Raw genomic sequence first — 53,875 nt, 5'->3', positions numbered from 1 at the left:
TCGACCTACGAGATGGTGACGCTGCCGGACGACCTGGCCGGGCGCCTCGAAGGCAAGTCCAGCCTCGGGCGGCTCGGGTTGCTGACGCACTCGACCGCCGGCTTCATCGACCCCGGCTTCTCCGGTCACATCACGCTGGAGCTGTCGAACGTCGCGAACCTGCCCATCACGCTGCACCCCGGCATGAAGATCGGGCAGCTGTGCCTGTTCAAGCTGTCGAGCCCGGCGGAGCACCCCTACGGTTCGTCGCAGGCCGGCAGCCGGTACCAGGGGCAGCGCGGGCCGACTCCCAGCAGGGCGTACCTGAACTTCCACCGCACGGACACGCGCCGCTAGCTCAGGTCTCCGTAGCGCTCCAGCACCCGGCGGCGCAGTTCCGGGTCGGTGCGCGGGACAGGTTCGAGGAAGATCTCGTCGAGGTCCGTGAACTCGGTGCGCAGCTCCGCGGAGATGCGCACGCAGGCGTCTTCCAGTTGGTGCGCGGTGAGGTCGTCGTCGAAGTCGAGGCGGGCGCACAGCAGCACGCGGTCGGTGCCGATGAGCATCGTGAGCACGTCCACGACGGCGTCGACCTCGGGCACCTCGCCCAGCCGGCGCCAGATCGCCTTCACCATCACCGGGTCCGCCTGGCGGCCGATCAGCAGGCCGCGGTTGGTGCGCGCCAGGGTGTACGCGACCAGTGCCAGCAGCAGGCCGATCGCCAGCGAGGCGAGGCCGTCCCACAGCGACGAGCCGGTCAGCTGGTGCAGGCCGAGGCCCGAGAACGCCAGGAGCAGGCCGATCAGGGCCGCCGAGTCCTCCAGGAAGACGGTCTTGACGGTCGGGTCGTCGGAGATCCGCAGGTAGTCCCAGAAGCCTCGGCCGTGTGCCGCGGACTCGCTGCGGACCTGCCGGAACGCCTGCGTCCACGAGATCGACTCCAGGGCGAACGCCAGGCCCAGCACGATGTAGCCGACGAGCGGGCGGGTCTGTTCCTCCGGGTGGCCGAAGACCGTGCGGAAGCCTTCGTAGAACGCGAACATCGCGCCCGAGGCGAAGATCGAGACGGCGGCCAGCAGCGACCAGAAGTAGCGCTCCTTGCCGTAGCCGAACGGGTGGCGGCGGTCGGCCGGGCGGTCCGAGCGGCGCAGGGCGGTCAGCAGGAGTGCCTCGGTGAACGTGTCGGCGACCGAGTGCGCGGCCTCGGAGAGAATTGCGGCCGAACCGGTCAAAACGCCCGCAATGGCCTTCATGATGGCAATCGCCAGATTCACCAGCAGGGCCAGGACAACGGTGAGGGTGCTTTCGCCTGAGCCCTGCGGTTTCTCGCTCATGACGATCAGCCTAGGACGTCCAGCTTGCGCGCACCTGCTGCGACAGGCGGGGATCACGGTTGAGTCACGGGGACAACCCGTGCGGTCCCTCGAACGACTTATGTGGTGACCGGATGCTGGGGAGCGTCCGGGGAATCCGCGGAAATGCGCGGTCGTTCGAATTTCCTGGGGGAAACGAAAATGGGTGGCAAGATTCGTGCTGCGGTCATTGCGGTCACGGCTTCCGTGGTCGCGTTCGCCGGCGTCGCGTCCGCACAGGCCGCGCCGACGAGCTACATCGGCGGCGTGGTGTTCCACGACCTCAACGCCGACGGCGTGCGGCAGGAGGGCGAGCCGGGGATCTCCGGCGTCGACGTCATGGTCAAGGGGCCGGACGGCGGGCGCTACCCGTTCCCGACCGACGCCTACGGGAGCTGGCACGTCAAGCGCGTGCCGGCTGGTGTGTGGGAGGTCAGCTACGCCGACCCCGAACTCCTCGCCACCACGCCGCAGCTCGTGAGGATCTCCGTCGAGGACGACAACGGCTACGAGGTCGACTTCGGTGTCCGCGCCGCGTGACCGTTACTGCATTCGAGTGACATTCGGTGGCCGGGGCAACATCCACGAGGCCTGGGGTGTCTTAAGGCTGGGATCCGCACCGGGGGGACGCTGATCACCAGGGGGTAAGACGGAACGGCCCGCGTCCGGGAGAGACGCGGGCCGTTCCGCATGTCGGGCGCAACTACGATCGTGCGATGGGCGAACGTGGTGCGGACGACACCGATGCCGAGGTCGCGTCGTGGAGGGCCATGGTTCCGGCGATCGACCCGGTGGTCGAGGGTGTGGTCGACCGGGTGCACCAGATCAGCAAGTACCTCGACTTCCTGGCCGCGGAGATCGCCGCGCCGCACGGGCTCAACCGCGCCGACTACGAGATCCTCGCCCGGCTCTTCTGGATCGGGCCGCCGCACCGGCTCACGCCCAAGCAGCTCGCGAACGGCACGCTGAGTCCGGCCACCACGATCACGAGCCGCCTGGACCGGCTGGAGAAGGCGGGTCTCGTGGTCCGCGAGCTCGACCCGAGCGACCGCCGGTCGTTGCCCGCCACCCTGACCGACGCCGGCCGCGAGATCTTCCTGCGGATCGTCGCGGGCCAGGCCGAACGGGAGCGCGACCTCTTCACGGCGCTGCCCGGCGGTGACCTGGAGAACCTGCGCGACCTGCTGCGCCAGGTGATGGAGGTGCTGTCCGGCGAACTCGGGCCCGCGCACCGCCGTACCCGGCTCGCGCTCGACAGCAAGGAGTAATTGCTGCGAACTCGTACTATCCGATATCGTGCTATCTGGCATGAGAGGGAGGGGTGCGAGATGGGTGGCTACCCGCTGTCGGAGTGAGTGACCGGCATCACGCAACGCTGGACCCCCGGTGTTCCGATGTTCCAAGAGGAGCAATCGGACACTGGGGGAACAGTGAAGAAGATCTTCGCCGTCGCGATGACGGCTGCCTTCGTCCTGCCAGCCGCGGCCACGTCGGCCGCCGCGCAGGACGAGACGATCACCGTCGAGGGTCTGTTCTACATCGACCGCAACGGCGACAACGCGTTCAACGAGGGTGAGAGCGTCCGCGCCAACGGCAACGGCGTCGCCATCCGGGTCCAGGGCAGCACCGAGCTGGTCGGCACCTACCCGACCGGTCCGGACGGCCGCTACAAGGCCGTCCTGCCGAAGGGGCCGAAGTACACGATCAGCAACATCGACATGACCGACTACTCCACCACGAAGGTGGCTCACGGCGCGTCGGAGTCCTCGTCGGGCCTCGACTTCCCGTTGCGCGGCTACTTCCTCAACGGCTTCACCTTCGTCGACGCGAACGGTGACGGCGTCAAGCAGGCGGACGAGAAGACGCACAGCGGCAAGGTCAAGGTCACCGGTCGGACGCGGACCGGTGCGGACTTCAGCGCCGAGACCGCGGCCGGACCGGACGGCGCGTACCGGCTCGACCTGCCGATGGGCACCCTCAACGTGGTCGCGCCCGGCCTGCAGAAGGACCGCCTCACGCTGGCGGAACCGAAGTCCGACAAGGACGTCGACTGGCTGACGGGCACCCGCGCGGTGCCCGAGAGCGCCGAGCGCGAGTTCCGCGTCGACCTGCGCTACGTGAACGCCGCGGCCGACATCGCGCTCGAGTCCGCGCTCTCCCCGGTCAAGGACAGTTACACCCTCGGCGAGCAGATCGACGTGAAGCTGACGCTCTCCAACAAGGGCAACGTGCCGATCGCGCCGACCTTCGCCCTGGGCTCCTTCTCCGCGAAGCTGCTGTCGCACAGCGACAACGTGACGGTGCGACCGGGAACCGACGACGACTTCGCCGTCAAGGACAAGATCCTCCCGGGCCGGCAGCTGGAGGTCACGCTCAAGATCGAGCTGAACGACCTGGAGTACCAGGAGGTGCACGCGATGGCGCGCTTCATCTTCGACGGTCTCCCGGACACGAACCACAAGAACAACGTCGCCGTGAAGCCGATCAAGGTCGTCGAGAAGAGCACCGCTCCGACGACGTCGACCACCACTGCGGCCCCGACGACCACCACCACTGCGGTCGTGGCCCAGGCGGGCAGCAAGTCCGGCCTCGCGTCCACGGGCGCGTCGGTGTTCGGTCCCCTGACGCTGGGAGCGGTGCTGCTCGTCGCCGGTGCCGGCGCGTTCTTCGTGGCACGCCGTCGCCGCTCCTGACCACATAGGACCCGCCACGGCTAGTCTGCGCGGCATGGGCATCTTGGTGCATGTGCTGCTGACCGCCGTGGCGGTCTGGGTGTCGACCGCCCTCCCCGGCATCGACCTGGGTGAGGGTTCCACCGGCTCCAGAATCCTCACGCTGATCGGCGTCGCGGTGATCTTCGGCCTGGTCAACGCGATCGTGAAGCCGCTCGTGAAGTTCTTCGGCTGCCTGTTCTACCTGGTCACGCTCGGCCTGATCGGGCTCGTCGTGAACGCGCTGCTGTTCATGCTCACCGGCTGGCTGGCCGAGCAGCTCGACCTGCCGTTCCGCGTGGACGGCTTCTGGCCCGCGTTCTGGGGCGCGATCATCGTCGCCCTGACCGGCTGGGTGCTGGACGTGATCTACGACAAGATCACCGACAAGGACTGAGGCAACCGAACTCCCCCGCTGTGCGTGGATGAGGTGAAGTTCCACTTCTTGCACACTGGGGGATTCGAAAATGCGTGCTCTGGCAAGACTTTCCGCACTCGGGCTCGCGCTGGCCGCGTCGGCCGTCGTCGTATCGCCGGCGATGGCCGACGAGCCCGGCGGGGCCGTCACCGGTTCGGCGTGGTTCGACGACAACGGGGACGGCATCCGGCAGCCGGGCGAGGCGCCACGGGCCGGCTACACCTTCCTGATCCCGGGGCTGTACCGGGCGGCGACCACCGACGAGAACGGCCGCTACCGGTTCGAGGACGTCCCGGCGGGCACCTACGTGGTGACCATGTTCAGTCGGCAGTACGACACGACGTTCACCAAGAGCGGTGGCGACTCGGACTTCGACCCGAACACCCTGGACACCGCCGAGTTCACCCTCGCGCCGGGTGGCGAGGCCGGCCCGTTCGACGCCGGTTTCGTGAAGGGGCGGTTCGACACGGCGGTCGACCGCGTGGACGCGCCCCGCTTCATGCGGGTCGGCGACGAGGTCGACGTCAATGTCACGTACAGGAACAAGAGCAACCTGCCCACCCCGCTGCACGGCTACGCCACGCTGCCGGAAGGGCTGACCCCGTTGTCCGCCAACGCACCCGTCTGGCACGTCGACGGGCAGCGCGTGAGCCTGTCGAGCGTCTACCAGGCGGACACGTACATCGGCCAGTCCGTCACCTACACCGTGAAGGCGCGCGTGGACGGGCCGATCAGGCACGGCGAGATCGCCGTGACCGCCGAGACCCTCGGCGCTCCGGACGTCAACCCGCGGAACAACGCCAAGAAGCTCAGCGTCTGGGCGTTCTGACAGCAGAACGGCCCCGGTCCACTGTGGACCGGGGCCGTTCGCTTGCCACGACTAGACCTTCGTCTTGTCCTCGTCCGGCAGCGGCGTGCCGGTCGGAACCTCGTCGGTCGGCGTGTCCTTCGGCTCCTTGCCGCGCCGCACCGACTCCAGCAGCATCTGCGCCACGTCCACGACCTCGACGTGCGCACCGGCCTGGCCGTCGGACTGCCGCGCCGTCACGCCGTCGGTGAGCATCACGCGGCAGAACGGGCAGCCGGTCGCGATCTTCGACGGCGCGGTGGCCAGCGCCTCGTCCACGCGGTCGACGTTGATGCGCTTGCCGATCCGCTCCTCCATCCACATGCGGGCGCCACCGGCACCACAGCACATGGAGCGCTCTTCGTGCCGCGGCATCTCGCGCAGCTTCGCGCCGGACGCCCCGATCAGCTCACGCGGTGCCTCGTAGACCTTGTTGTGGCGGCCCAGGTAGCACGGGTCGTGGTACGTGACGTCCTCGGTGACCGGCGCGACCGGCACCAGGCGGCGTTCGCGCACCAGCTTGTTGAGCAGCTGCGTGTGGTGCACGACCTCGTACGTGCCGCCGACCTGCGGGTACTCGTTGGCGAGCGTGTTGAAGCAGTGCGCACACGTGACGACGATCTTGCGCTGACCGACGGGCCTGTCCTCGAACACCGAGTTCAGGACCTCGACGTTCTGCTGCGCGAGCATCTGGAACAGGAACTCGTTGCCGGCGCGGCGGGCCGGGTCACCGGTGCAGGTCTCCTCCGGGCCGAGCACCGTGTACTTGACGTCCGCGGTGTGCAGCAGCTCGGCGACGGCACGCGTGGTCTTCTTCGCGCGGTCCTCGAACGCGCCGGCGCAGCCGACCCAGAACAGGTACTCCGCGTCGCCCAGTTCGCCGTCGAACACCGGCACCTCGAAGTCGAGGCCCTCGGTCCACGCCAGGCGGTCCTTGGAGTTCTGGCCCCACGGGTTGCCCTTGTTCTCCAGGTTCTTGAACATCCCGCCGAGCTCGGTCGGGAAGTTCGACTCGATCAGCACCTGGTAGCGGCGCATGTCGACGATGTGGTCGACGTGCTCGATGTCCACCGGGCACTGCTCGACGCACGCGCCGCAGGTCGTGCAGGACCACAGCACCTCGGGGTCGATGACGCCCAGCTCGTCCGGGCCGCCGATCAGCGGGCGCTCGGCCTCGGCCATCGCCAGCACGTCGATCGACTCAAGACGCTTCTTGTAGTCCTCGTACTTGTCCTCGGTGAGACCGACCTCGTCGCCGCCCATGTCCTTCGAGCCACCGGCCAGCAGGTACGGCGCCTTCGCGTACATGTGGTCGCGGAGCTGCGTGATGACCAGCTTGGGGGACAACGGCTTGCCGGTGTTCCACGCGGGGCACTGCGACTGGCAGCGGCCGCACTCGGTGCAGGTGGAGAAGTCGAGGACGCCCTTCCAGGTGAAGTCCTCGACCTTGCCGACGCCGAACACGTCCTTGTCCGGGTCGGCTTCTTCGAGGTCCAGGACCTTGCCGCCGGACATCATCGGCTTCAGCGCGCCCAGAGCGACGCCACCGTCGTCCTCGCGCTTGAAGTAGATGTTGAAGAACGCCGAGAACCGGTGCCAGGCGACACCCATCGTGAGGTTCCTGCCGACCACGATCAGCCAGATCATGCCGCTCAGCAGCTTGACCAGCGCCATCACCGACACCCAGATGGGCGCGGAGGGCAGGATCTGCGCGATCGGCTGCGTCACGAACGACGTCCACAGGGGAGCGGACTCGAGGCCGCTCGACTGCTTGAACGCCTTGACCAGCAGGATGCCGACGCCCTCGATGATCACGACGGCCTCGACGAAGTACGCGGACTTGAAGTCGGAGCCCTGGAACCGGGAGACCCTGTCGGCGCGGCGAGGGTGGTTGCGCTGGCGGATCACCGCGAGGGCCACACCACCGACGACGGTGCCGACGCCGAGCAGCTCGACCAGCAGCAGCCAGACGGACCACGTGCCGATGATCGGCCAGTGGAAGTGCGGGTCGAACACCTCGCCGTACGCTTCGAACAGCACCGCGGAGCCGATGAGGAAGCCCCACATCACCATCCAGTGCCACGGGGCGACCGAGCGGAACTTCGCCATTCTGGTGTGCGCGACGAACTCGACGATCATCGTCTTCATGCGCGGCACGAACGGCCCGAAGCGGGTGCCGTCCGGCTGGCCGAGCCGGATGATCTTGATCTGCTTCAGCACGGCGGCGACGAACACGCCCCAGGCGACGACGCTCACCGCCACGGCGACGAGTCCGAGAACCAGCTGGAGGGTCATGGCGGGAGTCTAGGCCACGTTACTGATCAGTAACCACTTGGACGTGGCCGGTGTCTCCTCACGTACCGGTCAAGTTGCCAGAAGTTGATCAAAAACTTATGGAACACTTGTTCAGGTAGTTGGTCCGAGCCTCCGGAGGTCGCCGTGTTGTACGTGTATCTCGCCGCGGCGATCGTGGCGGAGATCGCCGCCACCGTGTCGCTCAAGCTGTCCGAGGGCTTCACCAGACTCTGGCCGTCCGTGATCGTCGTCGTCGGCTACGCCATCGCCTTCACCGCACTTTCGCGCGCGTTGAAGTTGGGTATGCCCGTGGGCGTCGCCTACGCCGTATGGTCTGCCATCGGTGTCGCAGCCGTGGCGATCATCGGCTGGAAGTTCCTCGGCGAAACCCTCAACCCCACGATGGTCGTCGGACTGGTCCTGATCATCGGAGGCGTGGTGACGCTCGAACTCGGGAGGACGCACTGACCGCGGTAGTGGAGTACCAGAAGGTCGACGGCCGCAAGGCGCGCGGCGAGAAGAAGCGGCGCGCCATCGTCGAGGCCACCCTGCGCGTGATCGAACGCGAGGGCGTCACCGGCGTGACGCACCGCAGCGTCGCCCGTGAGGCCGGCGTGCCGACGACGGCACCCACCTACTACTACGCGACGCTCGACGACCTGCTGATCGCCACACTGCTGTGGTCGGCCGAGGAACTCTGCGACGAGATGCTGCACGTCGTCGCGACCGGCAGCGCGCGCGAGATCGCGAAGTGCCTGGCCAAGGCGGTCGACGAGCACCGCGGCCGCACCCTCGCCGAGTACGAGCTGTACCTGCTGGCGGGCCGCCGTCCCGAGCTGAAGCCCGCCGCGCGCCGGTGGCTCGACCTGGCCGTGGAACTGGCGAAGCCGGCGGACCCCGTCGCGTTCAGGGCGTTCCTCGCCGCCGTCGACGGGCTGCTGATCCAGGGACTGATCGCCGACGTTGCTCCGAACGAGGACGAGCTGGAGCCAATCGTGTCCTTCTTGATCCGCGGTCGCGACGAATTCACGGCCGCCCCGCGGGAAGAATGAGGTCATGAAGTTCGCGCGAGAGGTCTCCGGCATCAGCCACGGGGTGAGCCTGGGGCTGCTCGCCGCGCTGTACGTGCGGGACTCGCTGGCGTTGTCGGTCGACGTCGATCCGCACGTGCCGGGCCTGGACCCGTCGCTGCCGGTGCAGGTGCCGCTGGGCACCGACCGCGCCGCCGTGACCGCCGAGTGGCCGGGCTGGTGGGCGGACGCGCTGGACGCGTGCACCCGCGGCGTCGACCCCGCGACCCCCGAGGACGCCGAGGCGTTGCTGACCCGGCCGGCCAGTCGCGCCGCCGTGCTCGCGCTGAAGCCCGGCATCGAGCAGCTGCACCAGGTGCAGAGCCCTGCCGCACTGCCGATCGGCGACGTCCTGCGCGGCATCGAGTCGCGCATCGGCCGGTGGGCGCAGAGCGTGGAGCTGCACATCGCCGAGGTGCCGGTCGACGGCCTGCTGTGGGAACGCATCGCGCCCGCGCACGTGCTGGCGTCCACGCGCTTCCTGAACGACCCGCAGCGCACGGCGCCTGCGTTGCGCGCGGTTCTCGAAGACCTGTTCTGAGCGGTGGGGCTGTCCCTACCCCACCTTCGGGGGCTTGCATCCGTGTAGCCGAGCGCTGCCACCTCTAGCTTTGTGAGCATGATGAGGACGGCGCTGGTGGCGTTGGTGGCGGGGGCGGTGCTCACGGTGTCGGCCTGTGGCATCCGCATCATGAAGTACGAGTTCTCCGACGACCACGTGGTCGCGGAGAAGTTCACGTCGGTGCGGGTGCGCAGCGACGACGACTCCGGGGACGTGACGATCCGGTACCAGCAGGGGCTGACCGAGACGAAGATCCACCGCAGGGTCGAGCACAACAAGGACAACAAGCCGTCGGGCGTGGCGCACCGGGTCGAGGGCGACACCCTCGTGCTCGACGGGTGCGGGCGGGACTGCGAGATCGACTACACGGTCCTGGTCCCGGCCGCGGACATCTCGCTGGTGGGGGACATCGGATCGGGTGACGCCATCTTCGAGGGGCTGGCGTCCGTCGACTTCAAGACCGGCTCCGGCCGGATCACCACCCGCGACATCGCGGGCGACGTCAAGGTGAAGGCCGGTTCCGGCGACCTCCAGGCCACGAGGGTCGGCGGCAGTCTGACGGCGGACCTGGGGTCCGGCGACATCGAACTGGACGCGGTGAAGGGCAAGGTGCTCGCCAACACCGCCTCCGGCAACATCAACGGCACGGCGCTGGGCGGCGAGGTCATCTCGGAGGCGGGCTCCGGCCGGGTCGACGTGAGGCTGACCGACGCGAAGCCGGTGCGGGTCAACAGCGGGTCCGGTGATGTCACCGTCCGGGTGCCAGGGGGTCCGTACAAGATCACCGGCACGTCGGGCAGCGGTGACCGCAGGATCCACGTCGCGACCGACCCGAACGCGCGGAACGAGCTCAACCTCTCCACCGGCTCCGGTGACGTCGAGGTGTTCGCGATCTGAACCAGGGGGACTGTGTCGAGGGCCACTCCACAAGGGGTGGCCCTCGACGCGTTCTGAGGGAACAAGGAGACTTTCCCAGCCGTTGAGCCAGTCAGAAAGCTTGAGTCGGGTAGGCTCAAGGTTGGGTGGGATGGCAAACTTGAGCCAGCAACGCTCAACAAGTACTAGTGGAAGGAACTCCAATGGCGCGTGCAGTCGGCATCGACTTGGGGACGACCAACTCCGTCGTCGCCGTTCTCGAGGGCGGTGAGCCGACGGTCATCGCCAACTCGGAGGGCTCGAGGACGACTCCGTCCATCGTCGCGTTCGCCAAGAACGGCGAGGTCCTCGTGGGTCAGCCCGCGAAGAACCAGGCCGTCACCAACGTCGACCGCACGATCCGCTCGGTCAAGCGCCACGTCGGCACGACCTGGCAGACCGACGAGATCGACGGCAAGAAGTACACCTCGCAGGAGATCAGCGCGCGCGTGCTGATGAAGCTCAAGCGCGACGCCGAGGCGTACCTGGGCGAAGAGATCACCGACGCGGTCATCACCGTCCCCGCCTACTTCGAGGACGCGCAGCGCCAGGCCACCAAGGAGGCCGGCCAGATCGCGGGCCTCAACGTGCTCCGCATCGTCAACGAGCCGACCTCCGCCGCTCTGGCGTACGGCCTCGACAAGGGCGAGAAGGAGCAGACCATCCTGGTCTTCGACCTCGGTGGCGGCACGTTCGACGTCTCGCTGCTCGAGCTCGGCGACGGCGTGGTCGAGGTCCGTGCGACCTCCGGTGACAACCACCTCGGTGGCGACGACTGGGACCAGCGCGTCGTCGACTGGCTGGTCGAGCGCTTCAAGCAGGCCAACGGCATCGACCTGACCAAGGACAAGATGGCCCTGCAGCGGATCCGCGAGGCCGCTGAGAAGGCCAAGATCGAGCTGTCCAGCTCGTCGCAGGCGTCGATCAACCTGCCGTACATCACGGTCGACGGCGACAAGAACCCGCTGTTCCTCGACGAGACGCTGTCGCGCGCCGAGTTCCAGCGCATCACCAACGACCTGCTGGAGCGCACCCGCGCGCCGTTCAACAACGTGATCAAGGACGCCGGTGTCTCCGTCGGCGACATCGACCACGTCGTGCTCGTCGGTGGCTCGACCCGCATGCCCGCCGTCGCGGAGCTCGTCAAGGAGCTGACCGGCGGCCGCGAGCCCAACAAGGGCGTGAACCCGGACGAGGTCGTCGCCGTCGGCGCCGCCCTGCAGGCCGGTGTCCTCAAGGGCGAGGTCAAGGACGTCCTGCTGCTCGACGTCACCCCGCTGTCCCTCGGCATCGAGACCAAGGGCGGCATCATGACCAAGCTGATCGAGCGCAACACCACGATCCCGACGAAGCGCTCCGAGACCTTCACGACGGCCGACGACAACCAGCCGTCCGTCCAGATCCAGGTCTTCCAGGGCGAGCGCGAGATCGCGGCGCACAACAAGAAGCTCGGCATGTTCGAGCTGACCGGCCTGCCGCCCGCCCCGCGTGGCGTGCCGCAGATCGAGGTCACCTTCGACATCGACGCGAACGGCATCGTCCACGTGTCGGCGAAGGACCTGGGCACCGGCAAGGAGCAGTCGATGACGATCACCGGTGGCTCCGCGCTGCCGAAGGACGACATCGACCGCATGGTGAAGGACGCCGAGGCCCACGCGGAGGAGGACAAGCGCCGCCGCGAGGAGGCCGAGGTCCGCAACCAGGCCGAGACCCTCGTCTACCAGACGGAGAAGGTCGTCAAGGAGAACGACGACAAGCTCCCGGCCGAGATCAAGGACAAGGTCAACGCCGCGATCGCCGAGGCGAACGAGGCGCTCAAGGGCACCGACATCGCCGCCATCAAGGCCGCGGTGGAGAAGCTCGCGACCGAGTCTCAGGCCATCGGCCAGGCGATCTACGCCAACGCTCCCGGTGCCGCCGGTGCCGAGGCCCCTGGTGCTGACGCGCCGGGTGCCGCTGGTGCGGGCGCCGGTGCCGGTGCTGGTGCGAAGAAGGACGACGACGTCGTCGACGCCGAGATCGTGGACGAGGACGAGAAGAAGTGACCGAACCGAGGCATGCCGCCCCTGACGAGGAGCAGCCTCAGGTCGTCGTGAACGACCGGCGCCGGATCGACCCCGAAACGGGCGAGGTCCGGCCGCCGGCCCACGCGGCACCGGAGGAAGGCGCTCCCGCTTCCGAAGAGCCCCTGGTCGCCGAGGTCGTGGACGAGGTGGCCGCCGAGCTGAAGACCCAGCTCGACGAGCGCACCGCCGACCTCCAGCGGCTCACCGCCGAGTACGCGAACTACCGCAAGCGGGTGGAACGCGACCGCGAAGCGGTGATCACCAACGCGAAGGCGTCCGTCGCCTCCGAGCTCCTCTCGGTGCTCGACGACATCGAACGGGCCGCCGCGCACGGCGACCTGACCGGTGCGTTCAAGGCGGTCGCGGACAAGCTCGTCTCCACGTTGCAGAAGTCCGGCCTGGAGCCGTTCGCGCACGAGGGCGAGGCGTTCGACCCGTCGGTGCACGAGGCCGTGCAGCACAGCACGTCCCCGGACGTCGACGGCCCGACCGTGTCCGCCGTCCTGCGCCGTGGCTACACGTTCGGCGAGAAGCTCGTCCGGCCCGCGCTCGTCGCGGTGACCGACCACGAGCCCGCCGCAGCCGCCCCGGCCGAAGACGCCTGAAAGGAGGAGACGTCCGGTGAGTCAGAGGGACTGGATCGAAAAGGACTTCTACCGCGAGCTGGGCGTCTCCTCAGAGGCGACCGCGGACGAGATCAAGAAGTCGTACCGCAAGCTCGCCCGCGAGCTGCACCCCGACGCGAACCCCGGTGACGCCAAGGCCGAGGCCCGCTTCAAGGCGGTCTCCGAGGCCTACGGCGTCCTGTCGGACCCGGCCAAGCGCAAGCAGTACGACGAGGCCCGCCGCCTGTTCGCGGGTGGCGGCGGTTTCCCGGGCTCCGGTGGCTTCGGCTCCGGCGGCTTCGACGTCAACGACCTGTTCGGCCGTGCCGCGCAGGGCACCGGTGGCGGCGGCCTGGGCGACCTGCTCGGCGGCCTGTTCAACCGGCGCGGCGGCGCGACGCCCGGTTCGGCCACGAGGCCGCGCCGTGGTGAGGACGTCGAGACCGACGTCCGCATCGACTTCACCGAGGCGGTCAAGGGAGCGACGGTGCCGTTGCGCCTGTCGTCCCCCGCCGCCTGCACGACCTGCAAGGGCTCCGGTGCCAAGCCCGGCACCACGCCGCACACCTGCGCGACGTGTTCGGGCTCCGGCCTGGTCACGCGCTCGCAGGGCGCGTTCGCGTTCAGCGAGCCGTGCCGCGACTGCCGCGGCACCGGCAAGATCATCGACGACCCGTGCCCCGAGTGCGGTGGTGACGGCGTCAGCACCCGGACCCGCACGCTGACCGTGCGGATCCCGTCCGGTGTCGACGACGGCCAGCGGATACGCCTTGCGGGACAAGGGGAACCGGGGCGCAACGGCGGCCCGAACGGTGACCTGTTCGTGCGCGTGCACGTCAACCCGCACAGCGTGTTCGGCCGTCAGGGCAACGACCTGACGCTGACGGCGCCGATGACGTTCTCCGAGCTCGCGCTCGGAACGACGTTGACCGTGCCGACGCTGGACGGCAAGGTGACCTTGAAGGTGCCGGCGGGCACCGCCTCCGGGCGAGTGCTGCGGGCGCGGGGCAAGGGGATCGAGAAGCGGGACGGGACCGCGGGCGATCTCCTGATCACCCTGGAGGTCGCGGTGCCGAACAACCTCTCGTCCGACGCGCGCAAGGCCCTCCAGGCCTACGCCGACGTGACGACCGACCACGACCCGCGCGGTGATCTGAACGCACTCCTTGAAGGGCGGTGAGTTCGGTGGGTTTTCCGTTCCCTCCCGGGACTGATGAAGACACGCCGTTCTTCGTGATCTCGGTGGCGGCCCAGCTGTCGGGCCTGCACGCCCAGACCCTGCGGTCCTACGACCGGATGGGCCTGGTCTCGCCGGGCCGCACGTCCGGTGGCGGCCGCCGCTACTCGATGCGCGACATCGTGCTGCTGCGCGAGGTCCAGCGCCTCTCGCAGGACGAGGGCGTGAACCTCGCCGGCATCAAGCGGATCATCGACCTGGAGAACCAGGTGGACGCCCTCCGGTCGCGGGTCGTCGAACTCCAGCAGGAACTCGCGCAGGCGTTGGCGGCGGCCGATTCCACGGCCGCCGCGGTGCACGCGTCCTATCGTCGTGATCTCGTGCCGATCCGGCAGGAGACCGCGCTCGTCGTCTGGAAACCCAAGCCCCGCAAATGATCGAACGCGTTTACGAGGTCTTCGCGGCGCCGCGTCCCCGTGTGGTCGACTTCTGCGACCACTGCGTCACAGCGCAGGACGTGGCGCCGTTCACGACCGTTCCGCTGCGTGAGCTGACCTCCGAGCACGTCGAGAGGTTCTGGCTGAAGTCGGGGACGATCGGCGACGAGAACTTCGTGCGCTACCTGCTCCCGCGCGTGATGGAGCTGATCTCGACGGGTGAGCTGGAAGCGGACTTCTACTGGCTGCGCCTGATCACCGAGACCCGCGAGAAGAGCGACCAGCGCGAGCAACGCGTGATCGACGACTGGTTGCGCGAGCAGGGCCTGCCCTGACTCACCTCTGCTCGAAGTAGAACCCGGCTTCCAGGTCCTCCAGGAGGCCGGGTTCCTTCGGTTCCCAGCCCAGCAACGCCTTCGTGCGCTCCGCGGACGTCGGAGCGTCCCGCGAGACCATGAACGCGAGCGGGCCGAAGTGCTCCTGCGCCCGTTCCGCAGGGATGCTCTCGACCGGCACGCCCAGCTTCCGCCCGATGACCTCGGCGATCGCCTTCATGGTGATGGCCTCCTCGGCGACCGCGTGCAGCACCGAACCCGCCGGAGCCTTCTCGGCCGCCAGCCGGTAGAGCCGCGCCGCGTCCACCGTGTGCCCGGCGGACCAGCGGTTGGCTCCGTCGCCGGGGTAGCCGGAAACGCCTGTGGCACGGGCGGTCCTGACCAGGATCGGGATGAAGCCGGCCACGTCCAGTGCACTGTGGACGGTCGGTGGGAGCACCACGACCGAGCCGCGGACGCCCTGGGCGTCGATGATCGCGTTGCGCGCGGCGCCGCGCGGACCCTCGCTGGGGATCCGTTCCTCCTCGGTGGCCGTGCGGCCGAGACCGGAGTAGGACAGCGTGCCGCCGGTGCCGACCAGCGCCTTGCCGGTGCCGGACAGTTCGTCGATGAACGCGTGGACCACGGCCAGGTCTGCTTCCGACGCCCCCTGGTAGTCGCCCGCGTACATCTCCTCGTGCTTGAACGCCAGGTGGATCACGGCGTCCGCCTCGGCCGCGCCCTTGCGCAACCCGTCCAGGTCGTCGAGGTCACCGCGCTGGACGGCGGCACCCTGGGCCTCCAACTTGGCGGCGGACGCGTCCGAGCGGGCCAGTCCGACGACCTGGTGTCCCGCGGTGAGCAGTTCCGGGACCAGTGCCGAACCGACGTGGCCGCTGGCTCCCGTGACGAAGACCTTCATGGCACTTCCTTCAAGTGATGGGACTTGGTCTCATCAACAGTAGCAGAGTGATGGGACTTGGTCTCGTCACTTATGATGGAGGCATGGGTCGATGGGAGCCGGACGCGCGGGAGCGGTTGGTGCTCGCCGCACTCGACCTGTTCAGCGAGCAGGGGTACGAGAACACGGCGGTCGCGCAGATCGCCGAGCGCGCGGGCCTCACGAAGAGCACGTTCTTCCGGCACTTCCGGGACAAGCGCGAGGTGCTGTTCGGCGGTCAGGAGGTGCTGACCGAGATGCTCGGCAACGGGGTCGCGGGCGCGCCGGAGGGTGCGGGACCGCTGGCCATGGTCGAGGCGGCGCTCGTCGCCGTGTCCGCCGGGCTCACCGAGGAGCGCAGGGCGCACGGGCCGCAGCGGAGCGCGGTGATCGCGAGCAACCCCGAGCTGCGCGAACGCGAGGCGTTGAAGATGGTCGGGTTCGCCACGGCGGTGGAGGACGCGCTGCGCGAGCGCGGCGTGTCCGAGCTCGACGCGGTGGTCGCCGCCGAGCTCGGCGTGCTGGCGTTCACGCGCGGCTACACCACCTGGCTGAAGACCGGCGGGGACTTCGCGGAAGTCGCCCGCCGGCAGCTCGCCGAGGTGCTCGAAGCGGTCGACTCGCTACAGCGAGCCGAGTAGCTCCCCGACCTCGGCGGCGATGCGGTCCAGCGCCTGGTCGTCGTCGTGCGCGGCGACCGCGCGGTCCATCCAGTCCGCGATCAACGGCATCTGCTCGGGCTTGAGGCCACGGGTGGTGACACCGGGGGTGCCGAGCCGGATGCCGGACGGGTCGAACGGCTTGCGGGTGTCGAACGGGACGGCGTTGTAGTTCAGCTCGATGCCCGCCCGGTCGAGCGCCTGCGCGGCCGGCTTGCCGCCGATCAGCTTCGACGTCAGGTCGATCAGCACCAGGTGGTTGTCCGTGCCGCCGGACACCAGGTCGAAGCCGCGTTCCAGCAACGCCTCCGCGAGCGCCTGCGCGTTCTTGACGATCATGTGCGCGTACTCGCGGAACTCCGGCTGAGCCGCTTCCTTCAGCGCCACCGCGATCGCGGCGGTCGTGTGGTTGTGCGGGCCGCCCTGCAGGCCGGGGAAGACGGCGCGGTCGATCGCCCTCGCGTGCTCGGCGTCGGTGAGGATCATGGCGCCGCGCGGGCCCCTGAGCGTCTTGTGCGTGGTCGTGGTGATCACCGGCGCGTGCCCGACCGGTGACGGGTGCGAGCCGCCCGCGACCAGGCCCGCGATGTGCGCGATGTCGGCGACCAGTAGCGCGCCGACCTCGTTCGCGATCTCGGCGAACGCGGGGAAGTCGATCGTGCGCGGGATCGCCGTGCCGCCGCAGAAGATCACCTTCGGGCGTTCGGCCAGAGCGAGCGCGCGGACGTCGTCCATGTCGACGCGGCCGGTGTCCTTGCGGACCTCGTACTGGACGCTGCGGAACCACTTGCCGGTGGCGGAGACGCTCCAGCCGTGCGTCAGGTGGCCGCCCATCGGCAGCGACATGCCCATCACGGTGTCGCCCGGCTGCAGGAACGCCAGGTAGACGGCGAGGTTGGCCGGGGAGCCCGAGTACGGCTGGACGTTCGCGTGGTCGACGCCGAACAGCGCCTTCGCGCGGTCCTGTGCCAGCAACTCGACCTGGTCGATGACCTGCTGGCCCTCGTAGTACCGCTTGCCGGGGTAGCCCTCGGAGTACTTGTTCGTCAGCACCGAGCCTGTTGCCTCAAGCACGGCGTGCGACACGTCGTTCTCGGACGCGATCATGCGCAGCTTGCTGGCCTGACGACGTTCCTCGGCCTGGATCAGGGTGGCGATCTCGGGATCGACTTCGCGCAGCACGGCATCACTCCGTGCCGGGCACCCAGGCGTTCGGTGCGCTCGGCCGTCGCTTCCCGGTGGTCAGTTCCACCCTCGGCACGCCAGTCGCTTTCGACGTGCCGAGCTTAGTCCAGCGTGAACGGGTCGTACTTGATCCGGTCGAGCGGCGTTCCGGCGACCAGCATGCGGGAGACCGTCGACCTGATCATGGCGGGGCTGCCGCAGACCAGGACGTCGCGTTCTTCCCACGCGCCGTAGCGGGTGACCACGTCGGCGAGGCTGCCCTGCTCGACACCCCGGACACCGGGGTCGGACTCCAGCACCGGCACCACCGTGAGCCACGGGTTCGTGGTCGCGATGCGCTGCAGGTTGTCCAGGTCGTAGAGGTCCTCGCGGGTGCGGCCGCCGTAGAACAGGTGCACGCGCGGGTTCTCGCCGTACTGCGCCATCTCGTCGATGATCGCGTGCATCGGCGCGACACCCGTGCCACCGGCCACCATCAGGATGTCGGTCCCGGCCGTGCGGTCGACCGAGAGACGTCCCATGGGCGGTCCGATGCGCCACGTGTCACCGGCCTGCGTGTGGCCGACCACCGAGCGGGACACCCAGCCGCCGTCCACGGACCGGATGTGGAACTCGATGACGCCGTCCTCGCGCGGTGCGTTCGCCGGCGAGTAGTACCGCCACAGGCGCTTGCGCTGCGGCGTCTCCACGCTGACGTACTGACCGGCCTTGTAGCTGACGGGGTGGTCCGGCTGCAGGCGCACGACGGCGAGGTCCCACGAGACGCGCTGGTGCTCCAGCACCGTCGCGTGCCAGTAGGCGGGCCCGTTGTCGGCGTCGGCCGCCTCCTGCATCGCCCTGGCCATGAGGGTGTAGGCCTCGGCCCACGCCATCTCGACCTTGGGCGTCCAGGCGGCGCCGGAGAACTTCTTCACCGCGGACAGCAGTGCCGTCCCGACCGCCTCGTAGTGGACGTTGATGACACCGAACTTGCGGTGGTCACGACCCAGCTGACGCAGGAACGGGATGAGGTCGTCCGGGCGGTCGACCATCTGCACCACGTGCACGAGGGCGCGCAGCAGGCGGCTGCGTTGCACCTCCATGTTGGCGGGGAACATCTCGCGTGTGGCGGGCGAGAGCGAGAAGAGCATTCCGTAGAAGAACTTCGCCACTTCTTCGGAGTGCGGCTCCACCACCGCGAAGCTCTCCCGGATCATGCGCACCATCGCGGTGACGCCGGGCGGGGGCTCTCGGTGTGGCGGGGTTGGGATGGGGCTCAGCACAGCGTTCGCAGTCATGGTCCGCGCGCAGTCTCCACGTTCTCATTAGGGCGTTTCCGGTGCGCCGGCAAGGCGCGGTAGTCCTCGTCAAGCATCCGTCCCCCGACAGGGTGGACAGTAACCCCTGTTCGAGCTGTTTGACTCCTTGATGCCACCTTCGAGCGAAGCATGGTCACTCTAGGTGAGTAGTTGTTACCGCAACAGTGTGAATGTGAGGGTCCGTCTGTACCGGGTTGCGTGCTTGCGTGCTTGGGTGGGCCGCGTGTCCCTGCCTGAGTTGACTGAAACCCCCTCACCCGACCGTGTCGAACTCCCTGGCTCACGAGGTGAGCACTTCCTCCAATGTGCCCTGGAGACGTCCGATCGCGCTACACGCTTCTACTCGGACCAGGTTCTCGACCACCTCAACCCGGTCATGATCGGGTTCGTCGCCCGGATGGAGATGGCGTTCATCTCGACCGCGGACGCCGACGGGGAGTGCGACTCCTCGCTGCGTGCGGGGCCTGCCGGGTTCCTGCGGGTGGTCGACTCGCAGACCCTCGTCTACCCCGAGTACCGGGGGAACGGGGTGATGGCGTCCCTCGGGAACATCATGGAGAACCCGCACGTCGGGATGCTGATGGTGGACTTCACCGAGGACCTGATCGGGCTGCACGTGAACGGTCGTGCGCGGATCGCTCCTCTTGAGGAGTTCGCTGAGTTTGTTGAAGGGGAGGCTGAGGGGGCCGGGGGGAAGAAGGTTGAGCGGTGGGTGGTGGTGTCTGTTCAGGAGGCCTACATCCACTGTCGCAAGCACATCCCTCGGATGATCCCCGTGGATCGGATCCGGGACTGGGGGACGGATGACGTCAAGCGGAAGGGTGGGGACTTCTTCGAGGTGAAGGCCGGGAAGAAGGCTTCTGTGGAGGGGTGACTCCTGGGGCTCCGCCCCCAGACCCCGCCGATCCGATCACAAGCCGGGGCCGGCGTGCCGCCGCGCATCCACTGCCGCCCCGGCGCCCTCGGCGCTCCGCTTCCGCTGCCTTTGTGGCCTCCACACTGTGCCCCTGCGTCCACCCGCGGCTTCGCCCTGCCGCACCCGCAGTTCTGCCCCAACTCCCGCCTCCCTTCCGGCCTGCCTCCAGCGCCCTACCCGACCCTGGGGTGTGACCCATCAGCCACCGATTTAGTTGGCGAAGCTAACTATCTCCAGATATAGTTGTATGACATCAACTAATTACTGGAGGTGTGCCGGTTTGAGTCGGCCCTCGTCGCATCGGGAGATCCTCGAAGCGCTGTCCGGAATTTGGGTGGCGCTGCTGGTCGCCATTCTCAGCTCCACCATCGTCTCGAACGCTCTCCCGACGATCCTGGCCGAGCTCAAGGGCACGCAGACCCAGTACACGTGGGTCATCACGTCGATGTTGCTCGCGTCCACGGCCAGCACGCCGTTGTGGGGCAAGCTCGCTGACCTCTTCGACAAGAAGCGGTTGTTGCAGACGGCGATCGTGTTGTTCGTCGTCGGCTCCGTGCTGGCCGGGTTCAGTCAGAACATGGAGCAGCTCATCGGGTTCCGCGTTCTGCAGGGGCTCGGGATGGGTGGTGTGCAGGCGCTGGGGCAGGTCGTGGTCGGCGCGCTGCTCAGCCCCCGTGAGCGCGGCAAGTACAGCGGGTACACCGGCATGGTGATCTCCGCCGGGACGGTCGGCGGGCCGTTGGTCGGCGGGTTCCTCGTCGACTGGCCAGGGTGGCGGTGGTGCTTCTTCGTCTGCGTGCCGTTGGCGCTGGTGGCGCTGGCCGTGTTGCACAAGACGCTGCACCTGCCGGTCAAGAAGCAGCACGTGAAGATCGACTACCTCGGTGCCACGCTGATCACCGGTGGTGTGAGCCTGGTGCTGATGTGGGTGTCGTTCGCCGGCAAGGACTTCGCGTGGCTCAGCACGGAGAGCGCGCTGTTCGTCGGTGGGGCGCTGGTGGCGCTGGTGGGGGCCTACTTCGTGGAGCGGCGGGCGTCTGCTCCGGTCATCCCGCTGCACCTGTTCAAGAACCGCACCGTGGTGCTGGCGATGCTCGGTGGTGTGGCTGTCGGTACCGCGATGTTCGGGGCCTCGGTGTTCATGGGGCAGTACTTCCAGATCGCTCGCGGCTTCTCGCCCACCAAGGCCGGGCTGCTGACCGTGCCGCTGGTTCTGGGGCTGAGCATCTCGTCGACGGTGAGCGGGCGGCTGATCGCCAAGAGCGGGCGGTGGAAGAGCTACCTCGTGTGGGGTGCGTTCTCGCTGGTCGTCGGGCTGGCGCTGCTCGGGACGATCGACCACGACACCAACCTCGTGCTGATGGGCGGCTACCTCGCGCTGGTCGGTGTCGGGGTGGGGCTGACCATGCAGAACCTGGTGCTGGCCGTGCAGAACGGCGTCGGGATGGCCGATCTCGGGGCGGCCAGCTCCACGGCCACGTTCTTGCGGTCGCTCGGTGGGACGGCCGGCGTCTCGGTGCTCGGGGCCGTCCTCGCGGCGCAGGTCAGCACGAAGACGCTCGACCCCGCCTCGCTCTCCCCTGCGGTGCGGGCCTCCTACGGTGACGCGATGGGCGAGCTGTTCCTCATCGCCGCCGGGCTCGCCGTGTTCACCGTGATCGCGGTGCTGCTGATCAAGGAACAGCCGCTGCGGGACTCGGTGGACGACGACGAGGTTGTCACCCCATTGGGTTCTGGTGCACAGACGGTCGCGACTGAGCTTGACTCGCCTGTGGATACTGACCAGCGGATTGTGGACAACTCCACGCCTGCTGTGGACAAGCTGTTGGTGCTTTCGAGTGACGCTGGTCAGGACGTCGCGGCACGTTCGGCTGCGCTGCGTTCCACGCAGAACTCGTTGCCCTCCGGGTCGCGCAGGGTGACCCAGCCGGTGCCGTCCGGCCTGCGCTGATCGTCGAAGATCGTCGCGCCGATGCCCACCAGGCGCTCCACCTCCTCGTCGCGGGTGGCGTCGGTGGGTTGCAGGTCGAGGTGCAGGCGGTTCTTGAGGTCCTTGCCCTCGGGCACGTTGATGAACAGGTAGCGGATGCCGTTCGGCATCTCGATCAGGGACTCCGGGTCGCCGGGGTTGTCGTCGGGGTGCAACGGCAGGCCCAGGACCTTGCTCCACCACGAGGCGATCTCGTACGAGTCGCGCGTGTCGATCGTGATGCTGTGGATGATGGACGTCATGAGCCGATCTTCGCCTAGTCCGGCGTGTGATCTGAGCCGTTTTCAAGGTTGAGCGGAACACGCTCAACTTTTCTGACGTTGTGCGGGATGATGGTCCATGCTTGAGGCTGACCACGAGGTGGAGGAATGGACGCTTTCAACCCGACGACCAAGACGCAGCAGGCCGTGTCCGCGGCGGTGCAGGCCGCCACGCTGAACGGGAACCCCGACGTGGGTTCCGTGCACCTGCTCAGCGCACTGCTGGCGCAGACGGACGGGTTGACCGCGCCGTTGCTCGAAGCCGTGGGCGCGGACGCGGCGCAGGTGCGCAAGGAACTGGAGCAGCTCTCGCGCTCGTTGCCGAGCGCCTCCGGTTCGACCGTGTCCGCCCCGCAGCTGTCGCGCGACGCCGTGCGGGTGATCGGCAAGGCGCAGGAGCTCGCGACCGAGATGGGCGACGAGTACGTGTCGACCGAGCACCTGCTGGTGGGGCTCGCGCAGCACGGTGGCCAGGTGGCCGACCTGCTGCGGCGCCACGGTGCCACGCCCGACGCGCTGACCGAGGCCTTCGCGAAGGTGCGCGGGTCGGCGCGGGTGACGTCGGCAGATCCCGAGGGCACCTACAAGGCGCTGGAGAAGTACGGCGTCGACCTGACCGAACGTGCGCGCAAGGGCGAGCTCGACCCCGTCATCGGCCGTGACGCCGAGATCCGCCGGGTCGTACAGGTCCTGTCGCGGCGCACCAAGAACAACCCCGTGCTGATCGGCGAGCCCGGTGTCGGCAAGACGGCCATCGTCGAGGGCCTGGCGCAGCGCGTCGTGGCCGGTGACGTGCCGGAGTCGTTGCGCGGCAAGAAGGTCGTGTCCCTCGACCTCGGCTCGATGGTCGCGGGCGCCAAGTACCGCGGTGAGTTCGAGGAGCGGCTCAAGGCCGTGCTGAAGGAGATCACCGACTCGGCCGGGCAGGTCATCACGTTCATCGACGAGCTGCACACGATCGTCGGTGCGGGCGCGACCGGTGAGTCGGCGATGGACGCCGGCAACATGATCAAGCCGATGCTCGCCCGCGGTGAGCTGCGCATGGTCGGTGCCACGACCCTGGACGAGTACCGCGAGCACATCGAGAAGGACGCCGCACTGGAACGCCGCTTCCAGCAGGTGCTGGTCGGCGAGCCGTCGGTGGAGGACACGGTCGGCATCCTGCGCGGGCTCAAGGAGCGCTACGAGGTGCACCACGGCGTGCGCATCACGGACGCCGCTCTTGTCGCCGCCTCAACGCTTTCCGACCGCTACATCACCGCGCGCTTCCTGCCGGACAAGGCGATCGACCTCGTCGACGAGGCCGCGTCCCGGCTGCGCATGGAGATCGACTCCCGGCCCGTCGAGATCGACACCGTCGAACGGGCGGTGCGGCGCCTGGAGATCGAGGAGATGGCGCTCGCCAAGGAGTCGGACGCGGCGTCGGTCGAACGGCTGCACGCCTTGCGCGCCGAGCTCGCGGAGAAGCGCGAGGAACTCTCCGCGCTGACGGCCCGCTGGCAGAACGAGAAGGGCTCCATCGACCGCGTGCGCGGCCTGAAGGAGCAGCTGGAGTCGTTGCGCGGCGAGTCGGAACGAGCCGAGCGCGACGGCGACCTCGGTCGTGCCGCCGAACTGCGCTACGGCCGGATTCCCGAGCTGGAGAAGGAACTCGCGGTCGCCGCGGAGTCCACACAGGACGCCGCGATGCTCAAGGAGGAGGTCGGCCCGGACGACGTCGCGGACGTGGTGTCGGCGTGGACCGGCATTCCCGCCGGGCGTCTGCTGGAAGGCGAGACCGCCAAGCTGCTGCGCATGGAGGACGAGCTCAGCCGCCGTGTCGTCGGCCAGGCCGAGGCCGTGCGCGTCGTGTCGGACGCGGTGCGCAGGACGCGCGCCGGAGTCGCCGACCCTGACCGCCCGACGGGTTCGTTCCTGTTCCTCGGCCCCACCGGCGTCGGCAAGACGGAGCTCGCGAAGGCGCTGGCGTCGTTCCTGTTCGACGACGAGCGGGCGATGATCCGCATCGACATGAGCGAGTACTCCGAGAAGCACTCGGTGGCCCGCCTGGTCGGAGCGCCTCCCGGCTACGTCGGCTACGACCAGGGCGGCCAGCTCACCGAGTCGGTCCGCCGCCGCCCGTACTCGGTCGTGCTGCTGGACGAGGTCGAGAAGGCGCACCCGGACGTGTTCGACGTGCTGCTGCAGGTGCTCGACGACGGCCGCCTCACGGACGGCCAGGGCCGCACGGTCGACTTCCGCAACACGATCCTGGTGCTCACGTCGAACCTGGGTTCGCAGAACATCGTGAACCCGACGCTCACCGACCTGGAGCGTCGCGACGCGGTGCTGGCAGTGGTGCAACGGCACTTCAAGCCGGAGTTCCTGAACCGGCTGGACGACGTCGTGGTGTTCCACGCGCTCGCCACCGAGGAGCTGACGTCCATCGTGGACATCCAGATCACCCGGCTGGCGGACCGCCTGGCGGCCCGTCGCCTGACGCTGGACGTCACGGCCTCGGCCCGCGATTGGTTGGCGCTCAACGGCTTCGACCCGATCTACGGTGCGCGGCCGTTGCGACGGCTGGTGCAGTCGGCGATCGGTGACCAGCTGGCGAAGGAGCTGCTGGCCGGCGAGGTGCGGGACGGCGACACGGTGCGGGTCGACGTGCTGGACGACAACAGCGGGCTGATCGTGGGCCGCACGGCATGACATGAGTGAGGGGGATCCGCGTGGATCCCCCTCACCTGTCAGCGGCTCTCGACCTTCAGGTCACCCGCCATCACCGCGCGGATGTGGTCCCCGGAGAGCATGTCGTGCGGGTACCCGAGTTCGATCGCGCTCGCCGCATCCAGCCGCGCCAGCTGCTCGTCGGTCAGCGAGACTTCCAACGCTTCCAGGTTCCCCAGCAGCTGCTCGGGCGTGCGGGCACCGACCACCGGTGCCGTCACGCCCGGCCGTCGCAGGTTCCACGCCAGCGCGACCTGGGCGGGCGTGCGTTCCACCTCGGCAGCGACCTCCCGCACGGCGTCGGCGATGGCCAGCGTGCGGTCGGTGACCATGCCCAGGTTCGCGTTGAAGCTCCTGCGGGTGCTGCCGTCCTCCGCGGCGGGCTCGGAGTACTTGCCGGACAACACCCCGCCGCCCAACGGCGAGAACGGCGACACGCCGAGTCCCAGCGCCCGCGCCATCGGGATCAGGTCCCGCTCGGCGCCGCGGTTGATGAGGCTGTACTCCACCTGCAGCGCCACCAGCGGTGACCAGCCGCGCAGGTCCGCGACCGCCTGCATGCGGGAGACCTCCCAGGCAGGCGTGTTCGACATGCCGACGTACAGGACCTTGCCCTGCCGCACGAGATCGTCGAGGCCGCGCAGCACCTCGTCGTACGGCGTCGACACGTCCCAGACGTGCACGTACAGCAGGTCCAGGTGGTCGGTGCCCAGGCGGCGCAGGCTGGTCTCCACGGACGCGAACAGGTTCTTGCGGTGCGAACCGCCGGAGTTCGGGTCGCCGGGCGTGCGCAGGGTCGAGTACTTCGACGCCAGCACGAGGCCCGAGCGCCGGCCCTGGACCAGCTCGCCCAGCAGCTCCTCCGAGCCGCCGTACGAGGCCGCGGTGTCGATGAAGTTGCCGCCGCGCTCCACGTAGATCTCGAACAACTTGCGCGCGTCGTCCGCGTCGGAGCCCCAACCCCACTCGTTGCCGAAGGTCGCGGTGCCGAGGGCCAGCGGTGAGACCCGCAGCCCGGAGCGGCCGAGCAGCCGGTAGGTGTCCAGCATGGTGTTCGTCCCTTCGCCAGTGGTGTGCCACCAGCCTGCGATCGCCGGACGACGCGGATAAGGGAAGGAACTTCCTGGGAACACGGGTCCTACCCAGGCGGTTGGAATGGTCATGGTCACCGACGTGACGCAAGAGCTGGCCACGTTCCTGAGGAGCAGGCGGGAGCAGCTGGATCCCGTCCAGCTGGGCCTGCCCCTGCGCAGGCAGCGGCGGACTCCCGGGCTGCGCAGGGAAGAGGTCGCCGAACTGGCCGGCGTGAGCGTCGACTACGTCGTGCGGCTGGAGCAGGCGCGCGGGATGCGGCCGTCGGCGGACGTCGTGGAGGCGCTGGCCGGTGCGTTGCGCCTGGACGACGACGAACGCGCCTACTTCTTCGGCCTCGCCCGGCAGCGGCCCCGCGTCGAGGACAAGGCCGCGACGGAGGCGTCGCCGTCGCTGGTCAGGCTGCTCGCCGACCTGTCGCCGCGGCCGGCCATGGTCATGAACCACCGCTTCGACCTCCTCGCGTGGAACGACGAGATGGTCAAGGTGCTCCTCGACTTCGACACGCTGCCGCCGTCACGCCGCAACGCCATCTGGCTCTGCCTGCTGCACCCGGAGATCCGCGAGCTCTACGTCGACCGCGACCGCGTCGTGCGCGAGGGGGTCGCCCACCTGCGCACCGCGTGGGCCGCGCACCCGGACGACCAGGTGCTGGCGGACCTGATCGCCGAATGTGCCACCGGTGACGAGGAATTCGCCAGGCTGTGGTCCACAGGGGACGTGAAGCGCAACGGCCGCGGGGCCAAGGTGATGCGGCATCCGCGGGTCGGCGAGGTCGCCCTGCTGTTCGAGACGCTCACGCCGACCCAGGACCCGGACCAGCTGCTGGTGATCTACCGCGCGGCCGACGACGCGAGCCGTGCGGCGATGGACCTCTTGACCTGAGGAAAGGCACGGCCGGGTCACGACGCGCGGAAGTGATCTTCGTTCCACGCCTCCGACCCACTAGGCTCTTGCTGTGGGCATACCGGCGTGGGTCTGGTTCACCGTCGCCGCGGTGGCGGGCGTGGCGGGGTTCGCCCTGCTCGCGACCGACCGGGCGCAACGAACCGCGCGTAATCGTGAACGGCGCCGTTGGGCTGCCCTGCGAGGCTGGCAGTTCGAGGAGACAGACCACGTGCTGCCGACCCGGTGGGAAGCCGGGGCCATCGCGTACTACGGCACGGGGCTCGCCCGTGACGTCGTCGCGGGCTCCACCTTCACCGCGGACGGCCGCAGGCAGGTCTACGTCCTCGACCACGAGACCGGCGGCAAGGTCAACTCCGTGCTGGTCGGCGTGCGCTGCCGCCGGGCGTTGTCGGTGGTGATCGAGCTGTGGCTGTCGACGGTGCCGTTCCAGCGCGACAACGACAAGATGCCGATGCCCGACCTGCTCGGACCGGTGGGGTCGCGCTACGCGTTCGTCACGGACGTGCCGGCCGCCCGCAAGGTCATCACGCCCGACCTGATCGACGCCGCCGAGGAGATCGGTGGCGACGTCACGGTCGTCTGGATGGAGAACGACTGGGTGCTGGCCGCCGCGCCGCCCAACTCGTCGCCCGCGCGCCTGGAACGGCTGCTGCGCGACGTCGGTGAGCTCGCGGACGTCATCGACCCGTTCGACCCGGATCCCTCCGAACGCGAGGAGGAGCCGGTGGCCGAGGAAGACGAGGGCGGCGAGGTCTACCGCCCGTCCTTCGGCCGCAAGCAGCCCTAACAGCCGCAGTCGCTTTCCGGTTACCGTGCGGTATGCCAACCGCACTGGTGACCGGATCGACCGTCGGGATCGGGGCCGCCTTCGCCCGCAGGCTCGCGGCGGAGGGGTACGACCTCGTGCTCGTCGCGCGCAACGCGTCCGCGCTTGAGGAGCTCGCGAAGAAGCTGCACGACCGCCACGGCGTGAACGTGGACGTCCTGCCTGCCGACCTCAGCGTCCACGGCGAACGCCTCAAGGTCGAGGAACGGCTCGCAGGGCAGGCCGTCGACCTGCTGGTCAACAACGCGGGCTTCGCGAACACCGGTGAGTTCTTCGCCGCCGACGTCGAGAAGCTCCAGGCCCAGCTCGATGTCAACGTCGCCACGGTGCTGCGCCTCACCAGGGCCGCGATCCCCGCGATGATCGCCCGCGGCAAGGGCGACGTGATCAACGTGTCGAGCGTCGCGAGCTTCCTGCCCGGTCGTGGCACCAGCTACAGCGCCGACAAGGCGTGGGTGACGACGTTCTCCGAGGGCATGTCCCTCGCGACGGAGGGCACCGGCGTGCGGATCATGGCGCTGGCCCCCGGTTTCGTGCGCACCGAGTTCCACAAGCGCGCGCAGATCGACATGTCCTCGACGCCGAACTGGCTCTACGTCGACGCCGACCGGCTGGTCCACGACGGCCTGCGCGACCTGCGCCGCGGCAAGCCGCTGTCGATCCCCGGTGCGCAGTACAAGGCGATCGTGACGATCGCGGGACTGCTGCCGCGGTCGTTCGTGCGCCGGCTCGCGTCGCGGTTCGCGGGTGGCCGTGGGCGCACCTGAGCGGGGTGTGCGAGGCTAGCGACCCGTGCGAACTGAAGTGGTCTTGGACGCGAACGCTAAGTCGGAACTCGCTCGTCTGGTGAGCGAATTGGCCGTGGTGCACGGCAAGGTGACCCTGTCGAGCGGCAAGGAAGCCGACTACTACGTCGACCTGCGGCGGGCGACGCTGCACCACGCGGCGGCCCCCCTGATCGGCAAGCTGCTGCGGCAGCTCACGTCGGACTGGGACTTCGTCGCGGTCGGCGGTTTGACGCTCGGCGCGGACCCCGTGGCCTACGCGATGATGCACTCCGCCTCAGCCGACGGTGACGTGCTCGACGCGTTCGTCGTGCGCAAGGCGAACAAGGCCCACGGCATGCAGCGGCAGATCGAGGGCATCGACGTGCGCGGTCAGCGCGTGCTCGCGGTCGAGGACACCTCCACCACGGGCGGTTCGGTGCTCACGGCCGTCACGGCGCTGCGCGAGCACGGGGCCGACGTGATCGGCGTGGCCACGGTCGTCGACCGCGGCACGGGCGCCAAGGAGGCCATCGAGGCCGAGGGTCTGCAGTACCGCTACCTGCTCGACCTGAACGACCTCGGGCTGGCCTGAGGTTTTATCGAGAGCGCTTCGAGCCACCCCGTCTTAGTCTGGAGGACGGGGTGGTGCGAATGGCCAGATTGCTCGCAGAAGCGGTCATGCTGCTGCACTTCACGGTGCTGGCGTTCCTGCTCGTGGGCGGGTTCCTCGCCTGGCGGTGGCGCTGGGTGATCTACCCGCACCTCGCGTTGGGCGCCTGGGCCGTGCTGAGCATCATCACGCCGACCGTGTGCCCGATCACGGTGTGGGAGAACGACCTCCGCGCCCTGGCCGGGATGCCGGTGCTGGAGACCGGGTTCATCGACCACTACATCGACGGCGTCTGGTACCCGGAGAGCGCGTCGATGCTGGTCCAGCTGGTGCTGGGGACGATCGTGATCGTCTCCTGGATCGGCTTCTATGCTGGTCACCGTGCTGCTCGAAGGCTTTCACGCTGTTAAGCACGCGTTGCGCTTCGGCGCCGACGTGCACCCGTTGATCACCACGGACCTCGCCGCCGCGGTCAGCCTCGCCGAGACGCACGCACCCGACCTGCGCGAACGGTTCGCCGCCGCCACCGAGGTCGACCAGCACCACTTCAAGCTCCGGGTGGGCCGCACGCACCCGACGGGTGTGGCCGGGTTCGCCGAGCAGCCCGGCCTGCCGTTCGACCGCGACGCCCCCGTCGTGCTGCTCGACAACCCCCGAAACCTCGGCAACTTCGGCGCCGCCATCCGGGTGGCCGCCGGCCTGGACGCGGGTGGCGTGATCTCCACCGGCGACGTCGACCCGTGGCACCCCAACGTGCTGCGCGGGTCCGCCGGCCTGCACTTCGCGCTGCCGGTCGCCAGGGTCACGAACCTCGACTTCGCGGGTGAGCTCATCGCGTTCGACGCGGACGGTGACCTGCTGAAGGGCCCGATCCCCGACGACGCCGTGCTGGCGTTCGGCTCGGAACGCCACGGCATCTCCGACGAGGTGCGCGCGAAGGCCTCCAGGATCGTCCGGCTGCCCATGCGGGAGAAGGTCAGCAGTTACAACCTGACAACTTCTGTGGCCATGGGCCTGTACCACTGGGCGATTCACCGAGCTTCTTGACCGGTCAAGCACGCACCATGATCTGGTGGCGATCGCGAAACTGCTGGCTGCGCGCGCAGGCGTCGCGGAGCGCGCGGTGTACTCCAGGCACCTGCGGCGGGTCTGGGGCGTGCCGGGCACGCTGCTCGGGGCGCGGGCGTGGCCCCCGCTCTTCCGGGACAAGATCCACACCAGCTTCAACTACTGGTGGCAGGCGCACCTGCTGGACTGCCTGATCGACGGTTACCTGCGCTCGCCGAACGAGCTGCGCAAGGCCGCGGTCGTCAAGGTCGTGCGCGGCATCCGGGTCCGCAACGTCCTGGGCTGGACCAACGACTTCTACGACGACGTCGCCTGGCTCGGTCTTGCCCTGCAACGCGCGCAGAACGACGTCGGCGTCGCGAAGCCCAAGGCGCTGAACGCGATCGCCGAACGGCTGCGCGACGGCTGGACCGACCACGCCGGCGGCGGCATCTGGTGGAAGCGCGACGACGACTTCAAGAACGTCCCTGCGAACGGTCCGGCCGCGATCTTCCTGGCCCGCCAGAACGAACGCACCGACCTCGCTCGTGCGCGGTCCGTTGTGGACTGGGTCGAGGAGAACCTCATCGACCCGGGCAACGGCCTCGCGTGGGACGGCCTGCACGTCCACCCCAACGGCGAGATCCGCGAGTACGAGCAGAACATCTACACGTACTGCCAAGGGGTTCTCATCGGCGCGTGCGTCGAACTGGCCAAGCACGGCCAGCAGGACAAGTGGCTCGACAAGGCCGCCCGCACGATCACGGCGGTGCACGACGACCTCGCCACCAACGGCGTGATCAAGGGCCAGGGCGGTGGCGACGGAGGCCTGTTCGCGGGCATCCTGACCCGCTACCTCGCCCAGGCCGCGTTGACGATCCCCGACCTCGACCCCTCCAGGGCCGTGACGGCGGATCTGGCCAGGGAGCTCGTGGTGCAGTCGGCCGAGGCGGCGTGGACGAACCGCGTGATGGCCGTCAGCGGCCCGCTGTTCGGTCCGGAGTGGACCGTTCCGGCCGACGAGGGCGAGGGCCGCGACCTGTCCGTCCAGCTCGGTGGCTGGATGTGCCTGGAGGCGGCCGCCCTGCTCGAACGGCACGGCCTCGACGTCGCTACTGCCTGAGCCAGCCCAGCAGCGTCTTCGCGTCCTCGCGGAACTGCTCCGGCGAGTCGTCGAGCACGAACTCCAGCAGCACGTTGCGGTCGATGCCGTCGCGCCCCAGCTCCGTCAGCACCGGCTTCCACAGGTCGCGGCGTGCGGCGAGAGGGAAGCGCTCCTTGAAGCCGCCGGGACCCCACGAGAAGACGTGGGCCGTCACCGGTTCCACCGTGCGCACCTCGTGCACGGCGGAGAACACGTCCTGACCGCCGACGGGCTGCCAGTACGACACCACGCCCTCGACCTCGTCCAGCAGCTGGACCGTCGAGTCGAGCGTGTCCGTCAGCGTGTTCGGGTGGTACTCCAGGGCGATCTTCGTGCCCATCGCCTCGGCGTGTTCGACGGCGTGTCGCAACGCCTCGACGACCGGCGCGCGGTCGGGGCACTCCTCCGACCCGGTCCTGCCCGCCCAGACGCGCACGTACGGCGCGTCCAGCTCGGCCGCGGTCTCCAGGATCGGCGCCAGGTCCGCCCGGTCGGACACGCCCGCGCGGTAGTACGACCCGTACGCGGCCACCTTCAGGCCGGTGTCCAGCGCCTTGCGCGCCGCCGCGAAGTCGCCGGGCGGCACGTGCACGTCACCGCCCCACTCGACGGCCTGCAGCCCGCACTCCGTCGCGAGCGCACCGATCTCGGAGATCGTGAGCTGCCGGAACGTCACCGAGACGAGCCCAGGGATCAGCATCCGCAGGACTGCCTGTGCATGAGGGAGGGCGAGAGCCGGATGGTCTCCGGTGGCCTGTCCGGGTCGGCGATGCGGGAGAGCAGCAGTTTCACCGCGGTCCGCCCGATCTCCTCCACCGGCTGCGCCAGGGTGGTGAGCGGCGGCTCGATCAACGTGGCCCACTCGACCTCGTCGTAGGAGACGACCGCGAGGTCGGTGCCGAGCTTCAGGCCGCGGGCGCGCAGTTCGTGCAGCATGCCGACGGTGACGAGGTGGTCCGCGGCGACGACGGCGGTGGCCGGGTCCTCCTGGTCGAGCAGCGGCGCGAGCCAGCCGCTCTGCGAGACCAGCGCCTCGTCCCACTTCAGGCCCGCACGGCCGAGGCCGAGGCGGTAGCCCAGGATGCGTTCCTCGGTCGTCGCCACGCCCACCTTGCCGCAGACGATGCCGATCCGCCGGTGGCCCAGTTCCGCGAGGTGCTTGACCAGCCCGGACGTGGCCTGCACGTTCTCCGGTCCGACCTGGTCGATGTCCTTGGCGACGGTCAGCCGGTCGACCAGCACGGTCGGGATGTTGAGTCTCTTGAGCTCGGGCAGCACCAGGCTCCCGCCGCCGGCCGACGGTGTGAGCAGCAGCCCGTCGACTCTTCGCGACCGCAGCATTCTGACGGCGGCCTGCTCGGACTCGGGGGTGTCCCTCGTGTCGATCAGCACGAGCGAGTAGCCGCTTCGGGTCGCTTCGGACTCGATGGCGGCGATCAGCTCGGCGAAATACGGGTGCGAGACCAGTGACACGGCCAGGCCCAGCGACTTCGTGCCGCCCATGACCAGCGAACGCGCGATGGCGTCCCCCGTGTACCCGGTCTCGTCGATCGCCTTCTGGACGCGCTCGCGCGTGTCCCCGGCGACCGGCCTCGTCTCGTTGATCACGTGTGACACCGTGGTGATGGAGACCCCCGCGAGAGCCGCGACATCCCGCATGGTGACCATGACCAGGGACCATACCCGTTTGGAGGAAGCCCAGATGGCAGCCGTGCTGTGTGTCGGGCTCACAACTCTCGACGTGACCCAACGGGTGAGCGACTTCCCGGATCCCGGGCAGAAGATCCGTTCGCTCGGCGCGGTGCTGTCGCCAGGTGGCCCCGCCGCCAACGCCGCCCGCGCGGTCGCCGCATTGGGTGGAAACGCCGCGTTGCTCACCGCTCTCGGGACCGACGCGCTGGGTGATTTCGTGCGCACTTCCTTGGAACCGGTCCAAGTCACCGCCGTTCGGGGGACGACGCCCGTGAGCATGGTCGTCGTCAGAGACGCTGATGGGGAGCGCACGGTCGTGTCCCGCAACGCGTCGGTGCCCGTGATCGCGCCCGATTTGACCGAACTGCTGGCTGCCGCGGACGTCGTGCTCTTGGACGGACACCACGAAGGCCTCGCCTTGCCCGTGGCCCAACAGGCGAAAGCTCTGGGATTGCCTGTGGTGCTCGACGCCGGGAGCTGGAAACCTGTGTTCGATCACCTGTTGCCGCTGGTGGACGTGGCCGCCTGCTCAGCCGGGTTCGAGCGGTCCGAGGCCGAGGTGCACTCCTATGGGGTGCCGCTGGTCATTCGCACGCACGGTGCGAAGCCGGTCACCTGGTCGCGGAACGGCTCGTCCGGCGAGTTGCCCGTGCCCGCGGCGGAGGTGGTGGACACGAACGGTGCCGGCGACGTGTGGCACGGCGCGTACGCCTACGCGCTGGCGTCAGGAGCGGATCCGGTGCGATCCATCGGCTTCGCGTCGGAGGTGGCCGCCGTTCGCGTCGGTGCGGTCGGGGACTGGGTTGAGGAGCTGGCGCGGTGGCAGGACAGCAGGTCAGGTTCGACGAGCTGCTAGAACGGGCTCGGGTGCTCACCGATCAGGGTGAGCGCAAGATTCTCGGCATCGGCGGTGCACCCGGTTCGGGCAAGTCGACACTCGCGCGGAGGCTCGTCGAGGCGCTCGACGGTCAGGCAGTGCTGGTCGAGATGGACGGTTTCCACCTCGCGCAGAGCGAGCTCGAACGGCTGCGGCTGGTCGAACGCAAGGGCGCGCCCGACACGTTCGACATCCCCGGCTACGTGGACCTGCTCGGCCGGATCAAGGCGTGCGGGCCGGACATGATCTACGCGCCGCAGTTCCGCCGCGAGATCGAGGAACCGGTCGCGTGCGCCGTGCCGGTGCACCCGGACGTCCCGCTCGTCGTCACCGAGGGCAACTACCTGCTGCTCAACTACGACAAGTGGAAGCGCGTCCGGATCATCCTCGACGAGGCGTGGTTCCTGTTCATCGACGAGGACGTGCGCGTGCAACGCCTGATCGACCGCCATCTGCGGTACGGACGCACGTTGTCGGAGGCCGAGGAACGCGTGCTGCACGGCACCGACCACGTCAACGCGCTGATGGTGAACTCGTCGAAGGGTTCGGCCGACCTGCTGATCACCGAGGTCCTCTAGTGCGGTGGCCACGAACCCTTGCCGGGTTGTGCACGGTCCAGGGCGATGCATCGTGGTGCCTCCCCCACGTCCTCGTACTGGTTGTACGGGGGCGTGGGGGAGGTGCCGCGAGGCGTCCACCTGGGCCGCGCAGAACACGGTGAGGATTGTGGTCACCGCACCAGGCGTGCTGGGCCGTCTGCTCCGGCGGCACCGGATCGCCGCGGGACTCACCCAGGAGGCGCTGGCCGAGAAGGCGGGGCTCAGCGGTCAGGCCGTCGGCGCTTTGGAACGGGGCGACCGCCGGCACCCGCACCGCGAGACCCTGCTCCGGCTCGCCGAGGCGCTCGGGCTGAGCGCGGACGACCGGGCCGAGTTCGCCGCGGCCGCCGCCCGCACGCCCCAGCCCCGCTGCGAGGCGTCCGCACCGGTCCGGCAGTTGCCCGCCGCGCCGGTGCGGTTCTCCGGGCGCGAGGCCGAGGTCGCCGAGCTGACCGGCCTGCTCGAACGGTCGGGCGTGGTGGTCGTGGCGGGCATGCCGGGCGTCGGCAAGACGTCGCTGGTGCTGCACGTCGCCCACCGGCTGGCGGACCGCTTCCCCGACGGCCAGCTCTACCTGGACCTGCGCGGGAGCCTCACGCCGCAGGACGCCCTCGGGCAGTTGTTGCGCGCCCTGGACCGGCCGGACCACGGCGGAACGCTCGACGAGACCGCCGCGCGGCTGCGATCCGCGCTGGCCGGGCGGCGGGTGCTGCTCGTGCTCGACGACGCGGCGTCGGCCGGTCAGGTCCAGCCGCTGCTGCCCGGCACCGTCGGGTGCGCGGCGGTCGTGACCAGTCGCCGGGCCATGGACACCCTGCCGCAGGCCCACCACGTGCGGCTGGACGTGCTGTCCGAACGCGAGGCGCTCGACCTCCTCGCGGCCTACGCGGGACCCGAACGGGCCGCCGACGCCTCGGCCGCCGGGCAGATCGTGGAGCTGTGCGGACGGCTGCCGCTCGCGGTGCACCTCGCCGGAGCCCGGCTCGCGTCCCGGCCCGCCTGGCCGCTCGCCCACCTCGCGCGCCGCCTGGCCGTGCGCAGGCTCGACGAGCTGGACCGCGACGACGCGGGCATCCGGGCGAGCTTCGCCGTGTCCGTCGACCAGCTCGACCCGGACGACCAGACCGCGTTCACGCTGTTCGGCGTCTTCGAGGACGTCTCGCTGCCGGTCGCCGCCCGCCTGCTCGACGTGGACTCCCTCTCCGCGGAACTGGTGCTGGAACGGCTGACCGACCTGCACCTGTTGCAGGCGACGACACCGGGCCGCTACCGGATGCACGACCTCGTCCGGACCTATGCGCGCGAACGGCGTGCGGACCTCGGTGCGCTGGGAAGGGTCGCCGACCTGTTCGTCGCGGTGGCGTGGCGGTCGGTGGCGCTGGCCGTGCCGCACAGCCTGCGCGGCCAATGGGCCGACCCCGCGTGGGCCGCGGGCGCGCCGGACTTCACCACGGCCGCGGCGGCGTTCGCGTGGCTCGACGAGCATCGCCCGCACCTCACCGACCTCTGCCGGACGCCGGGTGTGCCCGCTGAAGCGCTGGTCAGGCTCGCGATCGGGCTGTTCCCGTACTACCTGAGCCGCGACCACCGCGAGGACTGGGCCGAGGTGTGCCGGCTCGCGCTGCCCGCGGCGAGCGACCCGGCGGCACGGGCGATCGTCGAGATGGACCTGGGCGTGGCGTTGCGGGACGCCGGCCACCTGCGCCGCGCCCTGGACGCGTTCCGGGAGCTGGGTGACACCGACGGCGTGGCGGTCTGCCTCACCAACCTCAGCGAGGTCCTGGAGACCGTCGAGATCGGCGAGGAGAGCCTCGCTCTCGCGCGCGAACTGGGGCTGCGGTGCGTCGAGGCCGCGGTCCTGGAACAGCTGGGCAGCGCGTACGGCAAGACGGGCGACCAGGCGCGTGAGCTGCGGTGTTACCACGACAGCCTGCGGCTCAGCTCCCTCGAAGGCGACGACCGCGCGTGCGCAGGCGTGCTGCACCGGATCGGGGCGCTGCACCGGCGCTCTGGCCGGACCGACGACGCCGCGACGGCGCTGGCGCGGAGCCTCGACCTGTTCCGCGAGGGCGGCGACCCGGTGGGCGAGGTGGCGTGCCTGGAGGAGCTGGGGCTCGTGCACCTGCTGCGCCGGGACCGCGCGGCGGCGGCCGAGACGTTGCGGCGCGGACTCCACATCGCCGAACGGCACGGCGACCTCAGGCGGCAGGCGAGTCTGCGGCAACACCTCGCGAAATGTGGAGGTTCTTCGTAGAGGTTGTCGCTGTCGGGGTGCTTGCGATCTCGCAACCATCAACGACATGAACAAACTCTCGAAGCAACTCCTGGCCGGGGCGATCGCCGCCGTGGCAGTGCTCGTCGCCACGCCCGCCGCCTCGGCAGCCGGACGCGACGGCGTGTGCGACAACAACGAGTTCTGCCTGTACCACTTCAGCAACCTGGGCGGATCGCTGTCGGACTTCACCGGGAACGTCTCGAACTACGGCGACTCGCAGCCGACCTGCTACGAGTTCAAGAAGCCGAGTGCGGCGGGCTACCTGACGTGCGTCAAGAACAACGCCGCGTCGGCGTGCAACACGTTCGACCGCGACATCCGCGTGTACTTCAACAGCGGTTACGGCGGCAAGTACGACACGGTCCCGGCCAACACCTGCCGCAACCTCGTCAACACCTACTACGAGAACGCCTCGCACAAGTTCATCTGAGGGTCCGTCAGCCGGCCTGGGGGTGGCTGACGTGCTCCAGGTCCTCGCTCGACTCGTCGATCGGCTTCGCCATCTCCTGGCGGTAGCGCCAGATGCCCCAGCCGGTGCCGCCCAGGAAGAAGGCGATGCTGACGACGATCGCGGCGGTCTCGAGCCAGGGGAGCTGTTGCAGGATGCCGGCGCCGTAGTAACCGGCCAGCACCAGCGTCGGGACCCACGCGATGGCGCCGATGGTCGTGGCCAACGTGAACTTCCGGAGGTCCATCCGGGCCGCGCCCGCGATCATCGGTGCCAGCGTGCGGATCCACGGGATCCAGCGGGCGAGCACGACGGCCCAGAACCCGCGGCGGTCGAGGAAGTCGCCGGCGCGTTTCAGGTTCTGCCTGTTCAGCACCTTGCCGCCCTTGCGGGCGAGCACGCGCGTGCCGGTGCCGCGGCCGATGAAGTACCCGACCTGGTTGCCGACGACGGCGACGATCAGGGCCGCGAGGGACAGCAGCCACGCCGACAGCTCGCTGTTGTGCGTCGCCAGCACCACACCGGCGGCGAACAGCAGCGAGTCACCGGGCAGGAACAGCCCGAAGATGAAAGCGCACTCGACGAAGATGAAGCTCAGCACGATGACCCAGACGGCCACCGGACCCGCGGTCTCCAGCGAGGCGAATGCGTGCGCCACGGTGAACCAGCCTACGTCGTGCGGTGCCGGCGGCACGGCGACATCGGGTTGACGGGTGGGCGAAATCTGGATTGAGCACGCTGAGTCACCGCATGAACGCCTTTCCTCGGATTTGACCATCGAGTGAACCAGGCGTTTCGGGCTAGCGTGGCGGGTATGGAGACCTTGCTCGCCGAACTCCGCGCCGCACTGGGTGACTCCGGTGTCCTGACCGACACCGACGTCACCGCGAGCTACCAACGCGACATGATGCCGTTGGCGCCGCACGGCAGTCCGTTGGCAGTGGTGTTCCCGCTGAACACCGAGCAGGTCCAGGCGGTGGTGCGCGCCTGCGCGAGCCACCGCGTCCCGATCGTCCCGCGTGGAGCCGGCAGCGGCCTTTCCGGTGCCGCGAACGCCATCGAGGGCTGCGTCGTCCTGGTCACGACGAAGATGAACGCGATCGTCGAGATCGACACGGACAACCGCCTCGCCGTCGTCGAGCCGGGCGTGGTCAACCTCGACCTGCGCGGCGCCGTCGAGAAGGACGGCCTGTTCTACCCGCCGGACCCGAGCAGCTACGACTGGTGCACGATCGGCGGCAACCTCTCCACCAACGCGGGCGGCCTGTGCTGCGTGAAGTACGGCGTGACCACCGACTCCGTGCTGGGGCTGGAGGTCGTGCTGGCCGACGGCGAGGTGCTGCGGACCGGTCGCCGCACGGTCAAGGGCGTCGCGGGCTACGACCTCACCAAGCTCTTCATCGGCTCCGAGGGCACGCTCGGCGTGATCACCAAGGCCACGCTCGCCCTGAGGCCGCTCCCGCAGGCCCCGGCGACGCTGGTGGCCGCGTTCGGCAGCACGGCGCTGGCGGGTGCCGCGGTCAGCCGGATCGTCCGCGAGGGCCTGGTGCCCTCGCTGATGGAGATCATGGACCGGGTCTCGATCGAGGCCGTGGAGACGTACCTGAAGACCGAGCTCGGCGCGGGGCCCGGCTGCGCGGCGTTGCTGATCTGCCAGTCCGACGCGGGTGGTGAGCAGGCGCGCAACGAACTCGCCAAGATCGAGGAGATCTGCCTGGAGGCGGACCTCGTCTACTCGACGACCGACGTCAACGAGGGCCGTGACCTGCTGACCGCGCGCAGGGCCGTCCTCACCGCGTTGGAGATCTACGGCTCGTGGCTGACCGACGACGTGTGCGTGCCCCGCACCCGGATCGCCGAGCTCATCCAGGGCTGCGAGGACATCTCCAAGGAGGTCGGGCTCAAGATCGCCGTCGTCGGCCACGCGGGCGACGGCAACATGCACCCGACGATCGTCTACGACCCCACCGACGCCGACCAGTTCGCGCGCGCCCAGAAGGCGTTCGACGACATCCTGGCCGTCGGGTTGTCGCTGGGCGGCACGGTGACCGGCGAGCACGGCATCGGCAAGATCAAGCGCGAGTGGCTGGAGAAGGAGATCGGACCGGTCGGTCTCCGGGTGCACCGCGACATCAAGCGCGCGCTGGACCCGGAGAACCTGTTCAACCCCGGTTCGATGTTCAGTCTCTAGCAACAGGTCTGCTGTGGAGCGGGGAACGGTTCCTGCGCCGCCTTCTCCACGTCCGCCAGCATCTTCTGCCGTTCGGCCGGCCCGAGGACCTTGCCGCGGGCCAGCACGGTGTGGACGCGTTGCGTGTTGCGGATGTCCTTGAGCGGGTTGCCGTCGAGCACGACGAGGTTCACGGCGTCCCCCGGCCGCACGCTGGCGTTGCGGGTGGCCGACTTCAGCGCCGCCTTCGGGGACAGGCCCGCCTCGACAAGCAGCTCCAGCTCGTCGTGCACGGAGAAGCCGGAGAACGAGTACGGGTTGCCCGCGTCCGTGCCGACGAGGACCTCGACGCCGTGGTCGTGCATCTCGGCGACCTGCTCCTGGCGGCGGCGGAAGAACTCGGCCTGCTGCCGGATCTCCTGCTGTGTCACCGGAGCCCAGTTCGTCAGCTGGTCGCGCCAGAGGTCGCGGTAGAACACCGGCATGTACTTCATCCGCGGGTCGTTCGCGAACCGGTCAGCAGGGCTCGCGTAGACCCGCATCGCGACCATCGTCGGGCACAGCGCGGAGTTGTTGCGCTGCAACCGTTTCGCGAGTCTGACGGCCTTCGGCGAGCTGTGCGTGAGGGCCGCTTGCCGTTCGAATTCCAGCACCCGCTTGAACCACGCGAACGAGTTCGCCGGGTCGAGCGGCAGGTCCGCGATCGCTTGGCGCAGCTGGGTTTCCCGCGTGCTGGTGGCGAGCGACAGGCCGTACATGTGCTCGAAGGTGCGCTGTCCCAGGTCGCTCGCGTCGCCCAGCGGCACGTGGTTCGAGCAGTGCCCGGCGAACGTGATGGCCTGCCTCGCGCACTCGTCCGCGATGGCCGTGAGCGTCGCAAGGTCGAGGTACGAGTAGACCTTCACGAAGTCCGCGCCCTGCGTCTTCGCGTCCCGCACGGCCTGCCGTCCCTCGTCGGGCGTGTTGACGATCAGCGCGCCGGGCAACGTCGAGTGCGGGCCGTCGATGATCGAGCTGCCGACGACCAGCCGCGGCCCGAGCACCTCGCCGCGCTCGATCCGTTCGCGCAGCTCGTAGATCGGCGGGAAGCCCCACATCTCGCGGATGCCCGTGACGCCGTTGACCAGGCACAGCGGCAACGTGATCCGGTCCAGGAACGCGCCGTGCACGTGCATGTCCCACAGGCCGGGGATGACGAACTTGCCGGCGACGTCCAGCACCGTGGAGCCGCGCGGCAACGGCAGGTCGTGCCCGATCGCGAGAACCTTGTCGTCCGCCAGCACGATGGTCGTGTTCGGCCGGACGCCGGACGAGTCCACGAGCGTCGCGCCGCGCAACGCCGTGACGCGCGTGTACGCATTGGCTTCGCGTGGGAGGAAGCTCGCTGCCGCGCCGAGCCCGGCCAGCCATCCCAGTACTTCACGTCGAGTGGTGGTCATGCGATCAACCAACACCTTGACGCTACGGGAGACTCAAATCCTTTCGAGCACCTCGCGCGCGTCGGACGCCCACAGCGGGTTGGCGCACAACTCGACGAGGTCGGGCACCAGCGCCGCGCGGTGTTCGGGTTCCAGCTTCTCGGCGACGTACCGCAGCGCGGCCGACACCTGCCACGCGTCCCGGCTCCTCAGAGCCTGGCGCAGCAGGGCGATGCGGTTCTCGGTTCTGTGCATCTACCTGGACATGGCCTTGAGCAGCGAGTGCTGGGCGTCGTCGTGCCCGAGCTCCCACATGAACGTGCCGAGCAGGCCGCGAGCCCTGGCGAAGTCCGCGCGGATCCCGATCGACCGCGGGTTCTCGTACGACACGAACTTCTTCTCGGCCGCGTTGTACAGCCACGGCGACTGCGCGACCGGGTGCCAGTACTCCTTCCAGCCGGGAGTCGCCTTCAGCTTCAACGCCTCCTCGTACCCGTCGACCCAGAACGCGCTCTCGTAGGGCTGGTAGAGACCGTGCTGCGGCCCTTCGGTCCTCACGGTGAAGCCGCGGCCGTAGAACGGCGTTCCGAGCACCATCTTGCGCGGTGAGACGCCGTGCCGCTGGTAGTAGTCGATGGCGCCGACGACGTTGTTCCACCTGCGGTCCGCGGCGGGCATCGGGTCGTTCGCGACCTCGCGGAACCCGGCGTTGAACGTGGCCACGGGCGAGAAACCGGTGCCGAGGTCGTAGGTCATGACGTTGATGAAGTCCATGATCCGCGAGAGTTCGCGCAGCTCGAACGACTTGGCGGGGTCGTACGGGCCGTCGGTCTGCAGGCGACCGGCCGGGAGTGCGGCGGTGACGAGTTTCTTCGTGCCCAGCGACCTGCGGAAGTCCTTGGTCAGCAACGTCATGTTGCGCCTGTCCTCCGGTCGGTCGGTGATCTCCACCGGGCCGCCGTGGACCGGGAACTCCCAGTCGATGTCGATGCCGTCGAACGTGCCGTCCCGGAAGAAGAGATCCTTGCAGGACTGGACGAGCGCGGTGCGGGAGGCCTGGGTCAGCGCGGCGTCGGAGAACCCGCCCGCGCCCCAGCCGCCCAGCGAGATCAGCGCTTTGAGCTGTGGCTTGCGCTTCTTGAGGTCGCGGATGTCCTGGAAGTCCTTGGCGGCCGTGGTCGCCGGCATCGTGCACTTGCCGTTCTCGATGGTGGAGAACGCGTAGAACAGGTGCGTGATCGGCGTGGTGGCCGGGATGGCCGAGATCGGCTTCGAGTCGCTGTACCAGTTGCCGTAGTAGGCGCCGACGATCCTCTGGGGCGAGGCGTCGGCTACACCGATGCCAACTGAGACGGCAAGCGCGGCCAAGGTGACCGCCACTCCCTTGCGGAACAACGACATCACGGGCCTCCAGTGGTCTGGACCACCGGCAAACCTAGGGGCGGGCGGAGGTCTGACGCAAGGCCGCCGCCGAACACGCCTCCAAGGATGCGCGAGAGGCCCGCCCGCCGAAGCGGACGGGCCTCTCGGACCAGTGCTGTGTCAGCGCTCGACGCGCGGGATGATCTGCGTCGAGTCGTCCTGGAGCTGCGCCTTCATCACCTGGGTGATGTCGTCCGCCTCCTCCTGCACGAGCGACTTCTTCTCCCTGCGCGCCTTGATCACCTCGATGATGATCGGCACGATCGACAGGAAGACGATGGCGAGCAGCGTGATCTCCAGGTTGTCCTTGATGAAGGACACCTGGCCGAGGAAGTAGCCGAGGATCGTCAGGCCCGCCGCCCACGCCACGCCGCCGATGGCGGAGTACGTGAAGTACTTCTTCGGGTCCATCCTGCCCACGCCGGCCATCGCCGTGATGAACGTGCGGACGATCGGCACGAACCGGGCGAGCACGATGGCGCGGGCGCCGTACTTGTCGAAGAACTCCTGCGTCTTGTCGACGTACTCCTTCTTGAAGATCTTCGACTCCGGCTTGCTGAAGAGCGCCGGGCCGGCCTTCTTGCCGATGTAGTAGCCCACGACGTTGCCGACGAAGGCGCACACCGTCAGGAGCACGCAGACGAGCCAGAGCGGGGTGTCGATCGTGCCCGCCGCGACGAAGAGACCCGCTGTGAACAGCAGGGAGTCGCCCGGCAGGAAGAAGCCGACGAGGAGCCCGCACTCCGCGAAGATGATGAGGCACAACCCGATGAGCATGTACGGGCCGAGCCCGTTCAGCAGAACGGTGGGGTCCAGCCAGTCAGGGCCCAATGCAATCGTCACGGCCACAACGGTACAGGTCAGCTCAGGGTGATCACTGCCGCCACCGTGCCCGCTGCCAGGCCCAACAGCAGGGCGAGGCCCAGCACCCACCACGCGGACATGGGTGCGGGGGCCTCTTCAGCGATTGGGACAGGTGCGACAAATCCGGCATTCGTGCTGGTCGCCTGCGCTCGCAGCGCGTCGGTCACCAGTCGCTCCGGATCGTCTGCCATCCACCTAGTCCTTGACCCACTCGCCCCTGACCATCACGTCCTGCGGCCTCAATTCTGCATCGAGGACGACGATGTCCGCAGCGAGCCCGGCCTCCAGCTTGCCCGTGTCGAGGCCGAGGAGCTCGGCGCCGCGCGTCGAGGCGGCGTGCACGGCCTCCACGAGGGTCAGGCCGCACGAGTTGACGGCGTTGCGGAACGCCATGTCCATCGTGAGCGTGCTGCCGGCGAGGGAGGCGCCTCCTGCCAACGTCGGCACCCCGTCGACCACGCGCACTTCGAGGCCGCCGATGTCGTACACGCCGTCGCCCACGCTCGCCGCCGCGATGGCGTCGGTGATGAGGACGGTGCGGCGCAGACCGGCGTGGCGCGCGGCCAGGCGGACGGCGGTCGGGTGCAGGTGCACGAGGTCGCAGATGAGCTCGACGGTGACGCGTTCGTCGTCCAGCAGCGCGCCGATCGGGCCCGGCTCGCGGTGGTGCAGCGGGCGCATGCCGTTGAACAGGTGCGTCGCGACGGACGCGCCCGCGTCGACTGCGGGACGGACCTGGGCCTCGGTGGCGTCGGTGTGGCCGATGGCGGCGATGACGTTGTTGTCCACGAGCTGACGCACGGCGTTCACGGCGCCTTCGAGCTCGGGAGCGAGGGTGATCATCCGGACGGTGCCCTTGCCCGCGTCGAGCAGCTTCGTCACCGACGTCTGCTCCGGCGGGCACAGGATCGCCGGGTCGTGCGCGCCGCAGCGGGCGGCCGACAGGAACGGGCCCTCCAGGTGGATGCCCGCGACGACGCCCTCCTGGACCAGTTCGGCCAGCGCGGACACCTGGTCGGCCAGTTCCGGCACCGGACGCGTCACCAGCGAGGCCAGCACCGTGGTGGTGCCGTGCTTGCGGTGCGCGGCCGCGGCCTTGCGGACCTTCTCGGGGTCGGGACTGGTGAACGCCGCACCGCCACCGCCGTGGCAGTGGATGTCGACGAACCCCGGCACGATCGTGCCGCCGGCGACGTCGGTCGTCGGGCCGTCGGGCGCGGCGCCCTCACCGACCGCGGCGATCCGCCCGTCCCGGACGCTCACCCACCCGTTCTCGAGCACCCCTCCCGGCGTGACGACCCGACCACCGGTCAGGGTCACGTCGACTGGTCCACCCCACGTGCTCATCACGCCTCCAGCGTGTCGATGGCCAGCAGCGCCGCGCCGAGGAAGCCCGCCTCGTCGCCGAGCGCCGCGAGCCGAAGCTCCGGTCGGCGCTGGAAGGCGATCAGGCCGTCCAGCCTTTCCCTCAGGGGCTCCACCAGCAGATCTCCTGCGAGTGCGAGCCCTCCGCCGAGGACGACGGCCTCCGGTCCGAGCAGCGTCGCCAGCACCAGGATCCCCCTGGCGAGCGCGTCCACGGCCTCGTGCCACACGGCGACTGCGTCCTGCTCCCCGTCGGCGACCCTGCGTGCGACCTCAGCGGCGCCGTTGACGGGGGTGCCGGTACGTGCGGTGTACCGGCGGGCGATCGCCGCGGAGGACGCCACCGTCTCCACGCAGCCGATCTGGCCACAGGCGCAGGGCACGCCGTGGCCGACGTTCACGTGCCCGATCTCGCCCGCGTAGCCCTCGCCGCCGTAGATCTGCCCGTTCAGCAGCAGCGCGCCGGCGATCCCGGTGCCGATGGGCATGATCACCGCGTTGCTCAGGTCCCTGGCGGCACCCATGCGGCATTCCGCCAGGCCCGCGGCGCGCACGTCGTGGCCGAACGCGACCGGGAGACCCAGCCGTTCGGTCATGACCGCGCTGAACGGGAACTGGCTCCACGGCAGGTTGGTCGTGTACACGCCGATGCCGTTGACCTCGTCCACGATGCCCGGCGCCACGATCCCCACGGCGTCGATCTCGTGCTCGGAGGCGTTGCCGAGCTCCTCGACGAGCTCGCCGATGACGGCGAGGAGGGGCTCCAGCTCACCGGGCGTCGCCCGGCGCGCGTGCTTCACCGCCGCCACGGACTCCCGGGTCCCGGAGACCAGCGCCGCCTTGGTTTCGGTGCCACCGATGTCAACGGCGACCACGTGTCTGCGTGCCACGGGAACTGATCCTGCGGCATGGGGGGCCTATTGGTCTATACCAAGTACCGATTTGGGCGCGTGGTCTTACGAGCTGAAACCGCCCGGAACGGGCAAATCGGCTTCAGCTGGGGAAACGGGAAAGTTTACTTACTTCTGGAACCGGCCCGACGCGGGCGATGTCGGCGGTGCGCACGTGCCGGTGTCCTTCGGCGGCGATTCCCCGGCCGCGGGCCTGGGCCTCCAGCCACCTCCGGCCGTCGTCGCCGGTCAGGGAGGTGGCCGGCCAGCGGCGCAGCATCGGATCGCGGTGCGCCGCGACCAGTGCCCGCAGGTCTTCCCACCGCCACGGCCGCAGCGCGGGGAGCCGCCCCTGCGGGCGGCACCGACAGGACGACCGGCACGGGTCCCGGCTCTCAGCCGGCCATGATCTTCTGCAGCGCGTCCAGCGCACGGGACGCCGTCGACTTCACGGTGCCCTTCGAGATGCCCGTGGCCTCGGCGATCTCGGCCTCGGACAGGTCGCCGTAGTAGCGCAGCACGAGCACCTCGCGCTGGCGCGGCGGCAGCTGCTGCAACGCTTTGACCACGGCCTGGTGCTCCGCCGTCAGCATCGCGAGCGACTCGGCCGAACGCGCGTTCGCCACGTGCGGGGGCGTGTAGTCGCGGGCCGTCTTGCGCCGGCGCAGCACGCTGCGGGAGCCGTTGACCACGGCCGTGCGGAGGTAGCCGACGGCGGCCTGCGAGTCGCGCAGGCCCTTCCAGTTGCGGTGCAGGCCGGTGAAGGCCTCCTGAACCACGTCCTCGGCCGTCGACGGCTCGTCGACGAGCAGCAGCGCGAGCCTGACGAGGCGCATGCGGTGCTGCTTGTACAGGTCTTCGAGCGTGAGGGGCCCTGTGGGAGGTCCTGCGACGCCGTCCTTGATTCGCAGGTTGGTCAGGGTGTCCTGCACGGTGCGCGGGGTTTCTTCGCCAACCACAGGGTAGGACGGTACCGGTCAGCTTCACTACGGTGGAGGCATGGCCCGCTTTGCAGTCGAATTGGTGTTCGGCCCGGACCGCGAGAAGCGTCTCGCAGTACGCCCCGCACACCGCGAATACCTCGCCTCCCTCGTCGAGAAGGGCGTGGTCGTCGCCTCCGGCCCGTACGCGGACGACACCGGCGCGTTGATCATCTACGAGGCCGCGGACGAGGCCGCGGTGAAGGAGATCATCGCCGCGGACCCGTACACGCCCGCCGGTGCGGCCGAGTGGACCATCCGCGAGTGGAACGTGCTGATGGGGTCCTGGGTCACCGGCTAGCGGCCTGCCCGCCCGGCCCGACCAGGCCCGACGTGTCCGCCTTCGCCATTTCGAGGTCGGCCGCCTTGATCTCCTCGACCGCCTGGCGGTCCACGACCACCGGCGTGAACGCGCGGAAGTACTTCAGAGCGCCGACCCAGCCGGGGACGTGGACCGCCTTCGCCCGTTTCTCGATGCCCTTCACCACGGCCCTGCCGACGTTGCGGACCGGGTACTTCTTGCCGGCCACGCCCGGCATGCCCTTGCGCAGCTTGCCGAAGACGGGGTGCTCGTCGGCGCTGTTGACCATGTCCGTGGAGATCCACGAGAAGTACGCGGTGCCGACGTCCACGCCCAGGTGCCTGACCTCGGCGCGCAGGCTGTCCGCAAACGCTTCGCAGCCCGCCTTCGCCGCCGAGTAGGCCGCGTTGCCGGGGATGTGGACGATCGCGGCGAGCGACGACACGACCAGGCAGTAGCCGCGGCTGCGGATCAGGTGCGGCAGCGCCGTGCGGACCGTGCGCCACACACCTAGCAGGTTCACCTCGATGACCCGTTCGAACGCCTTGGGGTCCATCGAGCGCACGAACCCGGTGGCCGCGATGCCCGCGTTCGCCACCACGACGTCGATGCCGCCGAAGTGCTCGGCGACCTCGTTCATGACCCGGTCGAGCACGTCCCAGTCGGTGACGTCCGCTTCCCAGGCCTTGCCGCCGGTTTCCCGCGCGACCTCTTCGAGCTGGGCCTTCTCAAGCCCGACGAGCGCGAGACGAGCCCCGCGCGCGGCCAGTTGCCTCGCCACCTCGGCGCCGATGCCCCTGGCCGCGCCGGTGATCAGTACCACCTTGCCCGTGACGTCCATGCCGTCACGGTAACGCAACCTACTCCCGGTAAGCTACTGGCAAGTTAAATTGCGCTCAGACGGTCCACCTCGGCCTGGGTCAGTTCGAGGTTCAGCAACGGCGTGAGGTCGCTGAGCTGCTCCAACGTGCGCGCGGACGCGATCGGTGCCGCCACCGTCGGCTGCTGGGCGAGCCACGCCAGCGCGACCGCCGCGACCGTGGTCCGGTGCGTCTCGGCCAGTTCGTCGAGCACCTCCAGCACCTGGAGACCGTGCTCGTCGAGGTACTGCGAGGCCGCGCTCGCCCGGACGCTCTCGACGGCGACGCCGGGGCGGTACTTGCCGGTCAGGAAGCCCCTGGCGAGGCCCCAGTACGGCACCGTGGCGAGGCCGTGCTCGGCCACCACGCGCTGCAGGTCGCCCTCGAACTTCTCGCGGCTGACCAGGTTGTACTCGGGCTGCAGCGCCACGAACTTCGCGAAGCCCTCGCGCTCCTGGATCTCCAGCGCCTTCGCCAGTCGTTCGGCGGAGAAGTTGGAGGCCGCGACGTGGCGGACCTTGCCGTCGCGGACGAGCTGGTCGTAGGCGGCGAGGGTCTCCTCCAGCGGCGTGCCCGGGTCGTCCAGGTGGTTGTAGTACAGGTCGATGTGGTCGATGCCGAGTCGCTTGAGCGAACGATCGGCGCTGGTCAGGATCGTGTCGCGCTTCTGGTTCTTGAACCCGGCGAGCATGCCGACCTTCGTCGCCACCACGACGTCGTCGCGGCGGCCGCGCCGGGCCAGCCACCTGCCGATGATCGTCTCCGACTCGCCGCCGGAGTTGCCCTCCGCCCACGCCGAGTACGCGTCGGCGGTGTCGACGAAGTTCCCGCCCGCCTCCACGTATGCGTCGAGCACGGCGAACGACTGGTCCTCGTCGGCGGTCCAGCCGAAGACGTTCCCACCCAGCGAGAGCCTCGACACGGACAGGTCTGTGCTGCTCAAGATCGGCATACTGCGAAAGGTAGTCCGCCGACGCGATTGGGGTTCGCATGCTGGGAACGTTCGGGGTCTGGGGCTCGCACCACGAGTGGGCCGGGCGGTACGCCGAGATCGAGGCGCTCGGCTTCGGCGCGTTCTGGATCGGCGGCTCGCCCGAGCTCACCGCGGTCGAGCAGGCGCTGGACTCCACGAAGTCGATCACGATCGCGACCGGCATCGTGAACGTCTGGCAGTCGGACCCGGAGGCCGTCTCCGCCGAGTTCCACCGGCTGGCGAGCGACAGGTTCCTGCTCGGCGTCGGCGTCGGGCACCGGCAGATCGACCAGGCCTACGAGAAGCCGTACGACAAGCTCGTGTCCTACCTGGACCGGCTCGACGTGCCGGCCGACCGGCTGGTGCTCGCCGCGCTCGGCCCGAGGGTGCTGGCGCTCGCCGCCGAGCGGACCGCGGGCGCCCACCCGTACCTCGTGCCGGTCGAGCACACGGCGGAGGCGCGCAAGGCGCTCGGCGACAAGCTCCTCGCGCCCGAGGTCACCGTGGTCGTCGAAGAGGATCCGGAAGCCGCACGGGCCATCGCGCGCGCGAGGCTGTCGCTCTACTTCGGTCTCACCAACTACGTGAACAACTGGCGCCGGTACGGGTTCACCGAGGAGGACGTGAAGGGGTCGGACCGCCTCGTCGACGCGTTGGTCGCGCACGGCAGCCCGGACCAGGTGGCCGCGAAGCTGCACGCGCACGTCGAAGCCGGCGCCGACCACGTGGCCGTCCAGTCGCTGAACGGCCACTACGCGGAACTGGCCGGAGCACTGGGGCTCAGGCGCTGATCTCGACGCCCTTCCAGAACGCCACGCGGCCCTTGATCTCCGCCGCCGCCTCCTTCGGCTCGGCGTAGTACCAGGCCGCGTTGGTGTTCTCGGAGCCGTCGACCTGCAACGAGAAGTAGTTCGCGTCGCCCTTCCACGGGCAGTGCGAGGTGTGGTCGGTGGGCTTCAGGACGTCCGGATCCACGGACTCCAGGGGGAAGTAGTGGTTGCCCTCGACGACGACCGTGTCGTCGCTCGAAGCGATGATCTTGCCGTTCCACTGAGCGGTTGCCATGTCATCCACTATCCCCCTACCGGCGAGTAGTGCAGACCGGCTGGTCAGCTGGTACTTGATCGATCCCTCTGTGAGGGCGGCCACTGTTACGGCCCCGTGACACCGGCTCGTAGGATGCGGGGCGACACCCGTTCAGGGCGCCTGAGGAGGACCACCGATGCCCATCGCAACTCCCGAGGTCTACGCGGAGATGCTGGACCGGGCCAAGGCGAACGAGTTCGCCTACCCCGCCATCAACGTCACGTCGTCGGAGACGCTCAACGCGGCTCTGCGCGGCTTCGCCGAGGCTGAGAGCGACGGCATCATCCAGGTCTCGACCGGTGGAGCCGAGTTCGCCTCGGGCACCAAGGTCAAGGACATGGTGACCGGTGCCGTCGCGCTCGCGGAGTACGCGCACGTCGTCGCGGCCAAGTACCCCGTGAACATCGCGCTGCACACCGACCACTGCCCGAAGGACAAGCTCGACGGGTACGTGCGTCCGCTGATCGCGATCAGCCAGGAGCGCGTCGACAAGGGCGGCAACCCGCTCTTCCAGTCGCACATGTGGGACGGCTCGGCCGTCGCGCTCGACGAGAACCTGCAGATCGCGTCCGAGCTGCTCGACCTCTCGGCCAAGGCGAAGCTCGTCCTCGAGATCGAGGTCGGCGTCGTCGGTGGCGAGGAGGACGGCGTCGACAACGAGATCAACGACAAGCTCTACACGACGCCCGAGGACTACCTGAAGACCGTCGAGGCCCTCGGCGCCGGTGAGAAGGGTCGCTACCTGCTGGCCGCGACCTTCGGCAACGTGCACGGCGTCTACAAGCCGGGCAACGTCAAGCTGCGCCCGGAGATCCTCAAGCAGGGTCAGGACGTCGTGGCGGAGAAGCTCGGCCTCGCGGCCGGCTCGAAGCCGTTCGACCTGGTCTTCCACGGCGGCTCCGGCTCGCTGCTCGAGGAGATCCACGAGGCCGTGTCGTACGGCGTCATCAAGATGAACATCGACACGGACACGCAGTACGCGTTCACCCGTCCGATCGCCGCGCACATGTTCGCCAACTACGACGGTGTGCTGAAGATCGACGGCGAGGTCGGCAACAAGAAGGCGTACGACCCGCGCAGCTACCTCAAGGCCGCCGAGACGGCCATGGGCGCGCGCATCGCGCAGGCGTGCGAGCACCTCAAGTCGTCGGGCCGCATGATCGCGGGCTGACACGTCCTGTGAGGAGGGCCCCGGCAACGCGCCGGGGCCCTTTCCTTTCAGCGGAAGGCTTCCACGTTGCGGGCGACCCAGTCGCCGAACGTGCGCGGGGCGCGGCCGAGGACCTTCTCGACGTCAGGGCTCACCGCCAGCTCGTCCGCGGTGGGTGAGCCGATGATGTCGAGGGTGTCGTCGGCGAGCTCGCCCGGCATCAGCTGTTCCATGCCCGCCTTGGCCTCGGCGCGGGTGAGCTCGTGGAACCGCACGGGTTCGCCGAGCGCGTCCGCGATGGCCTCCGCCTGCTGCCGCGGCGTGACCACCTCCGGCCCGGTGAGTTCGAGAACGCCGTTCCTGTCGCTGCGCAGGGCGACGGCCGCGACCTCGGCGATGTCGGCGGGGTCGATCACCGGCACCCCGGTGTCGCCGAACGGTGCCGCGACGGTCCGCCGTGCGCGGACCGACTCGGCCCACCACAGCGCGTTGGAGGCGAACCCGCCCGGCCGCAGGACCGCCCAGTCGAGCCCGGACTCGCGCAGCACGTCCTCCAGCCCGCGCAACTCGATCCGCGTCGTGCCGAACGGCCTGGTCCGCACGCCCAGCGACGACAGCAGCACCACCCGGCCCACCCCGTGCGCGACGGCCCGTTCGATCAGCGCCGTGGGGCTGGCGCCGACGGCGTGCAGGTCTCCGGACAGCAGCAGGAACAACGCCTTCGCGCCGTCCAGCGGGAGGGTGTCCGGCCGGGCGAGGTCTGCCTGGACGTGGCGCACGCCCTCCGGCACCTCGGCAGGGTTCCGCGACACGGCCGTCACCTGTTCGCCGGCCTCGGCCAACGCCCTGGTCAGCGGCCTGCCGATGTTCCCGGTCGCACCGGTTACCACGATCATGTCCAGCTCCTTCGTCGATGTGGGCACGACGCTAGGAACCGGGCTTACATTTCGTAAGGACGTACCTCTGGGTAAGCTCCGGACATGGCGGTCGGAGCTCAGTTCACGCGCCCCGAGAACAACGGGCGCTATGACGTGTTTCACACCAACTGCCCCGCGCGCGAGATGGTCGACCACGTCACCAGCCGCTGGGGCATCTGGGTGCTGATCTCGTTGCAGACCAACGACCTGAGGTTCTTCGAGCTGCGCGACGGCATCCAGGGCATCAGCGAGAAGATGCTGTCCCAGACGTTGCGCGGTCTCGTCGACGACGGCCTGATCTGGCGCAGGGTGGAGCCGACGACCCCGCCCCAGGTCACCTACGGGTTGACCGAGTTCGGGCGGGACGTCGGCGAGCCGCTGGCCGACCTGTTCGGCCGGATCACGACGCGGCTGTCAGCCCAGCTCGACGCGTGACGCCGGCGGGCCGGTGGATCACCAGGTCCCCGACCGTCCACAACACCGCCAGCAGCACGGCCGTGACCGCCGCCGACGAGAACGAGATCGGCGGCCCCCACAGGTACTCCTGCTGGAACCAGATCCCGACGTACCCGACCGTCGTGACGGCAGCAGACCCGAGCACGGCCTTGGCGGGCGTCGGCATGTCGAGGGCGTGCGCCGCGTCGATCGCGAGCCCGACCAGCACGAGGAACAGCGGCACAGCGGACTTCGGGAAGTCGATCCCGGCGAGCAGCGGCCAGATCAGGCACCGGTAGGCGACGTACCCGGCGGCAACGGCCGTGGCGGCCCACCGCCTGCCGATCGTCCGCCGCGCGACGACCAGCACGATCGCCGCAGCCACCAGCCCCCACACCGGGTAGACCCAGTCCGCGATGGGCAGCGCGAAGTTCACGACCGCCTCGCGCCCCACGGGAACACCGAGCTGGTCGGCCGCGAACTTCAACAGGATCGGCTCGGCCTCGGGCCGCCCGCTGTCGTACGCCTGCAACGCGCGCACGCCGTACTCCTGGTGCTGGTTGGGGAACCAGACGTTCTCCAGGAAGAAGAACCACAACGCCGCAAGACCCAGCGTTCTCGCTTTGCCCTCGGGGTAGTTCTGCATCCACCCGCGGATCGCGCCGGCGAGCATCACCGCCGTGCCGAGGTACAGCAGCGCGTGCGACCCGCTCCAGCTCGTGATGTCGAGCCCGTTGACCCGGTGGTTGATGACGTCGATCGGCAGCGCGATCAGGAAGATCCCAGACCCGACCTGCATCAACCGGATCGTCAGCTTGTCGCCGCCGTACCCGGTGAACGTGTGGAACAACGTCAGCCCGACCACGATCACCGTGCCGACCGTGTTGATCAGATGCGGCGGCGCGAGGTCGTCCCTGAGCCACTTGAAGTGCCACGACACGTCCCACGACGACCCGATCAGTTTCAGCAGCAGACCGACGAGCCACAGCTGGTAGAGCTGCTTCGTGAGCACCGCCGGTGTCTCCCTGCCCGGCGCGCCCCGCTCCCAGTAGCGGTCCCGGAACTGCCTTGCCCCCTGAATCATCCGAACATCATGAGCTTGCCTCGGGTGTCCAGGTAGGGCGAACGGCCCTGGTTTTACCCTGATGTTTCCAATTCGTGTGCACGATGGAGTGAACGGAGTTGAAGTTTCGTGGTCCGGGTAGGCAAGGTGCACGGCCATGAGCGCTGACTCGCCCGACAGCTACAAGGCCACCACGAAGCAGCGGATCATCGCCGGTGTGCTCGTCACCGTGCTGATGCTGGCCGTTGTGGCCACGGTCATGAGGATGTTCGTCTAGCCCGGTTCTGCGGATGCGGCACGATGGGCGCATGGTTGAGAACCTCCTCGGGCCCGAGCCGACCCGTCTTCCCGAACGTCCTGAGGCGCAGGCCGCCGCTGACGGCGGGACTGACCCCGCCAAGATCGTCCGTGCCTACCCGGATTTCTCGGAGGCTTGGGCTTTGTTGGCTGAGCGGGCGTTGCAGGGTGGGGATCCTGTTGCTGCCTATGCGTATGCGCGTACCGGGTATCACCGGGGGTTGGACCAGTTGCGCCGGGCTGGGTGGAAGGGGTTTGGGCCTGTTCCTTGGGATCACCGGCCCAATCAGGGGTTTTTGAGGGCTCTTGGGGCGTTGGCTTTGGCTGCCCGGGAGATCGGGGAGGACGAGGAGTGGGAGCGTTGCTCCACGTTCCTCGCCGACTCGGACCCGAAGGCGCCGGCTGCGTTGGGGTTGGTCTGAGTTTCGCCTGTTTTGTTGGTGGTTCTGTTGCGTGCGGCCTGTTCCTGTTGCGTGCTTCCCCTGGGGCTCTGCCCCAGACCCCGGCAATCTGAAATGGGGGGTAGCGCCGTGGGCAGGTTGATGGCACGCCTGTTGCTTAGAGCGGCTGCCTGTTGATTTGAGGGTTGCGGTGGCGGTGGGGTCCCATCACGAGCCGCACCAAGAGCGGGCCACATGTGAGAAGGGGGGGGGATAGGCGGGGCAGGAGGGGCCCAGGTCCGCCCAGCTCCCC

At 69.1% G+C, this 53,875-nt stretch carries 60 protein-coding genes and 1 riboswitch (1 of these 61 cut by a window edge); of the genes, 36 read left to right on the top strand and 24 right to left on the bottom strand.

All coding sequences use genetic code 11. From position 1 onward, the window contains the following. Positions 1 to 336: the 3' portion of a dCTP deaminase gene (gene dcd, locus ACFWN2_RS28205; protein ID WP_382432376.1), read on the top strand. The gene continues 246 nt to the left of window position 1, outside the view; the window shows 336 of its 582 coding nt (coding positions 247-582); its start codon lies off the left edge, out of view; it ends in the stop codon at positions 334 to 336. Here the strand turns inward: dcd and ACFWN2_RS28200 are convergent. Further along, complete coding sequence (locus ACFWN2_RS28200) at positions 333 to 1,313, bottom strand: cation diffusion facilitator family transporter (RefSeq protein ID WP_382432374.1); 981 nt, start codon at positions 1,311 to 1,313, stop codon at positions 333 to 335. The genes dcd and ACFWN2_RS28200 overlap by 4 nt on opposite strands. 180 nt (positions 1,314 to 1,493) lie before the next feature. Between ACFWN2_RS28200 and ACFWN2_RS28195 the strand changes: the two genes are divergently transcribed. From ACFWN2_RS28195 to ACFWN2_RS28175, 5 genes are all read left to right on the top strand, one after another. Continuing rightward, positions 1,494 to 1,871 carry an SdrD B-like domain-containing protein gene (locus tag ACFWN2_RS28195; protein WP_382432372.1) on the top strand — a complete coding sequence of 126 codons (378 nt, stop codon included), beginning with the start codon at positions 1,494 to 1,496 and terminating at the stop codon, positions 1,869 to 1,871. 176 nt (positions 1,872 to 2,047) lie between these two features. After that, a complete protein-coding gene (locus ACFWN2_RS28190; RefSeq protein ID WP_382432370.1) occupies positions 2,048 to 2,599 on the top strand; it encodes a MarR family winged helix-turn-helix transcriptional regulator in 552 nt (183 codons plus the stop codon). Between the two features lie 162 nt (positions 2,600 to 2,761). After that, the gene (locus tag ACFWN2_RS28185) at positions 2,762 to 4,024 is read left to right on the top strand and encodes an LPXTG cell wall anchor domain-containing protein (protein WP_382432368.1); all 1,263 of its coding nucleotides are present in this window, start codon (positions 2,762 to 2,764) and stop codon (positions 4,022 to 4,024) included. Positions 4,025 to 4,058: 34 nt separating this feature from the next. Continuing rightward, positions 4,059 to 4,439 (top strand): phage holin family protein, encoded by a 381-nt coding sequence (locus ACFWN2_RS28180; protein WP_382432366.1) that lies wholly within the window; start codon positions 4,059 to 4,061, stop codon positions 4,437 to 4,439. A 70-nt stretch (positions 4,440 to 4,509) separates the two neighbouring features. Continuing rightward, positions 4,510 to 5,289: an SdrD B-like domain-containing protein gene (locus tag ACFWN2_RS28175; protein WP_382432364.1), complete on the top strand. Its 780-nt coding sequence runs from the start codon at positions 4,510 to 4,512 to the stop codon at positions 5,287 to 5,289. Positions 5,290 to 5,340: 51 nt separating this feature from the next. Here the strand turns inward: ACFWN2_RS28175 and ACFWN2_RS28170 are convergent, their stop codons facing one another. Beyond that, positions 5,341 to 7,602 (bottom strand): (Fe-S)-binding protein, encoded by a 2,262-nt coding sequence (locus ACFWN2_RS28170; RefSeq protein WP_382432362.1) that lies wholly within the window; start codon positions 7,600 to 7,602, stop codon positions 5,341 to 5,343. Between the two features lie 144 nt (positions 7,603 to 7,746). Between ACFWN2_RS28170 and ACFWN2_RS28165 the strand changes: the two genes are divergently transcribed. From ACFWN2_RS28165 to ACFWN2_RS28125, 9 genes are all read left to right on the top strand, one after another. Then, entirely contained in the window at positions 7,747 to 8,070 is a 324-nt protein-coding gene (locus ACFWN2_RS28165) for a DMT family transporter (RefSeq protein ID WP_382432360.1), read from the top strand. An 8-nt stretch (positions 8,071 to 8,078) separates the two neighbouring features. After that, positions 8,079 to 8,654, top strand: coding sequence for a TetR/AcrR family transcriptional regulator (locus tag ACFWN2_RS28160; protein WP_382432358.1), 576 nt, complete (start codon positions 8,079 to 8,081; stop codon positions 8,652 to 8,654). A gap of 4 nt (positions 8,655 to 8,658) precedes the next feature. Next, on the top strand, positions 8,659 to 9,213 hold the full coding sequence (locus ACFWN2_RS28155) for a hypothetical protein (RefSeq protein ID WP_382432356.1): 555 nt from the start codon (positions 8,659 to 8,661) through the stop codon (positions 9,211 to 9,213). 78 nt (positions 9,214 to 9,291) lie between these two features. Beyond that, the gene (locus ACFWN2_RS28150) at positions 9,292 to 10,131 is read left to right on the top strand and encodes a DUF4097 family beta strand repeat-containing protein (protein WP_382432354.1); all 840 of its coding nucleotides are present in this window, start codon (positions 9,292 to 9,294) and stop codon (positions 10,129 to 10,131) included. Between the two features lie 182 nt (positions 10,132 to 10,313). Next, the gene (gene dnaK, locus ACFWN2_RS28145; protein WP_382432352.1) at positions 10,314 to 12,194 is read left to right on the top strand and encodes a molecular chaperone DnaK; all 1,881 of its coding nucleotides are present in this window, start codon (positions 10,314 to 10,316) and stop codon (positions 12,192 to 12,194) included. Further along, entirely contained in the window at positions 12,191 to 12,820 is a 630-nt protein-coding gene (gene grpE, locus ACFWN2_RS28140; RefSeq protein WP_382432350.1) for a nucleotide exchange factor GrpE, read from the top strand. Before dnaK ends, grpE begins: the two co-directional genes overlap by 4 nt. A gap of 16 nt (positions 12,821 to 12,836) precedes the next feature. Next, the gene (gene dnaJ / locus ACFWN2_RS28135; protein WP_382432348.1) at positions 12,837 to 14,000 is read left to right on the top strand and encodes a molecular chaperone DnaJ; all 1,164 of its coding nucleotides are present in this window, start codon (positions 12,837 to 12,839) and stop codon (positions 13,998 to 14,000) included. Between the two features lie 5 nt (positions 14,001 to 14,005). Further along, positions 14,006 to 14,434, top strand: coding sequence for a heat shock protein transcriptional repressor HspR (locus ACFWN2_RS28130; RefSeq protein WP_285637061.1), 429 nt, complete (start codon positions 14,006 to 14,008; stop codon positions 14,432 to 14,434). Beyond that, on the top strand, positions 14,431 to 14,769 hold the full coding sequence (locus ACFWN2_RS28125; RefSeq protein ID WP_382432345.1) for a hypothetical protein: 339 nt from the start codon (positions 14,431 to 14,433) through the stop codon (positions 14,767 to 14,769). Before ACFWN2_RS28130 ends, ACFWN2_RS28125 begins: the two co-directional genes overlap by 4 nt. Position 14,770: 1 nt before the next feature. Here ACFWN2_RS28125 and ACFWN2_RS28120 read toward each other — a convergent pair whose 3' ends face one another. Beyond that, entirely contained in the window at positions 14,771 to 15,670 is a 900-nt protein-coding gene (locus ACFWN2_RS28120) for an SDR family oxidoreductase (protein WP_382432343.1), read from the bottom strand. Positions 15,671 to 15,753: 83 nt separating this feature from the next. On the opposite strand from ACFWN2_RS28120, the gene ACFWN2_RS28115 reads away from it, so the two are divergent. Next, positions 15,754 to 16,329: a TetR/AcrR family transcriptional regulator gene (locus tag ACFWN2_RS28115; protein WP_382432341.1), complete on the top strand. Its 576-nt coding sequence runs from the start codon at positions 15,754 to 15,756 to the stop codon at positions 16,327 to 16,329. Here ACFWN2_RS28115 and glyA read toward each other — a convergent pair. Then, positions 16,312 to 17,529 carry a serine hydroxymethyltransferase gene (glyA, locus tag ACFWN2_RS28110; RefSeq protein ID WP_382432339.1) on the bottom strand — a complete coding sequence of 406 codons (1,218 nt, stop codon included), beginning with the start codon at positions 17,527 to 17,529 and terminating at the stop codon, positions 16,312 to 16,314. The two genes, ACFWN2_RS28115 and glyA, sit on opposite strands and share 18 nt — an antisense overlap. 13 nt (positions 17,530 to 17,542) lie before the next feature. Then, a riboswitch (ZMP/ZTP riboswitch) is annotated at positions 17,543 to 17,627 on the bottom strand. 6 nt (positions 17,628 to 17,633) lie between these two features. Continuing rightward, positions 17,634 to 18,737 (bottom strand): FAD-binding oxidoreductase, encoded by a 1,104-nt coding sequence (locus ACFWN2_RS28105; RefSeq protein WP_382432780.1) that lies wholly within the window; start codon positions 18,735 to 18,737, stop codon positions 17,634 to 17,636. A gap of 307 nt (positions 18,738 to 19,044) precedes the next feature. Between ACFWN2_RS28105 and ACFWN2_RS28100 the strand changes: the two genes are divergently transcribed. Together ACFWN2_RS28100 and ACFWN2_RS28095 are read left to right on the top strand one after the other, a co-directional pair. Further along, positions 19,045 to 19,704 (top strand): pyridoxamine 5'-phosphate oxidase family protein, encoded by a 660-nt coding sequence (locus tag ACFWN2_RS28100; RefSeq protein ID WP_382432337.1) that lies wholly within the window; start codon positions 19,045 to 19,047, stop codon positions 19,702 to 19,704. A gap of 322 nt (positions 19,705 to 20,026) precedes the next feature. Beyond that, positions 20,027 to 21,697 (top strand): MDR family MFS transporter, encoded by a 1,671-nt coding sequence (locus ACFWN2_RS28095; RefSeq protein ID WP_382432335.1) that lies wholly within the window; start codon positions 20,027 to 20,029, stop codon positions 21,695 to 21,697. Here the strand turns inward: ACFWN2_RS28095 and ACFWN2_RS28090 are convergent. Beyond that, positions 21,595 to 21,978 (bottom strand): VOC family protein, encoded by a 384-nt coding sequence (locus tag ACFWN2_RS28090; RefSeq protein WP_382432333.1) that lies wholly within the window; start codon positions 21,976 to 21,978, stop codon positions 21,595 to 21,597. The two genes, ACFWN2_RS28095 and ACFWN2_RS28090, sit on opposite strands and share 103 nt — an antisense overlap. A 126-nt stretch (positions 21,979 to 22,104) precedes the next feature. Here ACFWN2_RS28090 and clpB point away from each other — a divergent pair, with 126 nt between their 5' ends. Next, on the top strand, positions 22,105 to 24,687 hold the full coding sequence (gene clpB, locus ACFWN2_RS28085) for an ATP-dependent chaperone ClpB (protein ID WP_382432331.1): 2,583 nt from the start codon (positions 22,105 to 22,107) through the stop codon (positions 24,685 to 24,687). 38 nt (positions 24,688 to 24,725) lie between these two features. Here clpB and ACFWN2_RS28080 read toward each other — a convergent pair whose 3' ends face one another. After that, entirely contained in the window at positions 24,726 to 25,754 is a 1,029-nt protein-coding gene (locus tag ACFWN2_RS28080; RefSeq protein ID WP_382432329.1) for an aldo/keto reductase, read from the bottom strand. A 112-nt stretch (positions 25,755 to 25,866) separates the two neighbouring features. Here ACFWN2_RS28080 and ACFWN2_RS28075 point away from each other — a divergent pair, with 112 nt between their 5' ends. The 7 genes from ACFWN2_RS28075 to ACFWN2_RS28045 all read left to right on the top strand — a co-directional run bounded on the left by ACFWN2_RS28075 (position 25,867) and on the right by ACFWN2_RS28045 (position 31,079). Next, a complete protein-coding gene (locus ACFWN2_RS28075) occupies positions 25,867 to 26,682 on the top strand; it encodes a helix-turn-helix transcriptional regulator (RefSeq protein WP_382432327.1) in 816 nt (271 codons plus the stop codon). 73 nt (positions 26,683 to 26,755) lie between these two features. Continuing rightward, a complete protein-coding gene (locus tag ACFWN2_RS28070) occupies positions 26,756 to 27,493 on the top strand; it encodes a hypothetical protein (RefSeq protein ID WP_191297842.1) in 738 nt (245 codons plus the stop codon). A 32-nt stretch (positions 27,494 to 27,525) separates the two neighbouring features. Beyond that, the gene (locus ACFWN2_RS28065) at positions 27,526 to 28,299 is read left to right on the top strand and encodes an SDR family NAD(P)-dependent oxidoreductase (protein ID WP_382432324.1); all 774 of its coding nucleotides are present in this window, start codon (positions 27,526 to 27,528) and stop codon (positions 28,297 to 28,299) included. A 37-nt stretch (positions 28,300 to 28,336) separates the two neighbouring features. Beyond that, positions 28,337 to 28,891: an orotate phosphoribosyltransferase gene (gene pyrE / locus ACFWN2_RS28060; RefSeq protein ID WP_330854018.1), complete on the top strand. Its 555-nt coding sequence runs from the start codon at positions 28,337 to 28,339 to the stop codon at positions 28,889 to 28,891. 59 nt (positions 28,892 to 28,950) lie between these two features. Continuing rightward, the gene (locus ACFWN2_RS28055; RefSeq protein WP_382432322.1) at positions 28,951 to 29,319 is read left to right on the top strand and encodes a DUF2784 domain-containing protein; all 369 of its coding nucleotides are present in this window, start codon (positions 28,951 to 28,953) and stop codon (positions 29,317 to 29,319) included. Further along, positions 29,279 to 29,956: a TrmH family RNA methyltransferase gene (locus tag ACFWN2_RS28050; protein ID WP_382432320.1), complete on the top strand. Its 678-nt coding sequence runs from the start codon at positions 29,279 to 29,281 to the stop codon at positions 29,954 to 29,956. Before ACFWN2_RS28055 ends, ACFWN2_RS28050 begins: the two co-directional genes overlap by 41 nt. A gap of 25 nt (positions 29,957 to 29,981) precedes the next feature. Next, positions 29,982 to 31,079 (top strand): glycoside hydrolase family 76 protein, encoded by a 1,098-nt coding sequence (locus tag ACFWN2_RS28045; protein ID WP_382432318.1) that lies wholly within the window; start codon positions 29,982 to 29,984, stop codon positions 31,077 to 31,079. Here the strand turns inward: ACFWN2_RS28045 and ACFWN2_RS28040 are convergent. Together ACFWN2_RS28040 and ACFWN2_RS28035 are read right to left on the bottom strand one after the other, a co-directional pair. Continuing rightward, positions 31,069 to 31,800, bottom strand: coding sequence for a sugar phosphate isomerase/epimerase family protein (locus ACFWN2_RS28040; RefSeq protein WP_382432316.1), 732 nt, complete (start codon positions 31,798 to 31,800; stop codon positions 31,069 to 31,071). The two genes, ACFWN2_RS28045 and ACFWN2_RS28040, sit on opposite strands and share 11 nt — an antisense overlap. After that, positions 31,794 to 32,768: a LacI family DNA-binding transcriptional regulator gene (locus ACFWN2_RS28035; RefSeq protein WP_382432314.1), complete on the bottom strand. Its 975-nt coding sequence runs from the start codon at positions 32,766 to 32,768 to the stop codon at positions 31,794 to 31,796. Before ACFWN2_RS28035 ends, ACFWN2_RS28040 begins: the two co-directional genes overlap by 7 nt. Positions 32,769 to 32,802: 34 nt before the next feature. Here ACFWN2_RS28035 and ACFWN2_RS28030 point away from each other — a divergent pair, with 34 nt between their 5' ends. The 4 genes from ACFWN2_RS28030 (at position 32,803) to ACFWN2_RS28015 (ending at position 36,973) form a co-directional block, all read left to right on the top strand. Beyond that, entirely contained in the window at positions 32,803 to 33,648 is an 846-nt protein-coding gene (locus ACFWN2_RS28030; RefSeq protein WP_382432312.1) for a PfkB family carbohydrate kinase, read from the top strand. Next, positions 33,612 to 34,247 carry a nucleoside/nucleotide kinase family protein gene (locus tag ACFWN2_RS28025; RefSeq protein ID WP_086661337.1) on the top strand — a complete coding sequence of 212 codons (636 nt, stop codon included), beginning with the start codon at positions 33,612 to 33,614 and terminating at the stop codon, positions 34,245 to 34,247. The genes ACFWN2_RS28030 and ACFWN2_RS28025 overlap by 37 nt, the downstream gene beginning before the upstream one ends. A gap of 148 nt (positions 34,248 to 34,395) precedes the next feature. Next, positions 34,396 to 36,522 carry an ATP-binding protein gene (locus ACFWN2_RS28020; protein ID WP_382432310.1) on the top strand — a complete coding sequence of 709 codons (2,127 nt, stop codon included), beginning with the start codon at positions 34,396 to 34,398 and terminating at the stop codon, positions 36,520 to 36,522. A 46-nt stretch (positions 36,523 to 36,568) separates the two neighbouring features. Further along, positions 36,569 to 36,973 carry a peptidase inhibitor family I36 protein gene (locus ACFWN2_RS28015; protein WP_382432308.1) on the top strand — a complete coding sequence of 135 codons (405 nt, stop codon included), beginning with the start codon at positions 36,569 to 36,571 and terminating at the stop codon, positions 36,971 to 36,973. A gap of 7 nt (positions 36,974 to 36,980) precedes the next feature. Here ACFWN2_RS28015 and ACFWN2_RS28010 read toward each other — a convergent pair whose 3' ends face one another. Continuing rightward, entirely contained in the window at positions 36,981 to 37,649 is a 669-nt protein-coding gene (locus ACFWN2_RS28010) for a DedA family protein (protein ID WP_382432306.1), read from the bottom strand. A gap of 156 nt (positions 37,650 to 37,805) precedes the next feature. Between ACFWN2_RS28010 and ACFWN2_RS28005 the strand changes: the two genes are divergently transcribed. Next, on the top strand, positions 37,806 to 39,182 hold the full coding sequence (locus tag ACFWN2_RS28005) for an FAD-binding oxidoreductase (protein WP_382432304.1): 1,377 nt from the start codon (positions 37,806 to 37,808) through the stop codon (positions 39,180 to 39,182). On the opposite strand, the gene ACFWN2_RS28000 is transcribed toward ACFWN2_RS28005, so the two are convergent. From ACFWN2_RS28000 to ACFWN2_RS27960, 9 genes are all read right to left on the bottom strand, one after another. Further along, positions 39,179 to 40,600: an amidohydrolase family protein gene (locus ACFWN2_RS28000; protein WP_382432302.1), complete on the bottom strand. Its 1,422-nt coding sequence runs from the start codon at positions 40,598 to 40,600 to the stop codon at positions 39,179 to 39,181. The genes ACFWN2_RS28005 and ACFWN2_RS28000 overlap by 4 nt on opposite strands. A 33-nt stretch (positions 40,601 to 40,633) precedes the next feature. Beyond that, positions 40,634 to 40,834, bottom strand: coding sequence for a hypothetical protein (locus ACFWN2_RS27995; RefSeq protein ID WP_382432300.1), 201 nt, complete (start codon positions 40,832 to 40,834; stop codon positions 40,634 to 40,636). Continuing rightward, positions 40,835 to 41,980 carry a glycoside hydrolase family 18 protein gene (locus tag ACFWN2_RS27990; protein WP_382432298.1) on the bottom strand — a complete coding sequence of 382 codons (1,146 nt, stop codon included), beginning with the start codon at positions 41,978 to 41,980 and terminating at the stop codon, positions 40,835 to 40,837. A gap of 141 nt (positions 41,981 to 42,121) precedes the next feature. Then, positions 42,122 to 42,838, bottom strand: a complete 717-nt coding sequence (locus ACFWN2_RS27985; protein WP_382432778.1) for a DedA family protein — start codon at positions 42,836 to 42,838, stop codon at positions 42,122 to 42,124. Between the two features lie 23 nt (positions 42,839 to 42,861). Next, a complete protein-coding gene (locus tag ACFWN2_RS27980; protein WP_382432296.1) occupies positions 42,862 to 43,056 on the bottom strand; it encodes a hypothetical protein in 195 nt (64 codons plus the stop codon). 4 nt (positions 43,057 to 43,060) lie between these two features. Further along, complete coding sequence (nagA, locus tag ACFWN2_RS27975; RefSeq protein ID WP_382432294.1) at positions 43,061 to 44,212, bottom strand: N-acetylglucosamine-6-phosphate deacetylase; 1,152 nt, start codon at positions 44,210 to 44,212, stop codon at positions 43,061 to 43,063. After that, on the bottom strand, positions 44,212 to 45,120 hold the full coding sequence (locus ACFWN2_RS27970; protein WP_382432292.1) for an ROK family protein: 909 nt from the start codon (positions 45,118 to 45,120) through the stop codon (positions 44,212 to 44,214). The genes nagA and ACFWN2_RS27970 overlap by 1 nt, the downstream gene beginning before the upstream one ends. Positions 45,121 to 45,223: 103 nt before the next feature. Continuing rightward, positions 45,224 to 45,400, bottom strand: coding sequence for a hypothetical protein (locus ACFWN2_RS27965; RefSeq protein WP_382432290.1), 177 nt, complete (start codon positions 45,398 to 45,400; stop codon positions 45,224 to 45,226). 115 nt (positions 45,401 to 45,515) lie between these two features. Then, on the bottom strand, positions 45,516 to 46,079 hold the full coding sequence (locus tag ACFWN2_RS27960) for a SigE family RNA polymerase sigma factor (protein ID WP_030477748.1): 564 nt from the start codon (positions 46,077 to 46,079) through the stop codon (positions 45,516 to 45,518). Positions 46,080 to 46,119: 40 nt separating this feature from the next. On the opposite strand from ACFWN2_RS27960, the gene ACFWN2_RS27955 reads away from it, so the two are divergent. Then, positions 46,120 to 46,401 carry a YciI family protein gene (locus ACFWN2_RS27955; RefSeq protein ID WP_382432288.1) on the top strand — a complete coding sequence of 94 codons (282 nt, stop codon included), beginning with the start codon at positions 46,120 to 46,122 and terminating at the stop codon, positions 46,399 to 46,401. Here ACFWN2_RS27955 and ACFWN2_RS27950 read toward each other — a convergent pair. Together ACFWN2_RS27950 and ACFWN2_RS27945 are read right to left on the bottom strand one after the other, a co-directional pair. Then, complete coding sequence (locus tag ACFWN2_RS27950; RefSeq protein WP_382432286.1) at positions 46,391 to 47,242, bottom strand: SDR family oxidoreductase; 852 nt, start codon at positions 47,240 to 47,242, stop codon at positions 46,391 to 46,393. The two genes, ACFWN2_RS27955 and ACFWN2_RS27950, sit on opposite strands and share 11 nt — an antisense overlap. Positions 47,243 to 47,286: 44 nt before the next feature. Continuing rightward, complete coding sequence (locus ACFWN2_RS27945; RefSeq protein ID WP_382432284.1) at positions 47,287 to 48,213, bottom strand: aldo/keto reductase; 927 nt, start codon at positions 48,211 to 48,213, stop codon at positions 47,287 to 47,289. 38 nt (positions 48,214 to 48,251) lie between these two features. Here ACFWN2_RS27945 and ACFWN2_RS27940 point away from each other — a divergent pair, with 38 nt between their 5' ends. Continuing rightward, a complete protein-coding gene (locus ACFWN2_RS27940; protein WP_382432282.1) occupies positions 48,252 to 49,025 on the top strand; it encodes a TIGR03620 family F420-dependent LLM class oxidoreductase in 774 nt (257 codons plus the stop codon). On the opposite strand, the gene ACFWN2_RS27935 is transcribed toward ACFWN2_RS27940, so the two are convergent. Beyond that, the gene (locus ACFWN2_RS27935; protein WP_382432280.1) at positions 49,015 to 49,299 is read right to left on the bottom strand and encodes a DUF427 domain-containing protein; all 285 of its coding nucleotides are present in this window, start codon (positions 49,297 to 49,299) and stop codon (positions 49,015 to 49,017) included. The genes ACFWN2_RS27940 and ACFWN2_RS27935 overlap by 11 nt on opposite strands. A 157-nt stretch (positions 49,300 to 49,456) precedes the next feature. Here ACFWN2_RS27935 and fbaA point away from each other — a divergent pair, with 157 nt between their 5' ends. Then, a complete protein-coding gene (gene fbaA / locus ACFWN2_RS27930) occupies positions 49,457 to 50,491 on the top strand; it encodes a class II fructose-bisphosphate aldolase (protein ID WP_189157341.1) in 1,035 nt (344 codons plus the stop codon). A 47-nt stretch (positions 50,492 to 50,538) separates the two neighbouring features. Here the strand turns inward: fbaA and ACFWN2_RS27925 are convergent, their stop codons facing one another. Next, positions 50,539 to 51,366 carry an NAD(P)H-binding protein gene (locus tag ACFWN2_RS27925; RefSeq protein ID WP_382432277.1) on the bottom strand — a complete coding sequence of 276 codons (828 nt, stop codon included), beginning with the start codon at positions 51,364 to 51,366 and terminating at the stop codon, positions 50,539 to 50,541. A gap of 84 nt (positions 51,367 to 51,450) precedes the next feature. Between ACFWN2_RS27925 and ACFWN2_RS27920 the strand changes: the two genes are divergently transcribed. Next, a complete protein-coding gene (locus ACFWN2_RS27920) occupies positions 51,451 to 51,822 on the top strand; it encodes a winged helix-turn-helix transcriptional regulator (protein WP_382432275.1) in 372 nt (123 codons plus the stop codon). Here ACFWN2_RS27920 and ACFWN2_RS27915 read toward each other — a convergent pair. Then, complete coding sequence (locus ACFWN2_RS27915) at positions 51,788 to 52,906, bottom strand: hypothetical protein (protein WP_382432273.1); 1,119 nt, start codon at positions 52,904 to 52,906, stop codon at positions 51,788 to 51,790. The two genes, ACFWN2_RS27920 and ACFWN2_RS27915, sit on opposite strands and share 35 nt — an antisense overlap. Before the next feature lie 287 nt (positions 52,907 to 53,193). Between ACFWN2_RS27915 and ACFWN2_RS27910 the strand changes: the two genes are divergently transcribed. Further along, positions 53,194 to 53,604 carry a DUF3151 domain-containing protein gene (locus tag ACFWN2_RS27910; protein ID WP_382432271.1) on the top strand — a complete coding sequence of 137 codons (411 nt, stop codon included), beginning with the start codon at positions 53,194 to 53,196 and terminating at the stop codon, positions 53,602 to 53,604. The last annotated feature ends 271 nt before the right edge of the window (positions 53,605 to 53,875 follow it).

This window comes from Lentzea sp. NPDC058436 (assembly GCF_042721515.1).
In the GTDB taxonomy this organism is placed as follows: Bacteria; Actinomycetota; Actinomycetes; order Mycobacteriales; family Pseudonocardiaceae; genus Lentzea.
The sequence above is the reverse complement of the archived record's forward strand: the minus strand, read 5'-3'. Positions and strand labels throughout refer to the sequence as shown.

Bases quoted from the DNA above. Each gene is read 5' to 3' on its own strand.
- ACFWN2_RS28125 (WP_382432345.1), top strand. From the start codon at position 14,431: ATGATCGAACGCGTTTACGAGGTCTTCGCGGCGCCGCGTCCCCGTGTG.
- ACFWN2_RS27915 (WP_382432273.1), bottom strand. From the start codon at position 52,906: ATGATTCAGGGGGCAAGGCAGTTCCGGGACCGCTACTGGGAGCGGGGC.
- ACFWN2_RS28030 (WP_382432312.1), top strand. From the start codon at position 32,803: ATGGCAGCCGTGCTGTGTGTCGGGCTCACAACTCTCGACGTGACCCAA.
- ACFWN2_RS27950 (WP_382432286.1), bottom strand. From the start codon at position 47,242: ATGGACGTCACGGGCAAGGTGGTACTGATCACCGGCGCGGCCAGGGGC.
- fbaA (WP_189157341.1), top strand. From the start codon at position 49,457: ATGCCCATCGCAACTCCCGAGGTCTACGCGGAGATGCTGGACCGGGCC.
- ACFWN2_RS28040 (WP_382432316.1), bottom strand. From the start codon at position 31,800: ATGCTGATCCCTGGGCTCGTCTCGGTGACGTTCCGGCAGCTCACGATC.
- ACFWN2_RS28035 (WP_382432314.1), bottom strand. From the start codon at position 32,768: ATGGTCACCATGCGGGATGTCGCGGCTCTCGCGGGGGTCTCCATCACC.
- ACFWN2_RS28055 (WP_382432322.1), top strand. From the start codon at position 28,951: ATGGCCAGATTGCTCGCAGAAGCGGTCATGCTGCTGCACTTCACGGTG.
- ACFWN2_RS28080 (WP_382432329.1), bottom strand. From the start codon at position 25,754: ATGCTGGACACCTACCGGCTGCTCGGCCGCTCCGGGCTGCGGGTCTCA.
- dnaK (WP_382432352.1), top strand. From the start codon at position 10,314: ATGGCGCGTGCAGTCGGCATCGACTTGGGGACGACCAACTCCGTCGTC.
- ACFWN2_RS28050 (WP_382432320.1), top strand. From the start codon at position 29,279: ATGCTGGTCACCGTGCTGCTCGAAGGCTTTCACGCTGTTAAGCACGCG.
- ACFWN2_RS27965 (WP_382432290.1), bottom strand. From the start codon at position 45,400: ATGCTGCGCCGCTGGCCGGCCACCTCCCTGACCGGCGACGACGGCCGG.
- ACFWN2_RS28120 (WP_382432343.1), bottom strand. From the start codon at position 15,670: ATGAAGGTCTTCGTCACGGGAGCCAGCGGCCACGTCGGTTCGGCACTG.
- ACFWN2_RS27925 (WP_382432277.1), bottom strand. From the start codon at position 51,366: ATGATCGTGGTAACCGGTGCGACCGGGAACATCGGCAGGCCGCTGACC.
- ACFWN2_RS28195 (WP_382432372.1), top strand. From the start codon at position 1,494: ATGGGTGGCAAGATTCGTGCTGCGGTCATTGCGGTCACGGCTTCCGTG.
- ACFWN2_RS28015 (WP_382432308.1), top strand. From the start codon at position 36,569: ATGAACAAACTCTCGAAGCAACTCCTGGCCGGGGCGATCGCCGCCGTG.
- nagA (WP_382432294.1), bottom strand. From the start codon at position 44,212: ATGAGCACGTGGGGTGGACCAGTCGACGTGACCCTGACCGGTGGTCGG.
- ACFWN2_RS28200 (WP_382432374.1), bottom strand. From the start codon at position 1,313: ATGAGCGAGAAACCGCAGGGCTCAGGCGAAAGCACCCTCACCGTTGTC.
- ACFWN2_RS28180 (WP_382432366.1), top strand. From the start codon at position 4,059: ATGGGCATCTTGGTGCATGTGCTGCTGACCGCCGTGGCGGTCTGGGTG.
- ACFWN2_RS28155 (WP_382432356.1), top strand. From the start codon at position 8,659: ATGAAGTTCGCGCGAGAGGTCTCCGGCATCAGCCACGGGGTGAGCCTG.
- ACFWN2_RS28175 (WP_382432364.1), top strand. From the start codon at position 4,510: ATGCGTGCTCTGGCAAGACTTTCCGCACTCGGGCTCGCGCTGGCCGCG.
- ACFWN2_RS28065 (WP_382432324.1), top strand. From the start codon at position 27,526: ATGCCAACCGCACTGGTGACCGGATCGACCGTCGGGATCGGGGCCGCC.
- ACFWN2_RS27920 (WP_382432275.1), top strand. From the start codon at position 51,451: ATGGCGGTCGGAGCTCAGTTCACGCGCCCCGAGAACAACGGGCGCTAT.
- ACFWN2_RS27955 (WP_382432288.1), top strand. From the start codon at position 46,120: ATGGCCCGCTTTGCAGTCGAATTGGTGTTCGGCCCGGACCGCGAGAAG.
- clpB (WP_382432331.1), top strand. From the start codon at position 22,105: ATGGACGCTTTCAACCCGACGACCAAGACGCAGCAGGCCGTGTCCGCG.
- ACFWN2_RS28105 (WP_382432780.1), bottom strand. From the start codon at position 18,737: ATGGTGCGCATGATCCGGGAGAGCTTCGCGGTGGTGGAGCCGCACTCC.
- ACFWN2_RS28170 (WP_382432362.1), bottom strand. From the start codon at position 7,602: ATGACCCTCCAGCTGGTTCTCGGACTCGTCGCCGTGGCGGTGAGCGTC.
- ACFWN2_RS27935 (WP_382432280.1), bottom strand. From the start codon at position 49,299: ATGGCAACCGCTCAGTGGAACGGCAAGATCATCGCTTCGAGCGACGAC.
- ACFWN2_RS27910 (WP_382432271.1), top strand. From the start codon at position 53,194: ATGGTTGAGAACCTCCTCGGGCCCGAGCCGACCCGTCTTCCCGAACGT.
- ACFWN2_RS28000 (WP_382432302.1), bottom strand. From the start codon at position 40,600: ATGACCACCACTCGACGTGAAGTACTGGGATGGCTGGCCGGGCTCGGC.
- ACFWN2_RS28005 (WP_382432304.1), top strand. From the start codon at position 37,806: ATGGAGACCTTGCTCGCCGAACTCCGCGCCGCACTGGGTGACTCCGGT.
- ACFWN2_RS27995 (WP_382432300.1), bottom strand. From the start codon at position 40,834: ATGCACAGAACCGAGAACCGCATCGCCCTGCTGCGCCAGGCTCTGAGG.
- ACFWN2_RS27945 (WP_382432284.1), bottom strand. From the start codon at position 48,213: ATGCCGATCTTGAGCAGCACAGACCTGTCCGTGTCGAGGCTCTCGCTG.
- ACFWN2_RS28090 (WP_382432333.1), bottom strand. From the start codon at position 21,978: ATGACGTCCATCATCCACAGCATCACGATCGACACGCGCGACTCGTAC.
- ACFWN2_RS28150 (WP_382432354.1), top strand. From the start codon at position 9,292: ATGATGAGGACGGCGCTGGTGGCGTTGGTGGCGGGGGCGGTGCTCACG.
- ACFWN2_RS27940 (WP_382432282.1), top strand. From the start codon at position 48,252: ATGCTGGGAACGTTCGGGGTCTGGGGCTCGCACCACGAGTGGGCCGGG.
- ACFWN2_RS28190 (WP_382432370.1), top strand. From the start codon at position 2,048: ATGGGCGAACGTGGTGCGGACGACACCGATGCCGAGGTCGCGTCGTGG.
- ACFWN2_RS27980 (WP_382432296.1), bottom strand. From the start codon at position 43,056: ATGGCAGACGATCCGGAGCGACTGGTGACCGACGCGCTGCGAGCGCAG.
- ACFWN2_RS28075 (WP_382432327.1), top strand. From the start codon at position 25,867: ATGGTCACCGACGTGACGCAAGAGCTGGCCACGTTCCTGAGGAGCAGG.
- ACFWN2_RS27990 (WP_382432298.1), bottom strand. From the start codon at position 41,980: ATGTCGTTGTTCCGCAAGGGAGTGGCGGTCACCTTGGCCGCGCTTGCC.
- ACFWN2_RS28115 (WP_382432341.1), top strand. From the start codon at position 15,754: ATGGGTCGATGGGAGCCGGACGCGCGGGAGCGGTTGGTGCTCGCCGCA.